Source organism: Affinirhizobium straminoryzae (assembly GCF_007004135.1).
In the GTDB taxonomy this organism is placed as follows: domain Bacteria; phylum Pseudomonadota; class Alphaproteobacteria; order Rhizobiales; family Rhizobiaceae; genus Neorhizobium; species Neorhizobium straminoryzae.
This window is the reverse complement of sequence record NZ_VJMG01000072.1, coordinates 1-57671: the sequence shown is the minus strand read 5'-3', so window position 1 is coordinate 57671 and position 57671 is coordinate 1. Positions and strand designations below refer to the sequence as shown.

49 protein-coding genes (1 of these 49 running past the window's edge) are annotated in these 57671 nt (G+C 63.6%); 31 read left to right on the top strand and 18 right to left on the bottom strand.

The genetic code is table 11. From position 1 onward, the window contains the following. The 6 genes in view from FNA46_RS21650 to FNA46_RS21625 are tightly spaced (at most 57 nt apart) and all read left to right on the top strand, a layout consistent with a single transcriptional unit that may run on beyond the window. Positions 1-1231, top strand: partial view of an ABC transporter substrate-binding protein gene (locus tag FNA46_RS21650; protein WP_143127293.1) — the 3' portion only. It extends 29 nt beyond the left edge of the window; the window shows 1231 of its 1260 coding nt (coding positions 30-1260); its start codon lies off the left edge, out of view; its stop codon occupies positions 1229-1231. Between the two features lie 57 nt (positions 1232-1288). Further along, positions 1289-2158: a carbohydrate ABC transporter permease gene (locus FNA46_RS21645; RefSeq protein ID WP_143127292.1), complete on the top strand. Its 870-nt coding sequence runs from the start codon at positions 1289-1291 to the stop codon at positions 2156-2158. Next, positions 2148-2957, top strand: a complete 810-nt coding sequence (locus FNA46_RS21640) for a carbohydrate ABC transporter permease (protein WP_143127291.1) — start codon at positions 2148-2150, stop codon at positions 2955-2957. The genes FNA46_RS21645 and FNA46_RS21640 overlap by 11 nt, the downstream gene beginning before the upstream one ends. Positions 2958-2992: 35 nt before the next feature. Further along, entirely contained in the window at positions 2993-3745 is a 753-nt protein-coding gene (locus FNA46_RS21635) for a glycerophosphodiester phosphodiesterase family protein (protein WP_143127290.1), read from the top strand. Beyond that, positions 3742-4800 (top strand): ABC transporter ATP-binding protein, encoded by a 1059-nt coding sequence (locus FNA46_RS21630; RefSeq protein ID WP_143127289.1) that lies wholly within the window; start codon positions 3742-3744, stop codon positions 4798-4800. The genes FNA46_RS21635 and FNA46_RS21630 overlap by 4 nt, the downstream gene beginning before the upstream one ends. Before the next feature lie 16 nt (positions 4801-4816). After that, complete coding sequence (locus FNA46_RS21625; protein ID WP_143127288.1) at positions 4817-5704, top strand: MurR/RpiR family transcriptional regulator; 888 nt, start codon at positions 4817-4819, stop codon at positions 5702-5704. Positions 5705-5886: 182 nt separating this feature from the next. Here the strand turns inward: FNA46_RS21625 and FNA46_RS21620 are convergent, their stop codons facing one another. The 3 genes from FNA46_RS21620 to FNA46_RS21610 all read right to left on the bottom strand — a co-directional run bounded on the left by FNA46_RS21620 (position 5887) and on the right by FNA46_RS21610 (position 11303). Beyond that, positions 5887-9075 carry an efflux RND transporter permease subunit gene (locus FNA46_RS21620; protein WP_143127287.1) on the bottom strand — a complete coding sequence of 1063 codons (3189 nt, stop codon included), beginning with the start codon at positions 9073-9075 and terminating at the stop codon, positions 5887-5889. A 186-nt stretch (positions 9076-9261) separates the two neighbouring features. Continuing rightward, positions 9262-10434, bottom strand: a complete 1173-nt coding sequence (locus FNA46_RS21615) for an efflux RND transporter periplasmic adaptor subunit (RefSeq protein ID WP_143127286.1) — start codon at positions 10432-10434, stop codon at positions 9262-9264. Between the two features lie 62 nt (positions 10435-10496). Further along, positions 10497-11303 carry an alpha/beta hydrolase fold domain-containing protein gene (locus FNA46_RS21610; RefSeq protein WP_246103271.1) on the bottom strand — a complete coding sequence of 269 codons (807 nt, stop codon included), beginning with the start codon at positions 11301-11303 and terminating at the stop codon, positions 10497-10499. Between the two features lie 146 nt (positions 11304-11449). Here FNA46_RS21610 and FNA46_RS21605 point away from each other — a divergent pair, with 146 nt between their 5' ends. From FNA46_RS21605 to FNA46_RS21590, 4 genes are all read left to right on the top strand, one after another. Further along, positions 11450-12427: a LysR family transcriptional regulator gene (locus tag FNA46_RS21605; RefSeq protein WP_143127285.1), complete on the top strand. Its 978-nt coding sequence runs from the start codon at positions 11450-11452 to the stop codon at positions 12425-12427. 87 nt (positions 12428-12514) lie between these two features. After that, positions 12515-13219: a GntR family transcriptional regulator gene (locus FNA46_RS21600; RefSeq protein ID WP_143127284.1), complete on the top strand. Its 705-nt coding sequence runs from the start codon at positions 12515-12517 to the stop codon at positions 13217-13219. A gap of 159 nt (positions 13220-13378) precedes the next feature. Beyond that, entirely contained in the window at positions 13379-14341 is a 963-nt protein-coding gene (locus FNA46_RS21595) for a dihydrodipicolinate synthase family protein (protein ID WP_143127283.1), read from the top strand. A gap of 97 nt (positions 14342-14438) precedes the next feature. Then, complete coding sequence (locus tag FNA46_RS21590; RefSeq protein ID WP_246103269.1) at positions 14439-15695, top strand: NAD(P)/FAD-dependent oxidoreductase; 1257 nt, start codon at positions 14439-14441, stop codon at positions 15693-15695. An 83-nt stretch (positions 15696-15778) separates the two neighbouring features. Here the strand turns inward: FNA46_RS21590 and FNA46_RS21585 are convergent, their stop codons facing one another. After that, a complete protein-coding gene (locus tag FNA46_RS21585; RefSeq protein WP_143127281.1) occupies positions 15779-16147 on the bottom strand; it encodes a chlorophyllide reductase in 369 nt (122 codons plus the stop codon). Positions 16148-16272: 125 nt separating this feature from the next. On the opposite strand from FNA46_RS21585, the gene FNA46_RS21580 reads away from it, so the two are divergent. Both FNA46_RS21580 and FNA46_RS21575 read left to right on the top strand, forming a co-directional pair. Further along, positions 16273-16833: a DUF2975 domain-containing protein gene (locus FNA46_RS21580; protein ID WP_246103267.1), complete on the top strand. Its 561-nt coding sequence runs from the start codon at positions 16273-16275 to the stop codon at positions 16831-16833. Positions 16834-16844: 11 nt separating this feature from the next. Beyond that, entirely contained in the window at positions 16845-17075 is a 231-nt protein-coding gene (locus FNA46_RS21575; protein ID WP_143127280.1) for a helix-turn-helix domain-containing protein, read from the top strand. Between the two features lie 110 nt (positions 17076-17185). Here the strand turns inward: FNA46_RS21575 and FNA46_RS21570 are convergent, their stop codons facing one another. From FNA46_RS21570 to FNA46_RS21560, 3 genes are read right to left on the bottom strand one after another with little or no spacing between them, the layout of a single operon-like run. Next, positions 17186-20299 (bottom strand): efflux RND transporter permease subunit, encoded by a 3114-nt coding sequence (locus FNA46_RS21570; RefSeq protein WP_143127279.1) that lies wholly within the window; start codon positions 20297-20299, stop codon positions 17186-17188. After that, positions 20296-23400: a multidrug efflux RND transporter permease subunit gene (locus FNA46_RS21565; protein WP_143127278.1), complete on the bottom strand. Its 3105-nt coding sequence runs from the start codon at positions 23398-23400 to the stop codon at positions 20296-20298. The genes FNA46_RS21570 and FNA46_RS21565 overlap by 4 nt, the downstream gene beginning before the upstream one ends. Beyond that, a complete protein-coding gene (locus FNA46_RS21560; protein ID WP_143127277.1) occupies positions 23397-24821 on the bottom strand; it encodes an efflux RND transporter periplasmic adaptor subunit in 1425 nt (474 codons plus the stop codon). The genes FNA46_RS21565 and FNA46_RS21560 overlap by 4 nt, the downstream gene beginning before the upstream one ends. Before the next feature lie 388 nt (positions 24822-25209). Here FNA46_RS21560 and FNA46_RS21555 point away from each other — a divergent pair, with 388 nt between their 5' ends. Continuing rightward, positions 25210-26364: an iron-containing alcohol dehydrogenase gene (locus FNA46_RS21555; RefSeq protein ID WP_425468792.1), complete on the top strand. Its 1155-nt coding sequence runs from the start codon at positions 25210-25212 to the stop codon at positions 26362-26364. A gap of 120 nt (positions 26365-26484) precedes the next feature. Here the strand turns inward: FNA46_RS21555 and FNA46_RS21550 are convergent, their stop codons facing one another. Next, positions 26485-27405, bottom strand: a complete 921-nt coding sequence (locus FNA46_RS21550; protein WP_143127275.1) for a LysR family transcriptional regulator — start codon at positions 27403-27405, stop codon at positions 26485-26487. Positions 27406-27529: 124 nt separating this feature from the next. On the opposite strand from FNA46_RS21550, the gene FNA46_RS21545 reads away from it, so the two are divergent. The 7 genes from FNA46_RS21545 to FNA46_RS21515 all read left to right on the top strand — a co-directional run bounded on the left by FNA46_RS21545 (position 27530) and on the right by FNA46_RS21515 (position 34135). Next, positions 27530-28456 (top strand): ABC transporter substrate-binding protein, encoded by a 927-nt coding sequence (locus FNA46_RS21545; protein WP_185969947.1) that lies wholly within the window; start codon positions 27530-27532, stop codon positions 28454-28456. Positions 28457-28514: 58 nt separating this feature from the next. Beyond that, positions 28515-30257, top strand: coding sequence for a thiamine pyrophosphate-binding protein (locus FNA46_RS21540; protein ID WP_143127273.1), 1743 nt, complete (start codon positions 28515-28517; stop codon positions 30255-30257). Between the two features lies 1 nt (position 30258). Next, positions 30259-31083 carry an ABC transporter ATP-binding protein gene (locus tag FNA46_RS21535; protein WP_143127272.1) on the top strand — a complete coding sequence of 275 codons (825 nt, stop codon included), beginning with the start codon at positions 30259-30261 and terminating at the stop codon, positions 31081-31083. Positions 31084-31097: 14 nt separating this feature from the next. Further along, positions 31098-31856, top strand: a complete 759-nt coding sequence (locus FNA46_RS21530; RefSeq protein WP_246103265.1) for an ABC transporter permease — start codon at positions 31098-31100, stop codon at positions 31854-31856. Next, positions 31853-32620 carry an ABC transporter permease gene (locus tag FNA46_RS21525; protein ID WP_143127270.1) on the top strand — a complete coding sequence of 256 codons (768 nt, stop codon included), beginning with the start codon at positions 31853-31855 and terminating at the stop codon, positions 32618-32620. Before FNA46_RS21530 ends, FNA46_RS21525 begins: the two co-directional genes overlap by 4 nt. A gap of 24 nt (positions 32621-32644) precedes the next feature. Beyond that, entirely contained in the window at positions 32645-33079 is a 435-nt protein-coding gene (locus FNA46_RS21520) for a GlcG/HbpS family heme-binding protein (RefSeq protein ID WP_143127269.1), read from the top strand. Between the two features lie 108 nt (positions 33080-33187). Then, the gene (locus FNA46_RS21515; protein ID WP_143127268.1) at positions 33188-34135 is read left to right on the top strand and encodes an alpha/beta hydrolase; all 948 of its coding nucleotides are present in this window, start codon (positions 33188-33190) and stop codon (positions 34133-34135) included. Between the two features lie 12 nt (positions 34136-34147). On the opposite strand, the gene FNA46_RS21510 is transcribed toward FNA46_RS21515, so the two are convergent. Then, entirely contained in the window at positions 34148-34870 is a 723-nt protein-coding gene (locus tag FNA46_RS21510; RefSeq protein ID WP_143127267.1) for a GntR family transcriptional regulator, read from the bottom strand. Between the two features lie 95 nt (positions 34871-34965). On the opposite strand from FNA46_RS21510, the gene FNA46_RS21505 reads away from it, so the two are divergent. The 5 genes from FNA46_RS21505 to FNA46_RS21485 all read left to right on the top strand — a co-directional run bounded on the left by FNA46_RS21505 (position 34966) and on the right by FNA46_RS21485 (position 40791). Next, positions 34966-36051 (top strand): amidohydrolase family protein, encoded by a 1086-nt coding sequence (locus FNA46_RS21505; protein WP_246103263.1) that lies wholly within the window; start codon positions 34966-34968, stop codon positions 36049-36051. After that, positions 36048-36941 (top strand): VOC family protein, encoded by an 894-nt coding sequence (locus FNA46_RS21500; RefSeq protein ID WP_143127266.1) that lies wholly within the window; start codon positions 36048-36050, stop codon positions 36939-36941. The genes FNA46_RS21505 and FNA46_RS21500 overlap by 4 nt, the downstream gene beginning before the upstream one ends. A gap of 114 nt (positions 36942-37055) precedes the next feature. Beyond that, positions 37056-38555 carry a bifunctional 3-(3-hydroxy-phenyl)propionate/3-hydroxycinnamic acid hydroxylase gene (locus FNA46_RS21495; protein WP_246103275.1) on the top strand — a complete coding sequence of 500 codons (1500 nt, stop codon included), beginning with the start codon at positions 37056-37058 and terminating at the stop codon, positions 38553-38555. A gap of 40 nt (positions 38556-38595) precedes the next feature. Then, positions 38596-39912: an MFS transporter gene (locus FNA46_RS21490; protein ID WP_143127264.1), complete on the top strand. Its 1317-nt coding sequence runs from the start codon at positions 38596-38598 to the stop codon at positions 39910-39912. Positions 39913-39948: 36 nt separating this feature from the next. After that, on the top strand, positions 39949-40791 hold the full coding sequence (locus tag FNA46_RS21485; protein WP_143127263.1) for a fumarylacetoacetate hydrolase family protein: 843 nt from the start codon (positions 39949-39951) through the stop codon (positions 40789-40791). Positions 40792-40942: 151 nt separating this feature from the next. On the opposite strand, the gene hydA is transcribed toward FNA46_RS21485, so the two are convergent. The 5 genes from hydA to FNA46_RS21460 are packed head-to-tail and all read right to left on the bottom strand — an operon-like array spanning position 40943 to position 45960. Further along, a complete protein-coding gene (hydA, locus tag FNA46_RS21480; RefSeq protein WP_143127262.1) occupies positions 40943-42370 on the bottom strand; it encodes a dihydropyrimidinase in 1428 nt (475 codons plus the stop codon). Positions 42371-42385: 15 nt separating this feature from the next. Next, on the bottom strand, positions 42386-43651 hold the full coding sequence (locus tag FNA46_RS21475) for a cysteine desulfurase-like protein (protein ID WP_143127261.1): 1266 nt from the start codon (positions 43649-43651) through the stop codon (positions 42386-42388). A 31-nt stretch (positions 43652-43682) separates the two neighbouring features. Next, the gene (locus FNA46_RS21470) at positions 43683-44432 is read right to left on the bottom strand and encodes an amino acid ABC transporter ATP-binding protein (RefSeq protein WP_143127260.1); all 750 of its coding nucleotides are present in this window, start codon (positions 44430-44432) and stop codon (positions 43683-43685) included. Continuing rightward, a complete protein-coding gene (locus tag FNA46_RS21465) occupies positions 44432-45103 on the bottom strand; it encodes an amino acid ABC transporter permease (RefSeq protein WP_143127259.1) in 672 nt (223 codons plus the stop codon). Before FNA46_RS21465 ends, FNA46_RS21470 begins: the two co-directional genes overlap by 1 nt. 59 nt (positions 45104-45162) lie before the next feature. Continuing rightward, the gene (locus FNA46_RS21460) at positions 45163-45960 is read right to left on the bottom strand and encodes a transporter substrate-binding domain-containing protein (protein WP_143127258.1); all 798 of its coding nucleotides are present in this window, start codon (positions 45958-45960) and stop codon (positions 45163-45165) included. A 157-nt stretch (positions 45961-46117) separates the two neighbouring features. Between FNA46_RS21460 and FNA46_RS21455 the strand changes: the two genes are divergently transcribed. Beyond that, positions 46118-46816 (top strand): FadR/GntR family transcriptional regulator, encoded by a 699-nt coding sequence (locus FNA46_RS21455; protein ID WP_143127257.1) that lies wholly within the window; start codon positions 46118-46120, stop codon positions 46814-46816. 153 nt (positions 46817-46969) lie between these two features. Here the strand turns inward: FNA46_RS21455 and FNA46_RS21450 are convergent, their stop codons facing one another. The 4 genes from FNA46_RS21450 to FNA46_RS21435 all read right to left on the bottom strand — a co-directional run bounded on the left by FNA46_RS21450 (position 46970) and on the right by FNA46_RS21435 (position 50288). Further along, positions 46970-47875, bottom strand: coding sequence for a dihydrodipicolinate synthase family protein (locus tag FNA46_RS21450; RefSeq protein WP_143127256.1), 906 nt, complete (start codon positions 47873-47875; stop codon positions 46970-46972). 26 nt (positions 47876-47901) lie between these two features. Continuing rightward, positions 47902-48777, bottom strand: a complete 876-nt coding sequence (locus FNA46_RS21445) for an SMP-30/gluconolactonase/LRE family protein (RefSeq protein ID WP_143127255.1) — start codon at positions 48775-48777, stop codon at positions 47902-47904. A gap of 83 nt (positions 48778-48860) precedes the next feature. After that, on the bottom strand, positions 48861-49574 hold the full coding sequence (locus tag FNA46_RS21440; RefSeq protein ID WP_143127254.1) for a FadR/GntR family transcriptional regulator: 714 nt from the start codon (positions 49572-49574) through the stop codon (positions 48861-48863). Beyond that, entirely contained in the window at positions 49575-50288 is a 714-nt protein-coding gene (locus FNA46_RS21435; RefSeq protein WP_143127253.1) for a ribonuclease activity regulator RraA, read from the bottom strand. Positions 50289-50489: 201 nt separating this feature from the next. Between FNA46_RS21435 and FNA46_RS21430 the strand changes: the two genes are divergently transcribed. The 5 genes from FNA46_RS21430 (at position 50490) to FNA46_RS21410 (ending at position 57625) form a co-directional block, all read left to right on the top strand. After that, positions 50490-52439 carry an ABC transporter substrate-binding protein gene (locus tag FNA46_RS21430; RefSeq protein ID WP_143127252.1) on the top strand — a complete coding sequence of 650 codons (1950 nt, stop codon included), beginning with the start codon at positions 50490-50492 and terminating at the stop codon, positions 52437-52439. Positions 52440-52556: 117 nt separating this feature from the next. Continuing rightward, complete coding sequence (locus FNA46_RS21425; protein WP_143127251.1) at positions 52557-53543, top strand: ABC transporter permease; 987 nt, start codon at positions 52557-52559, stop codon at positions 53541-53543. 11 nt (positions 53544-53554) lie between these two features. Continuing rightward, positions 53555-54676, top strand: coding sequence for an ABC transporter permease (locus FNA46_RS21420; protein ID WP_143127250.1), 1122 nt, complete (start codon positions 53555-53557; stop codon positions 54674-54676). Positions 54677-54686: 10 nt separating this feature from the next. Further along, a complete protein-coding gene (locus FNA46_RS21415; protein WP_185969950.1) occupies positions 54687-56411 on the top strand; it encodes an ABC transporter ATP-binding protein in 1725 nt (574 codons plus the stop codon). Next, the gene (locus FNA46_RS21410) at positions 56408-57625 is read left to right on the top strand and encodes a mandelate racemase/muconate lactonizing enzyme family protein (RefSeq protein WP_143127249.1); all 1218 of its coding nucleotides are present in this window, start codon (positions 56408-56410) and stop codon (positions 57623-57625) included. The genes FNA46_RS21415 and FNA46_RS21410 overlap by 4 nt, the downstream gene beginning before the upstream one ends. Positions 57626-57671 lie beyond the last annotated feature (46 nt).

The following is a 57671-nucleotide window of genomic DNA, read 5'->3' as shown; positions in this document are numbered from 1 at the left end:
AGCCAGCGCTTTCGCCCTGTTTGCCGCCGTCGGCACCGCGGAGGCGGCCACAACCGTCAAGTTCTGGCATACGTTCAGCAAGACGAATGGGGAGGCGCTGAACAAGATCATTGCCAGCTTCGAGGCGGCCCATCCCGATATCCATGTGGAGGCCGAATTCGTCGGCAACTACAACGATCTCGTGGCCAAGCTGCAGGCCGGCATACCGGCGCGCCGCACGCCGGATGCGGTAATCCTCGAAATCACCCGCTACGGCCTGTTCGCCAACAACAATGTGCTGACCGATCTCACCCCCTATTTCGCCGCCGATCCGCTGAAGGACGACCTCTACGACTATGCCCGCGAGATCGGCGTGATCAACGGCAAGAACTATGTGGTGCCGTTCAACTCCTCGACGCCGGTCCTCTACGTCAACAAGGATATTTTCGCCCGCGCGGGCTTATCCGCCGATACACCGCTGAAGACCTTCGACGACGTTCTGAAGGCCGCAAAGACCATTCAGGACAAGCTTGGCGCGGAGGGCATTTCCGGCATCGGTGCGCCCGGCCAGTTCGCCCGCTGGGGCCTTGTGATGTCCAATGACAGCGAACTGATCGATCCGAAGACCAACAAGATCCTGCTCGACAAGCCGAACACCATTGAAGCCTATCAGTGGATGGCCTCGCTGGTCAGCCAGCACAAGGTGGCCTCGCCCGATGGCGTGACCGACGAGGATAAGGGCAATGCCATGTTCATGGCCGGCAAGGTCGGCATCGACATGGATTCGACCGGCAGCTATGGCGGCCGCAAGAAAGCGCTGGGCGACAATCTCCTCGTGCGGCCCATGCCCTGCAACAAGGTGTGCTCGGTTCCGATCGGCGGCGCCGGCATCGGCATCATGGCATCTTCGCCGAAGGAGGTGCAGGATGCGGCCTACACATTCGTCAGCTACGCCGCCTCGCCCGAAGCCAATGCCGCCTGGTTTGCCGCGACCGGTTATCTGCCGATCAACAAGAAGAGCGCTGCCCTTCCCGTTGCCGTCAAGGCGCTGGAAAGCCAGCCGGGCATCGATGTGGCGATCAATTCCCTGCCTTACGCCCATGGCCGCGCCCGCGCGACCTTCGTCACCTGGATGCGCACCACCGAATACAAGGTGTGGCAGTCGATTGCGCTTGGCCAGCGCAAGGCCGACGAGGCGCTGAAGGACTTTGCCGAACAGACGCGCAAGGAAAGCCAGCGCACCGGAAACTGATCGCTCCAACCCTCAGGGGCGCCGGTCGGGCAAACCTCCGACCGGCGCAGATAAACAATGCTCCGCAAGCTGACGCCCTATTTCTTCGTCGCGCCGCTGATGATCTTCATCGCGGTGTTTACCTATGTTCCGATCCTGACGAGCCTGAACCTCAGCGTGCGCCAGTGGAACTTCCTGACGCCCGACATGCCCTTCGTCGGGCTTCACAATTACGAGGAACTGTTCGCGTCCGCCGAATTCTGGAATTCGCTGAAGGTGACGGTCCTGTTTGCGGTTCTTTCGGTACCGCTGCGGCTCGGGGCGGCGCTGTTCATCGCAAGCCGGCTCATCCGCGAAACCCTTTCGTCCCGCCTGCTGCGCGGCGCCTTCTTCCTGCCCTCCGTCACTTCCACGGTGTCGATCGCCGTGGTGTTCTCCTGGGTCTTCGCCACCGATTACGGCATGGTGAACGCCATCCTCCATCTGGTCGGCCTCGGGCGGCCGCAATGGCTGCAGGATCCCTATCTGGCGCTCTGGGTGCTGATCATCGTCAACACCTGGCGTCAGCTCGGCTATGACATCGTCATCTATATTGCCGGCCTGCAGGCGATCCCGCAGGAGCTTTACGATGCCGCAGCCGTCGATGGCGGGCAGCGCTTCCACGTGTTTCGCCGCGTCACGCTGCCGCTGGTGATGCCCACCACCTATTTCCTGCTGATCATCGCCGTCATCGAGGCCTTCCAGGTCTTTACCATCGTCAACGTGATGACCAGGGGCGGACCGGCCGGCGCCACCGACATGCTGGTCAACCTGCTCTACGAAATCGGCTTCGAACTGTTCGACATCGGCCGCGGCTCGGCGCTCGCCGTCATCCTCTTCGTCCTGCTTGTCGGGCTTGCCCTTCTCAAATCCCGCATCATCGGCAGCAAGGTGCATTATGAAGCCTGAAAACCCCTTTGTCGCACTGCTGTCGCTCCTCGTCGGCCTGCTGTTCTTGTCGCCGGTGCTCTATTCCATCTGGATGTCGTTCCAGACGGCGGACGACTTCTATGCCGGCCGCGTCACCTTCACGCTCGACAATTACGAGCGGGCCATCGGGCAGTTCAATTTCGCCCGTTACCTGATCAACAGCCTGATCGTGTCAGGCCTCGTCACGGTGCTCGGCATCACGGTGGCAACGCTGGCCGCCTTCGCCTTTGCCCGCTTCCGGTTTCCCGGCGGCGACCTGATGTTCGGCGCAACGGTCGCAACCCTGATGATCCCGAGCCATATCAGCCTCATCCCCAACTATCTGACGCTGGCAAAGGCGGGGCTGCTCGACACCTATGCCGGCCTCATCCTGCCGGCGATCTCCAACGGCTTTGCCTGCTTCTTCCTGCGCCAATACATGCGCGGCATTCCGAAGGCGCTGGACGAGGCGGCCTATATGGATGGCGCAACGCATCTGCAGGTGCTGTGGCGCATCATCGTGCCGCTGTCCCGGCCGGCGATCTCCTCCATGGCGCTCTACATCTTCATCGCCGAGTGGAACAATTACATCTGGCCGCTGGTCGCGGTCGGCAAGCAGGATCTCTACACGCTGCAGATCGGCCTTGCCCGGCTCTACCGCATCAATCCGGGGGAGGGGCTGATCGACTGGCCGCTGGTCATGGCCGCCTCCACCATCACCATCCTGCCGGTGCTCTTAGGTTTTCTCGCCGTGGAGCGCCATCTCGTGCGCGGCATCACCATGGGCGCCGTGAAATGAACCTGTCAAAAGACGAAACGGGGAAGACCAGACTGATGACACGCATCGCATCCCATCGCGGCGGTACGCTCGAATATGGCGACAGCACGCCGCGCGGCTTTGCCGCCACCGCCGCCATGCCGCTGGACGAGGTGGAATTCGACGTCCATCCGACCGTCGATGGCGCGATTGTCGTCCACCACGATCCGACGCTGGAGGGAACGACGGATCGCAGCGGTGCGATTGCGGGCCTGACGCTTGCCGAGGTGAAGGCCGCCACCATTCATTACAGTGCCGGCGGCCATCCGCTGACGCTTGCGGAACTGTGCGATCTCTATGCCGGCTCCAGCGTCGATTTCCGCTGCGAGATCAAGCCGGGCGCCGATGGCCGCGCCTATGCGGATTTCGTGCCGAAGGTGATCGATCTGCTGGCCCGCTACGGCATGCTGGCGCGCACCACCTTTTCCTCCTTCCTGCTTGCCTCGCTGGACGAGCTTGCGGCCGCCACGGACCGGCCCCGGCTGTGGCTGGTCAGCCCCGCCGTTCTGAAGCAGGTCGGCGTGGAAGGTGTGATCGAGCTGTGCCTTGCGCATGGCGTGCCGGAGATCGGCGTGCATATCGACACCGCCGATGCAGACACCGCCGCCACCGTGCGGGCTGCAGGCCTCGATTTCGGCTGCTGGGCGGCGCATACGCCGGCCCAGATCGACAAGGCGCTGGCGCTCGGCGTCAAGGTGTTCACCACCGACCGGCCGACGCTGGCGATTGCGCTCCGCGATGCCTTTCGCGAGAAGGAGGTCGGGGCATGAGCGGCATTTCCCTGCGCAACATTCGAAAGGCCTATCCGGGCGGACCGACCGTGCTGCACGACGTGTCGATGGAATTCCAGCCGGGAGAGTTCATCGTCATCGTCGGTCCCTCCGGCTGCGGCAAGTCCACGCTGCTCAGGCTGATCGCCGGGCTTGAGCGCGCCGATGCGGGCGAGATCAAGATTGCCGGCAAGCGGGCGAACGATCTTCCGCCGCAGGACCGCGATATCGCGATGATCTTCCAGAACTATGCGCTCTATCCCCATATGAGCGTGCGCGAAAACATCGCCTTCGGGCTGGAGCTGCGCGGCATGCCGAAGGCCGAGCGCAACCGGCGGGCCGAGGAGGTGGCGCGCATGCTGCAGCTCGAACCCTATCTGGAGCGCAAGCCGGGCGCGCTGTCGGGCGGCCAGCGCCAGCGCGTCGCCATGGGCCGGGCCATGGCCCGCAACACCTCGACCTTCCTGATGGACGAGCCGCTGTCGAACCTCGACAACGCGCTGCGGGTCGCGATGCGCACCGAGATCAAGGACCTGCATCGCCAGCTCGGCGCCACCATCGTCTATGTCACGCATGACCAGACCGAGGCCCTGTCGCTCGCCGACCGGGTGGCGGTGATGAAGGATGGCCACCTGCTGCAGTTCGACCGGCCCGACGTGATCTACGACCGCCCCGCCAACCGCTTCGTCGCCGGCTTTCTCGGCGTGCCGCCGATCAATTTCCTGCCGACGGAGAAGCTTCCGGGTTGCGCGGGACTGGCCGGTTCGGACGATCTGACGGCGGGTTTACGCCCCGATATTCTCGCCGTCCATACCGCACAGCCTGCCGGTCCCTCGCTTGCCGCACGGGTCGTCATGGCAGAAATGACCGGCTCCGATCTGTTGCTGCATTGCGACACTGCTGCCGGTCGATTGACCGCGCTGGCACCCCGCCTTGCACTCGGCGGTGGAACGGAGCAGGTGTGGATTTCCTATGATCTTGACCGCGCACTGTTTTTCGATAACCAAAGTGGGGCGCGCGTGGATTACGTTCCCGGCGATCGCCAGATCCGATGAGGAGAGTGAAGAGCCGATGGACAGGCAGGACGCGATACCACAGGCGCTCGGCGATCTGATCAGCCGCCATTCGAGTCGCCTGACCGATGCCGATACCCGTTTGCTCGACGTGCTGATCCAGGATCCGATCCGCGGCGCCATGGAGAACGGCAAGGACGTGTCCTCCCGTGCGGGCGTGCATCCGGCCTCTGCGGTGCGGCTCGCCCGACGTTTAGGCTTCAAGGGCTATCCGGAATTTCGCAGCTTCCTGCAGGCGAGTCTGATCGAAGGATCCGGCGATTTCGAAAGCCCTGCGGCCCGCATGGCCGCACGTCTGGTTCGCGCGGAGGAGGGTGGCCTGCTCGCTTCCGTGCTCGATAGTGAAATCACCGCGCTCAACAATGTGCGCACCAGCGTCTCCGATGCCGATATCCGCGCCTTCTCGACAAGCCTGCGCGACAGTCGCCGGATCTACGTTTTCGGACGCGGCCATTCCGCCAGCCTTTCGGCGCTGACGGCGCTGCGGCTCACGCGATCCGGCTACGAGGCCTGCGATCTCGGCAGCCAGATGCACCAGTTGCCGGAAGCCCTGTCGACGATGAGCGAGAATGACGTGGTGTGGCTCTTTGCCTTTCGTCGTCCCTCGTCCCTCATGGCGGAAGTGCGCAGCATTGCGGCCGAACGCGGCGCGCGCGTTCTGGCGTTGACCGATCTCCACGCCGCCCGAATGGACCCCGCGCCCGATCATCAGATCTCGATCTCTCGGGGCGATCCTGGCGAATCCCAGTCGCTGGTCGTGCCGATGACGATTGCCAACGCCGTGATCCTCGATCTCGCTGCCATCGATGATGGGCGATCGCTGCGGGCGCTTGGTGATTTCAAGGCGTTTCGCGCCAAGGCAGGACTTGCCGCACAACTGCTCTGACGGTCCGGGATCGCGCGTGAGCCGCAGCCTGGACGACCCTCTTTTAATTTCCACAATGCTCTGTGTCGCCCATGACAAAGCCGGCAGCGGTGAAGCTGCCGGCCTTGCAGGTCTTGCGGGGAGGGAAGGGCCCGCCGGACCCCTCGGTGCCGCAGGCAAGCCCGCGACCACGAGGACTGGAGTCAAGCGGCGTGATGCGCCTCGCGATCCGGTGTCATTGCATCACCATGCTGGCGAAGCGGGCTGTTTCGCGTCAGCAGGCGGGCCAGGATGTAGAACACCGGCGTCATGAAGATGCCGAAGAACGTCACGCCGATCATGCCGGAGAACACCGCAACCCCCATGGCCGCGCGCATTTCGGCGCCGGCACCGGTGGAGACGACCAGCGGAATGACGCCCATGATGAAGGCCATCGACGTCATCAGGATCGGCCGCAGGCGAAGCCGGCTCGCCTCGATCGCCGCCTGCACGGGCGTTCGTCCCTCGAATTCCAGCTCACGGGCAAACTCCACGATGAGGATCGCGTTCTTGGCCGAGAGCCCGACAAGCACCACAAGCCCGATCTGGGTGAAGATGTTGTTGTCTCCGCCCGTGTACCAGACGCCGGTCAGCGCGGCGAGCACGCCCATCGGCACGATCATGATGATCGAGAGCGGCAAGGTCAGGCTTTCATACTGGGCAGCCAGCACCAGATAGACGAGGAGCAGCGCCAGCGGAAACACGATGATGCTGGAATTGCCGGCCAGGATCTGCTGGTAGGTGAGGTCGGTCCACTCGAAATCGATGCCGGCGGGCATGGTTTCGCGCAGGATCTTCTCAATCGCCGCCTGCGCCTGGCCGGACGAGAAGCCCGGCGCCGGACCGCCATTGATGTCGGCGGCAAGGAAGCCGTTGTAGCGCGTCGTGCGTTCCGGCCCGGCGGACGTGTCCACCTTCAGGAGCGCCGATAGCGGGATCATCTCGCCGCTCTGGGCGCGCACCTTCAGCTGCCCGATATCTTCCGGCTTGGCGCGATACTTCGCATCTGCCTGCACGCGCACGCTGTAGGTGCGGCCGAAGGCGTTGAAGTCGTTGACATAGAGCGAGCCGAGATAGATCTGCAGCGTCTGGAAGACATCCGTGACGGAGACACCGAGCTGCTGTGCCTTCACGCGGTCGAGATCGGCAAACAGCTGCGGCACGTTGATCTGGAAGCTCGAGAAGATGCCGGCGAGTTCGGGCGTCTGGTAGGCCTTGCCGATCACCGCTTTCGTCGTCTCGTCCAGCGTCTGGTAGCCGAAGCCGGCGCGATCCTCGATCTGCAGCTTGAAGCCGCCCGTCGAGCCGAGGCCGTTGACCGGCGGCGGCGGGAACATGGCGATGAAGGCGTCGCCGATGGCGGCATATTTCTGGTTCAGCGCCATGGCGATGGCACCACCCGACAGCGACGGATCCTTGCGCTCCTCGAAATCGTCCAGCACGGCAAAGACGATGCCGGCATTGGAACCTATGGTGAAGCCGTTGATCGACAGGCCCGGGAAGGCGAGCGCATTCTTGACCCCCGGCTGCTTGAGCGCAATGTCGCTCATCTTGCGGATCACCTCTTCCGTGCGGTCAAGTGTGGCGCCGTCCGGAAGCTGCGCGAAGCCGATCAGGTACTGCTTGTCCTGCGCCGGCACGAAACCGCCGGGGACCGCGTTGAACATGCTGAAGGTGGCGGCGGCGAGCGCCAGATAGATCACCATCACCATGCTCTTGCGGCCGAGCAGCCCGCCAACGGTGCGTCCATAGCCGCGCGACGCCGCGCCGAAGGCACGGTTGAAGCCACGGAAGAACCAGCCGAGCAAGCGGTCCATCACGCGTGTCACCACATCCTTCGGAGCATGGTGATCCTTCAGGAGGAGGGCCGCGAGCGCCGGCGACAGAGTGAGCGAATTCAGCGCGGAGATTACCGTCGAGATTGCAATCGTCAGCGCGAACTGCCGGTAGAACTGGCCGGAGAGGCCGGTGATGAAGGCCAGCGGCACGAAGACGGCAACCAGAACCAGGGCGATCGCGATAATCGGGCCGGACACTTCCCGCATGGCGCGGTAGGTCGCCTCCCGCGGCGAAAGCCCGTTCTCGATGTTGCGCTCGACGTTTTCCACCACCACGATCGCATCGTCCACCACGATGCCGATGGCGAGAACGAGGCCGAACAGGGTCAGCGCGTTGATCGAAAAGCCGAAGGCATACATCACCGCGAACGTGCCGATGATGGAGACCGGCACGGCGATAAGCGGAATGATCGAGGCGCGCCAGGTCTGCAGGAAGAGGATGACGACGAGAACGACGAGTGCGATGGCTTCCAGCAGGGTATCGACGACCTTCTCGATGGAAGAGCGCACGAATTTGGTGGTGTCATAGACGATTTCGTAGCGCACGCCGTCCGGCATCGCCTTCTGCAGGTCCTGCATGGTCTGCTGCACGGCATCGGAAATGGCGATGGCATTCGAGCCCGGTGCCTGGAATACCGGGATGGCGACTGCCGGCTTGCCGTCGAGCAGGGAACGCAGCGAGTAATCTGCAGCACCGAGTTCGATGCGGGCGACGTCGCTGAGGCGGGTCACTTCACCGGACGCGCCGGTCTTCACCACGATGGCGCCGAATTCTTCCGGCGTCTGCAGACGGCCGCGGGCATTGACGTTCAGCTGCATGTCGACGCCGGGCAGCGAGGGAGAGGCGCCGATGATGCCGGCTGCCGCCTGTACGTTCTGCTGGCCGATGGCGGTGGTGATGTCGCTCGCGGCAAGCCCGTGCTCGGCCACCTTCTGCGGATCGAGCCAGATGCGCATCGAATAATCGCCGGCGCCGAACACCTGCACCTGGCCAACGCCATCGATGCGGGCCAGCCGGTCTTTCACGTTCAGCGTCGCGTAATTGCGCAGATAGGTGAGATCGTAGCGATCGCCGGTCGAAACCAGATGAACGACCATCATCAGGTCCGGCGAACTCTTGACGGTGGAGACGCCAAGTGCGCGGACTTCCGTCGGCAGGCGGGGCTCTGCCTGGGCCACGCGGTTCTGCACCAGCTGTTGCGCCTTGTCCGGATCGGTTCCGAGGCGGAAGGTGACGGTCAGCGTCAGCACGCCGTCCGACGTCGCCTGGCTCGACATGTAGAGCATGCCTTCCACGCCGTTGATCTGTTCTTCCAGCGGCGTGGCCACCGTCTGGGCAATCACGGTCGGGTTGGCGCCGGGATAGGTGGCGCGCACCACGACGGAGGGCGGAACAACCTCGGGATATTCGGAGATCGGCAGGGCGCGCAGCCCGATCAGGCCGGCGACCACGATGAGGATCGACAACACGGCCGCGAAGACCGGCCTGTCGATGAAGAAGCGGGAAATGTTCATGGGGCAAGACCCTCACGGAGGACAAGGGGGAGGCATCCCCGCGACCGTCGGTCAGCGGGTGGCATCGGATGGAATGGGCAACTGGCAAGGATGCGCTGCCAGCCCGCCCTCTGCGGGCCGGCGGCTTCGGGTCCTTTCGACGGGAGGGTTCTGGCGGGACCCGGCGCGGGTTCCCGCCGAAGTCCGTCAGTTGTTGAGCGCGGTCTCTTCCTGCGGCTGGACGACGGCACCGGGGCGGATCCGCTGCAGGCCGCTGACGACGATGCGGTCGCCGGCGTTCAGGCCCTTTTCGACGATCCGCTGCCCGTCCACCTCGGCGCCGAGTTCGATCTGGCGATAGGCTACCGCATTCTTGGCATCGACCACGAAGACGAACTTCTTGTCCTGGTCCGTGCCAACCGCACGTTCGCTGATCACCAGGCGCTCTTCCGCGCTCGGCTGGCCCATGCGGATTCGCACGAACTGGCCGGGGATCAGGCGCCCATCCGGATTGTCGAACACGGCGCGGACCCGGATCGTCCCGGTCGAGGCGTCGATCTCGTTGTTGATCAGCTGCAGGCGGCCGGAGAGCGGTGCAGCCGTTTCCTGCGTGGTCACCTGCACGGGGATCTTGTCCAGCGAGGCCTGGATGTCACCGGCCGGCAGAACGGAAATGATCTGCTGCAGATAGGCTTCGTCGATGGTGAAGCTCGCATAGATCGGATCGACCGAAACGAGCGTGGTCAGCGCCTGCGCCGTCGAGCCTTCCGCGACGAGATTGCCGGGCGTGACCTCCAGCCGGCCGAGACGTCCGGCGATCGGCGCGCGGATTTCCGTGTAGCCGAGATTGAGTTCGGCGAGCCGCAGGGTGGCTTCAGCCGATTGCAGCGCGGCGACCGCGGCGGCATTGTTGCTTTGCCGCTGCGCCAGATCGCTGGCGGAAATCGTGTTGCGTGACAGAAGGGTCGTGCCGCGCTCCAGTTCGGTGCGCGCGAGGTCGAGCTTTGCCTGGGCAGACGCCACCTCGCCGCGGGCCTGATCGACGGCCGCTTTGTAGGGTTCGGCATCGATCGACACCAGCAGATCGCCCTTCTTCACCAGTCCGCCCTCGCGGAAATGCACGGACTGGATGACGCCCGCCACGCGCGGACGGATCTGCACCCGGCCGACGGCTTCCAGCCGGCCGGAAAACTCCTTCCAGACGGCAACCTGGCGCGGCTTGACGGTGGCGGTGGTCACCGGAATGGCCGGTGCGGCACCTGCCGCGGAGGCTGCAACGGCATGTCGCGGCTGGTCCAGATAAAGCGAACCGCCGGCAATCAGCACAGCCGTCGCCAATGCGCTGGCCCACAGGGCCGCGTTCTTGATCCTTGCGGTCATGACACTCTCCTTCGGTCCACAATGGACCGGCATGTGATGGGGGACGGGCATCTGCCCGTCGTCTACGTCCGCAGCCCGTCGAGGAACTGCGCAAAGTCGGCGGAAAATCCGGCACGCCATGCACCGTCTCTGCCGTGATAGAGGCCGGTCCAGCCGCTGTCGGCGGGCAGGATACGGCGCGTGACCGGCACGCCCGCCGATTCCAGGCGGGCGGCATAACCGAGGGTCTCGTCGCGCAGCGGATCGTCATCCGATGTCACGACCAGAGCGGGTGCGGCGCCTGCCATCCGGGAGCAGAAGCAGGGCGCCGCGTAAGGATGCTGGTAGCTGCAGGCCGATGCCAGATAATGGCTCCAGCCCTCGGACCAGCGTGTCCGCATGCCGATCCCGTCGGCCTTTTCGAACGAGGCCGTCGCCATCTGCGGATCAATCATAGGGGACAGGAGAACCTGTCCCGCCAGTTCGTTCGGCATGTAGTCACGGGCCTTGAGTGCCAGACACGCCGCCAGATTGCCGCCCGCCTCATCGCCCGCCAGCAAAACGGGAGAGCGCGTGGCCGCAAAACGCCGGCGCTTTGCCACCAGATAGCGCAGCGCACCGAACCCGCATTCCAGCGTGCGCGGAAACACGTTGCCGGACGGACCGCCGTAATCCGCTTCCACCACGATCGCTCCGGCCTCTGCCATGGCAACGGCAGCCGGCGCATCCTCTGCCGGCTGCGGTGCCGACAAAAAGGAATTGCCCCGCAGATAGAGCACCACGGGCTGCGCGCGCGCTGTTGCCCGTTTGTGCATCTTTGCCTCGTAAAGACGAAAGGCCAGTGGAAACTGTCCCTCGCCCTCCGCCTGCATCTGCCATGGCCGTGTCATATGCCTACTCGCAACGTTCCGGCTGAAAAGCCTTCCGTCTGTCCGCGATTCATATTATTATTCCTATCGGATGCACAAGATTGCCATTTTTGGCAACTCTGTTCGAAAATTCGGGATAATATTGCAGGTGCGTCAAGGAGGTCGGCATGGATCAGCTTTCGGCTATGCGCGTTTTCACCCGTGTGGTGGAAACCGGAAATTTTTCAAAGGCGGCGCTGTCGCTCAAGATGCCGAAGACGACGGTGACCAATCTCGTCCAGTCGCTGGAGGCGCATCTCGGCACGCGGCTGCTGAACCGGACCACCCGACAGGTGGTGGTGACCACCGATGGCGCGCTCTACTACGAGCGGGCCTCGCGCCTGCTGGCGGATCTGGATGAACTGGACGGGAGCCTGTCCAGTTCGCAGGCGCAGCCCTCCGGCAAGGTGCGCATCGCGCTGTCCGGCGCCTTTGCCGACCAGATCATCATGCCCTCGCTCTGCGATTTCCACACCCGTTATCCCAAGATCCAGCTGGAATTCGATATTGGCGACCGCATCGTTGATTACATCGCCGAAAACGTCGATTGTGCCTTGCGCGGCGGCACGCCGAACGACCAGTCGCTGGTGGCGCGCAAGGTGGCGGAATTGACGCTGCGGACCTATGCAGCCCCGAGCTATCTGGAAAAGGTGGGCGAACCGAAACATCCGCGCGATCTGGAACATCATTTCAGCGGCATCGGCTACATGAAGGCCTATACAGGCCGTAACTTTCCCATGCAGTTTCATAAGGACGGGGAACTGATCGAGATCGAGCCGCGCTATATCGTATCGGTCAACGAATCGCGCAGCTATATCGCGGCCGCCGTGGCGGGCATAGGTGTTGCGCAAGCCGTTTCCTTCATGGTCCGCGATCTTGTGGAACGCGGCGAACTGGTGGAAATTCTGTCTGACTGGCAGCGGCCGCCTATTCCGCTTTACATCGTCTATCCGCAGACGCGTCACCTCAGCAACAAGGTGCGCGTCTTCGTGGACTGGCTGGCCGGCAAGCTGCAGCAACTGGAACGCTGCGAGCAGGACATGCTGGCGAAACGCAAGGTTGTCGCGCTTGCCGATGCCAGTCCGAAGCCGCGGCTTGCAGGCTAACGGGACAGCTGTTCTATGGGACATCCGATACTGACCGGGGCCGACGCCGGCCTCCGCTGACGGTGCAGCATGGAAGGAAGAGGGCGTATGACGGAGAAGGACGCACCCGAAGCGGTGGAGCGCCGGCGCGGATCAGGCGCGAAACTGGTCTATGACGCCCTGCGCGACGAGATTCTGGATCTCGTGCTGGCGCCCGGCAGCGCGATCGACGAAGTGGAACTGGCAGAGCGCTTCGGCATGTCGCGTACGCCGATCCGCGAGGCACTGGTGCGGCTGGCCGGCGAGGGGCTGATCGAGACGCTGCCGAACCGTTCGACGCTCGTAGCGCCCATCGACTTCCTCAACATCCATGCCTATTTCGACGCATTGACGCTGATGTATCGCGTGACGGGCCGGCTGGCGGCCGAGCATCACAAGCCGGGCGATATCGTGCGGATCACCGCGCTGCAAGCCGATTTTGCCCGCGCCGTGGAAGCCCAGGATGCGCTTGCGATGATCGCCACAAATGCCGCCTTCCACCTTGCTATCGCGGAAGCCGGCCGCAATCCCTATTTCACCGCGCTCTTCAAGCGGCTGCTGGACGAGGGGCGACGCATTCTGCGCCTCTATTACCAGTCCTATGATGACCGTCTGCCGCATCGTTTCGTGGGCGAACATGAGGAGATGATCGCCGCGATCGCCGCGCGCGACCTGGGGCTTTCCGAACAACTCGGCCGCGTCCATGCCGACCAGATTGTCGAGCAGGTGCGCAAGCTTCTGGTGCGGGAAGAACGGCTCGATCTGACGCTTTAGCTTGAGGAACGGCGGAGTGGCGCGCCCCCGTTTCGACGTCTTGAATTTTTGTCGACAAATAGAATACAAGATGCTATCTCACGCTGACAACGCGCTGGATGCCCGACACTTCGGGCAGGGCTCAGGACGGGCGAGGGCGCATTCCAGAGGAAGAGACGCATGGCTGCCAACATTTTCTCCGGCGTGGTTCCGGCCCTGATGACCCCCTGCAAGCCCGACCGCACGCCGGATTTCGACGCGCTGGTGCGCAAGGCTCGGGAACTGATCGCGGCCGGCATGTCCGCTGTCGTCTACTGCGGATCCATGGGGGACTGGCCGCTTCTGACCGACGCCCAGCGGATGGAAGGCGTGGCCCGCCTGACCGAGGCCGGCATTCCGGTGATCGTCGGCACGGGTGCGGTCAATACGGCCTCTGCCGTCGCCCATGCCGCCCATGCCCAGAAGGTGGGCGCGAAGGGTTTGATGGTCATTCCGCGCGTCCTTTCACGCGGCTCGGTAATCGCGGCGCAGAAAGCGCATTTCAAGGCCATCTTGTCGGCCGCCCCGGAACTGCCGGCGGTCATCTACAACAGCCCCTATTATGGCTTTGCCACGCGGGCCGATCTGTTCTTTGCGCTGCGCGCCGAACACCCGAACCTCGTCGGCTTCAAGGAATTCGGCGGCCCGAGCGACATGCGCTATGCGGCGGAAAACATCACCAGCCGCGATGACGAGGTCACGCTGATGATCGGCGTCGATACCGCGGTCTTCCACGGCTACGTCAATTGCGGCGCCAAGGGTGCCATCACCGGCATCGGCAATGTGCTGCCGAAGGAAGTTCTGCACCTGTGCCGCCTCGCCGAAGCCGCTGCCGCCGGCAATGCCGATGCCCGCCAGCGGGCGCTGGAACTCGAGCAGGCGCTCGGCGTGCTCTCCTCCTTCGACGAAGGCCCGGATCTCGTGCTGTTCTTCAAGCACATGATGGTTTTGAAGGGCGATGCGGAATACGCGCTGCATTTCAACGAGACCGACATGCTGACCGACAGCCAGCGCGGTTATGTGGAAGCGCAGTTCCGCCTGTTCAACAGCTGGTATGCCGAATGGAGCCAGCTTCCCGGCGCGGTGCAGACCTTCAAGGCCTGAGCGAACTGCCGGTATCCGGCGGCGGGGTGGCCTGTGTCGCCCCCGCAAACCGGCCTGGCGCGAGGGCCGCATCTGTTGCAGCGAAGGGGAGCAGACCGTGCGCAAGGCGGATTTTCCTGATGTGATCGTGATTGGCGCCGGCGTCATCGGCCTGTCCGTGGCAATTGCCGCGCAGGCCCGCGGGCTGCGGGTGACGGTGCTGGATCGCGAGGGACCGGCCGCCGGCGCCTCGGCCGGCAATGCCGGGGCTTTCGCCTTCACCGATATCCTGCCGCTTGCTTCGCCCGGCATCCTGCGCAAGGCGCCGCGCTGGCTGCTGGATCCGCTCGGCCCGCTGACGGTGCCGCCCGCCTATGCCCTGCAGATCGCGCCGTGGATGTTCCGCTTCTGGCGGGCGTGTCAGCCTGCGCGCGTTGCCGCATCGACCGCCGCCCAGACGGCGCTGATGGATCTGTCCCGCGCCGAACTGGAGCCGTTCCTCGCGGAGACGGGGACGCTGGCCATGCTTCGCAAGGATGGTAACCTGCAGGTCTACGAAAGCGACGCGGAATTTGCAGCCTCCTTGCCTGGTTGGGCGGCGCGCCAGGCGCATGGCATCGCCTTCGAGCATCTGGACGCAAACGAAATGACGCGGTTGCAACCCGGCCTCGACCGTCGTTTCATCCGCGCAACCTTCACGCCCGGCTGGTATTCCATTGCCGATCCGCGCTTCTATACGCTGGCGCTCGCCGACCGTTTTCTGGCGCGGGGCGGCAGCATGGAGCGTACCGAGGTATCGGCACTGCGGCCGGTCGAGAATGGGGTCGAGATTCTGTCCGCTGGTGGCCCAACGCGGAAAGCTGCCAGAGTGGTGCTTGCCGCCGGCGCCTTCTCCCATCATCTCGCCGCGACCCTTGGGGAACGGATTCCGCTGGAGACCGAACGAGGCTACAATACGACGCTTCCGGCCGATGCCTTCGACCTGCGCATGCAGATCACCTTCGGCGGTCACGGTTTCGTCGTCACCCGCCTGTCAACCGGCATTCGCGTCGGCGGTGCCGTTGAACTGGCCGGCCTGAAGCGTCCGCCGAATTTTGCGCGTGCCGACGCCATGTTGAAGAAGGCGCAAGCCTTCCTGCCCGGCCTGAAAAGTGAAGGCGGCACGCAGTGGATGGGCTTTCGCCCCTCGTTGCCCGACAGCCTGCCGGCGATCGGTGCGGCGCGTGCCACGCCGAACGTGGTCTATGCCTTCGGCCACGGCCATCTTGGCCTCACCCAGTCACCTGGCACCGCCCGCCTTGTCGTCGATCTGCTGACCGGTCGGCCGCCGCAGATCGACCTCTTGCCGTTTTCCCCGCAACGTCGGTTTGTGTGAGCCATGCGTGGCAGATGCGCCGAAAGGCGCTCTGCCCTCTCGCATCACAGGCCAAGTGAGCCGCAAACGTTCGGTGGTTCTGCTTACTGGCTGTGGCATCCGGCACGCGCCAGCATGTCACGCACGAGGAGCGGTGTTGCGGCCACCTCGCTGGCTGGCGTGCCGGCGGGAGCTGTGTCCATGGTCCTGCGAACGTCTTCCGCCGTCAGCGTGAATGGCCGTTTGCACGGTGCGCCGCCAAGATCGACCATGATGCCAGCCGCCTCGCCGACACCCCCGAGATAAGCGGTAAGCACCTGTTGCGCCATGCGATTGGTTGGCGCCTCCTTCAACATCTGGCTGACCTGCGCAACCGATATGGAGCCTTTTGACGTTGATGGTGCCGCATGGGCCGGCACGAGAACGAGACACGACGCGAAAGCGGCGATCGTCAGTGGGATGATCCGAGACATCGATGGGTAACCTCCGGTGAACTGAAATGAGCATTTCACGAAAATATATTATTGTAAAACAGAAATTTTTGGATATGCTTTGGCCATACTAAAGGAGCTGTTCCATGGTTATGTCGGACATGAGCATGTCTGTGAGGCACGATGATCCCCGCGCAATCCGGCTGGGACGCGTTCGCCGTCTGAGCCGGATGATGGCGATAGCCAGCGTCGCCGTGGCCGTCCTGCTGGGGGCGGCGATGTTGCTCTACTGGTGCCTGACACCCGCCGACATGCTGTTTCGCCATGCCGGCCTCATGCTCACCCCACCGCTGGCTATCAGCTTTCCCGCACGATTGGCCGCCTTTGCCGTTGCCATGCTTCCGCTTGGCGCGCTGATTGCCGGCCTGCTGTGTGCCCGGCGCTGTTTCACATGCTTTGCGGCCGGCGCGATCTTCTCCGGCGATGCCGCCCGCAGCCTTCGTGGTTTCGCTCTGGGCGTCGGTGCATCTGCCCTGCTGAAACCCGTGGCAGGCGCAGCGCTCGGCCTGCTGCTCAGCATGCTCTCGCCGGCTGGAACGCATAGTCTGGTGCTGAACATCGGTTCCGACATGCTGCTGTCGATCCTGTTTGCGGCGATGGTTGCGCTGATTGCAGGGGTTCTCGTTGAAGCGGCCGAGATCGCCGCCGAGAACGATCAGTTCGTCTGAGGAGAGCCGAAATGCCCATTCAGGTCCGCCTCGGAGTCATGCTCGCCGAGCGCAATGTCAAGTCGAAGGATCTCGCCGAATATGTGGGGATCACGGAAGCCAATCTCTCCCTTCTCAAGAAAGGCCATGTGAAAGGCGTCCGTTTCGAAACGCTGGAACGGATCTGCGATTTCCTCGACTGCCAGCCTGGCGACCTTCTTCGGTATGAACGCACCGGTGCGCCGGAGGCGACGGGTCGTTGACAGGGACCCTGTCACATCAATGAGCGCGCCGGAGTGGCGGAGCGGCAAAAGGTTGACGGGGTGAGAGCGTACCTCTGTCGGACATATTGAGAGCACGACCAGCGGACTTTTCAAGAGGATGCGGCGGAAAGCCCGGTTTGGGCCTGACGTGCCCCGGTGCCACGCGCAAACCGGGCCGACCAGCGGGCAAAGATCAGGTAGATGATCGGCGTGGTATAGAGCGTGAGCGCTTGCGACACGATCAGACCACCGATGATGGTGATGCCGAGCGGGCGGTGAAGGTCGGCACCGGGGCCTGTGGCCAGCACCAGCGGAAGCGCGCCCATGAAGGCGGCAAGCGTCGTCATCATGATCGGGCGGAAGCGCTTGAGACAGGCCTCGTGGATCGCTTTTTCCGGCGGCATGCCCAGTGTCCGCTCCGCCTCCAGCGCGAAGTCCACCAGCATGATACCGTTCTTCTTGACGATGCCGATCAGCAGGATGATGCCGATGAAGGCAACGATCGTCAGCTCCGTGCCGCTGACCCACAGCGCCAGCAGCGCGCCGAGACCCGCGGATGGCAGCGTCGAGATGATGGTCAGCGGGTGCACGAGGCTTTCGTAGAGAATGCCAAGCACGATATAGACGGCAAGCAGCGCCGCGAGGATCAGAAGCGGCTGGTTGCCGGAGGATTTGCTGGCGCTGGCCGCATCGCCCGCAAATTCCGCATGCAGCGTATCGGGCAGATGCATGCCGGCAACCGCCGCCTTTACCGCCTCATTGGCCTGGGACAGCGTGGTTTCCGGCCCCACATTGTAGGAAATCGTCACGGACGGGAACTGGCCCTGATGGTTGACCCCGATTGGCGCCAGTGTTCGCTCCACTCTTGCAAAGGCACCGAGCGGCACCTGCGTGCCGTCGCTGCCGGGCACATAGATCTTCAGGATATGCTCCGGGTCCTTCGCAAAGTCAGGATAGGCCTCGAGGATGACCCTGTACTGGTTGCGCTCGCCATAGACGATCGTCACCTGCCGCTGGGCAAAGGCATTGTTGAGGGCCGTATCGACGGCGCTCATCTTGACGCCGAGACGGGCTGCGGCGGTACGATCCACCACCACATTCGCCTGCAAACCGTTCGGCTGGCGGTCGCTGTTGACGTCTGTCAGAAGCGGCTCCTGCCGCAGCCGCGCCAGAATGCGCGGTGCCCAGGTGATCAACTCGTTGTAGTCGGCATCCCAGAGCGTGAACTGGTACTCGGAATCGGAGGACCGGGCCCCGATGCGGATGTCGCTCGGGGAAAAGAAGGATGTGTCGAGGCCCGGAATGACGGCGGTCGCCCGCCGTAGGCGCTCGATCACTACGTCGGTCGGATCGCGCTCGGCGGGCGGTTTCAGCGAGATCTGCATCTGGCCGCGATTGGCGGTGCCGAGGAAGCCGCCTCCTACGCTGGCGCCGATGTTCTCCACCGCCGGATCCTTTTCCACGATGGCGAGCGCCCGCCGCTGCAGCGCGACCATGGCCGGATAGGAAATATCGCTTGCGGCCTGGCTGTTGCCCATCACGAAACCGGTGTCGTCGCGCGGGATGAAGCCTTTCGGCACCTTGGCATAGAGATAGCCGGTCAGCACGATGCAGGCGACGGTGCTGAGCACCGCCAGAAACCGGTGATGCAGGACGCTGCTGAGGGTCCGGTCGTAAAAGGCGACCGTCGCTTCGAGCGTGTGTTCGACAATGCGGTCGAACCGGTTGCCGCGGTCGGCCGGATCATGCGCTGTCAGCCGATGGCCGCAGATCATCGGCGTCAGCGTCAGTGAGACGACGGTCGAGACGAGAATGGTAAAGGCAAGCGTCAGCGAGAAGGTGAGGAAGAACTTGCCCACCACGCCACCCATGAAGAACAGCGGGATGAAGGCGGCCATCAGGGAGACGCTGATGGCAATGACGGTAAAGCCGATCTGCCTTGCCCCCTCGCGGGCAGCGTCAAGCGGCCTCATCCCCTTTTCGAGATTGGCATAGACATTCTCGATCATCACGATCGCATCGTCGACCACGAAGCCGCTCGCAACGGCGAGCGCCATCAGGGACAGATTGTCGATGGACAGGCCAGTCAGCCACATGGCGGCAAAGGCGCCGGCAAAAGAGAGGGGAACGGTCATGCCGGCCGCCATCGTCGGCACCACTCGCCGCAGGAACACGAAGACCACCGCCATCACCAGCGTGATGGTGGCAAGCAGCGTGAACTGCATGTCCTCGACGCTGGCATGGATGGTGGTCGTGCGGTCGTTCAGCACGTTGATCTCGATGCCGGCCGGGATCAGCTGCTTGAGTTCCGGGATCAGCGCCCGCACCGAATCGACGGTCGAGACGACATTGGCATCGGCCGCCTTGGTGATGTTCAGCAGAACCGCCGGCTTGCCGTTGAACCAGGCATCGGACCGGCGATTGCGGACGCCTTCCTCCACCGTCGCGATATCGGCAAGGCGCGTTGCGGTGCCATCTCCGGAGCGGATGATCAGCTGGCCGTAATCCTCCGGGCGGAAGAGCTGCGCATTGACGGACAGCGCATAGAAAGCGTTCGGGCCGTCGATCGCGCCGATCGGGGCAAGCGCATTGCCGTTCACGATCGTATTGCGCACATCATTGGCGGAAAGGCCGAAGGCCGCCAGACGATCCGGATCGAGGCGGACGCGCACGGCCGGCTGGTCGGCACCGCTGACGCTGACATCGCCAACCCCTTCTACCTGCGAAATGCGCTGGACGACGACCGTATCGGCCGCATCGAAGATGGCGCTGGCCGGGAGCGTCGGGGATGTCAGGGCGAGCGTCAGGATCGGTGCTGCCGCGGGGTTCGCCTTGCGCATGGACGGCAGGCCCGGCATGTCGCTCGGCAGATCGGCCACCGCGGCATTGATCGCGGCCTGCACGTCCTGCGCGGCACTGTCGACATTGCGGGCAATGTCGAACTGCAGGAAGATGTTGGTGGTGCCGAGCCCGCTGGTCGATGTCATTTCGGTAACGCCGGCAATGGCGCCGAGATGACGTTCCAGTGGGGCGGCCACGCTGGAGGCCATGCTTTCCGGGTCCGCCCCCGGGCGGCTGGCCGAAACGCGGATGGTCGGCAGATCCACGGCCGGCAGGCTGGATACCGGCAGGAAATGATAGGCGACCAGCCCCAGCAGCATCAGGCCGATGGCGAGAAGCGTGGTGCCGACCGGACGGCTGATGAAGGGGCCGGAGATATTCATGCGGGCTTGCCCGACTGACCGGCTTGTGCCTTTGCGCGTCCCGTTGCGCGCGCACGCAGGCCGTCCAGCGCCAGATAGATCACCGGCGTCGTATAGAGCGTCAGCAACTGGCTGAGCAGCAGGCCGCCAATGATTGAAATGCCGAGCGGAATGCGCAGCTCGGCACCGGTGCCCTGCGCCAGGGCCAAAGGAAGTGCGCCGAACAGGGCGGCAAGCGTCGTCATCATGATCGGGCGGAAACGCAGGGCGGCCGCCTTGACGATGGCATCGCGTGGCGAAAGCCCGTCCTGCCGTTCCGCATCGAGTGCGAAGTCGATCATCATGATCGCATTCTTCTTCACGATGCCCATCAAGAGCACGATGCCGATCAGGGCGATGATCGACAGATCCTGGCCGAACAGCATCAGCGCCAGGAGGGCACCGACGCCGGCGGATGGCAGGGTCGAGAGAATCGTGATCGGGTGGATGGTGCTTTCGTAGAGCAGGCCAAGCACGATGTAGATGGTGATGATCGCTGCAAGGATGAGCCAGGGTTCACCAGCCAGCGACCGGTCGAATTCCTCCGTATCGCCGCTGTAATGGCGCTGGATGGAGGCCGGCATGCCGATCTCCTTTTCGGCGGCCTTGATCGCATCGACCGCTTCGGAGAGCGAGGCGCCGCGCGCGAGATCGAAGCTCAGCGTGACCGCCGGAAACTGCTCGCTGCGGCTGATGACCAGAGGTCCTGTCGTGAAACGCACCGTCGCCACGGTGCTCAGCGGCACCATGGCATTGCTGGCGCCTTCCACATAAAGCTGTTCCAGCGCCTTCGGGTCGCCTTGGAAGCGCGCTGCCGCCTCGAGAATAACGCGGTACTGGTTCGCCTGCCCGTAAATCGTGCTGATCTGCCGCTGACCGAAGGCATCATAGAGCGTGTCGCTGATTGCCTGCATCGAGACGCCAAGCCTGGCCGCCGTCTCGCGATTGACCTCGATGGCGAGACGGCCGCCACCCATTTCGACTTCCGAGGTCACGTCGACCAGAAGCGGATTGGCCTGCAGCCGGCGGGCCAGCCTGTCCGCCCAGCCGGCCACGATTGCGGTATTGGTGCCGGTCAGCGTGTACTGGTAGGGCGCACGGCTGGCGCGCATGCTGATCGAGATGTCGCGCACGCTCTGGAAGGTCGCGCGCACGCCAGGAATGCCGTCGACGCGTGCACGCAGGCGCTCGATCAGGTCCGTTGCCGACCTGTCTCGCTCTTCGCGCGGCTTCAGCACGATCGTGTAGCTTGCCGTATTGAGTGTCAGGTTGCTGGCGCTGGTGCCGATCACGGCAATCACGCTTTCCACCGCCGGATCCTGCCGCAGCCGGTCGCCGATGGTCTGCTGCGTGGCCTTCATGGCGTCGAAGGAACTGGTCGGTTCCGTCTCGACAACGGCAGTGATGAGACCGGTATCCTGCACCGGCAGAAAACCCTTGGGAATCACCAGATAAAGCGCCACCGTCACGCCGAGCGTAATGGCCGTCAGGGACAGCATCAGCCAGGCGCGGTTCACCGCCCAGACCACGCTTTTATGGTAGCCCTCGTTCATCCAGTCCATGAAGCGGTCGGTGAGACCGAGAAGACCCGAATTGCGCTCCTTCGGCGCCCGCAGGATGCGCGCGCACATCATCGGCGTCAGCGTCAGGGAGATGACGGCAGAGACAACGACGGCAATCGTCAGCGTCAGCGCGAACTCGCGGAACATGCGCCCCACAATGCCGGTCATGAAGAGCAGTGGAATGAAGACGGCAATCAGCGATGCCGTCAGCGAGATGATGGTGAAGCCGATTTCGCCGGCACCCTTCAGCGCCGCCTGCATCGGATGCTCGCCCTCCTCGATATGGCGCGCGATGTTTTCGATCATCACGATCGCATCGTCCACCACGAAGCCGGTGCCGATGGTAAGTGCCATCAGCGACAGGTTGTCGAGGCTGAAGCCGGCAAACCACATGATGCCGAAGGTGGCGATGAGAGACAGAGGCAGCGCGACGCCGGCGATGATGGTGGCCGTCAGCGTGCGCAGGAACAGGAAGACGACGAGGATGACCAGCGCGATGGACAGCACCAGCGTCCATTGCACATCGTGGATCGAGGCACGGATGGTTTCGGTACGGTCGTTGACGATGTCGAGCGAGACGCCGGCCGGCAGGGCGGCCTTCAGGCGGGGCAACTGGCGGCGCACATCCTCCACCGTCTGGATCACGTTGGCGCCGGGCTGGCGCATGATGTCGACGATGACGGCGGGGCGGCCCTGATACCAGGCGCCGACCCGGCTGTTCTCCAGCCCCTCGACCACATCGGCCACATCCTTCAGCCGTACCGGGGCGGCATTGCGATAGGCAATGATCGTCTGGCGGTAGACTTCGGGGTCGTGGATCTGGTCGTTGGCCGAAAGTGTGAAGGACTGGTAGGTGCCGTCCACCGCGCCCTTGGCGCCGGACACATTGGCATTGGAGATCGCGCTGCGCAGGTCTTCCAGCGAAAGCCCGTAGGACGCCAGCCGCGTCAGATCCGCCTGCACGCGGATGGCGGGCCGGACGCCTCCCTGCACGCGGACGTCGCCGACGCCGGAGACTTCGCTGAGGCGCTGTGACATCACGGTGTCGGTGAAATCGCTGAGATCGCGGATCGGATAGGTATCCGAATGCAGCGCCAGCGTGATGATCGGGGTATCGGCCGGGTTCACCTTGGCGTAGGTCGGCGGGTAAGGCAGCGCCTTCGGCAGGCTTCCGGCGGCAGCGTTGATGGCGGCCTGCACATCCTGCGCCGCCCCGTCTATGTCGCGGTCCAGATTAAACTGCAACGTGATCTGGCTGATGCCGAAGGCGCTGGAGGACGTCATCGCCGCAATCGCCGGAATCTGTCCAAGCGGTCGCTCCAGCGGTGCGGTGACGAGTGCGGTCATGGTATCGGGATCGGCGCCCGGCAGTTGCGTCGTGACGCGGATGGTCGGGAAATCCACCTGCGGCAGCGGCGCGACGGGCAGCGAAAAGAAGCCGAGCAGTCCGCCGAGCAAGGTTGCTACCCCGAGAAGAGAGGTTGCCACCGGCCGTGAAATGAAGGGGGTGGAGATGCTCATTTCGTTGCGTCAGCCGCTTTGCGGGTGTCGCCGCCACCAGCCTCCGGCGGTGTGGAGGCCGAAGGAGGGGTACCGTTCTGCCGGTGGTGGCCGGGGCTCTGTTCTCCCCCCTCCTGCGCCGGAGCACCGGGTTCCGGCCGCTGGCCGTGCTGGGGGGCGTGGTCTCCGGATGCCGGCTTGTTCTGGTTGTTCCTGTTGCCGCCGCCCTTGCGGCGCTGTGAGCGGCTTTCATCCGAAAGCGGAACGGCCATTCTGGAGGGATCGGCCTCCTCCGGGGTGGAGACGCGCACCTGCGCGCCATCCTGCAGCCTTGCAAAGCCCGTGGTGACCACCCGGTCGCCATCCTTCAGTCCCTTGGCGATGACCGCCATGCGGTCATCCTGCATTGCCACCTCGATGGCCTCTATGTGAACAGTATCGTCGTTCTCGACGATATAGGCATAGGTGCCGCCCGGGCCGCGCTGCACTGCGGCCGACGGTACCGTCAGCACGCCCTTTTTCGTTTCGACGAGAAGACGGGCGTTGACGAAGGCGCCGGGCCACAGCGCCAGCGTTTCGTTGGCAAATTCGGCGCGCAGCTTCACCGTGCCGGTGGTCGCGTCCACCTGGTTGTCCACAACGGTCAGCCGGCCGCTGGCCAGCACCGTCTTGCCGTCATCGGCAAAGGCATCCACGCTGAGCGGCCCTCTGGCGCTCGCGGCATTGACGCGGGCCAGATCCTGCTGCGGTACGGAGAAGACCACGGTGATCGGCTGGATCTGCGAGAGGGTCACGATGCCATTTGAATCGCCGCTGGAAACGATATTGCCGACATCCACATTGCGAATGCCGGTGCGCCCGTCGATCGGCGCGCGGATCGTGGTATAGTCGAGTTGCACCTGCGCAGCTTCGATCGCCGCCTGGTCAGATTGCACCTGCGCCTTGTACTGGGCGACCAGCGCGCGCTGATTGTCCACCTGCTGCTGCGTGGTGGCGGAATTTCCGGCAAGTCGCTGCAGGCGCTCGAACTCCACCACGGCATTGTCCAGCTGCGCCTGATCCTGCGCCTTCTTCGCAACGGCCTGATCGAGCTGCGCCCGGTAGAGGGCGTCGTCCAGCCGGGCGATGATCTCGCCCTTGCGGATATCCTGCCCCTCCTGAAACAGGATTTCGGCGATGCGGCCGCTGACCTGTGCCCGCACCACCACTGAATTGGCGGGCCGAACGGTACCCACGCCCATGGAATAGACGGGGACGTCCACGATGGTGGCGGGCGCGGCAACCACCGGAATGGCGCGATCACGCGCCCCTTGTCGCTCTGCCGGCTTTACGCCGAACCAGCCGGAAACCATCGTTTTCACCTGCGGCTGCTGCGCGGCATAGACAAGCCCTGCTGCGGCAACCACGAGGCCGAACAGGACGATTTTGGTACGTGTTCTCATCAATGACCGCTCATGCGTGGGGTGAAGCAACCTCGCGCGCCGCAAGCAAGCGCATCCGGTGGACGTCAAGTAGCCGCGCTGCCTGACGAACAGACGACAAACCAATCACAAGTCCGAAAAAATACCAATTACAAGAGCGTAATGAAGGGAAGTTTCCGACTGGGGCGTCCGAAGGCGGTTGTTGCAGGCTCTGTGTCCGGCAACATGCCGTGTTTTCCTTCCCGGCCTCGGCTTTATATCTGAACGGCAGACCGGCAGGTGGACATGAAACCGGGCTTGCTTTGCGTGGCGAAGCGTGAAGATTTGTCGTGTCGTGACAGTCGTGATGCCGGTTCACCTTTTCGATATCCGAAGCCTGGCAAGACGCAGATTGGGAGGAGCCCTCATGATCAACCCCTTCGAATTTCGCACGGTGTCTGCCCTTCAGGTCGAGTGGGGTGGTGCCGGACGGCTTGGTACCATGCTCTGCGGCCGCTTTGCCGCCCGAAATGTCCTGCTGGTGACAGATAGGGGGCTCGTGCGGGCCGGGCTGGTTGCGCCGATTGTCGAGGGACTGGACCAGGCCGGATTTCGCGTGGCGGTGTTCGATGCCGTGGTCGCCGATCCTCCCGAGCAGGTTGTCACCGATTGCGTCGCCGCCGCCCGGCAGGCCGGGGTCGATATCGTCGTCGGGCTTGGCGGCGGTTCGTCGCTCGATATCGCCAAGCTGGTGGCAGTGCTGCTTGTGTCCGAACAGCCGCTGTCCGACATCTATGGCATCGACAAAGTGAGGGGACCTCGCCTGCCGCTGGTGCTGGTACCCACCACTGCAGGAACCGGCTCCGAAGTGACCAACATCTCGATCATCACGACCGGCGAAACCACCAAGATGGGTGTGGTCGCGCCGCAGCTCTACGCCGATTTCGTGCTGCTCGACGCCGAGCTTACTCTTGGCCTGCCGCCACTTCATACAGCCGCCACCGGCATTGATGCGATGGTCCATGCAATCGAGGCCTATACCAGCCGGGTCCGGAAAAACCCATTGTCGGATGCGCTGGCACGCGAGGCCCTGCGCCTGCTCGGTGCCCATCTGGTGCCTGCCTGCCGCAATGGCGCGGACCGGCAGGCACGCGAAAGCATGCTGCTGGGAGCGATGCTCGCCGGGCAGGCCTTTGCCAACGCACCGGTCGCGGCGGTGCATGCGCTCGCCTATCCGCTCGGTGGCCACTACCACGTGCCGCATGGGCTCTCCAATGCGCTGATGCTGGGGCCGGTCCTGCGTTTCAATGCACGGGAAGCCGCACCGCTCTACGCCGAACTTGCAGCCGTGCTCGGCGTTGCGGGCGAGGGCGATACATCTGCGCGCGCAAACGCTTTTGTCGCGCATATGGAAAGGCTCATGAACGACAGCGGCGCGCCACGACGTTTGCGGGACGTCGGTGTGGTGGAGGACATGCTGCCTGTCCTGGCGCGCGACGCCATGAAACAGACCCGACTTCTCGTCAACAACCCGGTCGCGCTCGGCGAGGAGGAGGCGCTGGCGCTCTATCGCGAGGCGTTCTGACGCTCTCCCTGCAGCCAGTCACCCGATCACCGGCGCAGGCGTGTGGTTGGAAGCCATACAAGCAACGGCCAGCAAGCACCGCCGGGCGGATCCGGAACGCGCCGCTCTCCGGTCGATCGCTTATGGGATAAAGCTGGCGGTTGCCTTCCAGCGGCCGGCCGCGATGCTGGCGCGTGTGGAGGTCTTCAGCATCTCGATCAGCCGGCGTGCCGCAAGTGATCGCTCGACGTTTTCCAGCGAGGCGATCAGCCACTGGACGTAGAGGTCGCGGATAGGCGCCCAGGAAAACTGGGTGAGGGGCGAATTGATCATGCCGCAATGGGGCATGATGGCATAGCCGACCTTGCGCCGGATCAGGTCGTCCATCGGGGCATATTCCGTTTCCACCGCCACCTTCGCCCGACGGCCGATCCTGGCGAATTCGGTGTCGATCAGCGTGCGCAGGCCGTCGGGGCGCGGGGTGAGGATGAGCGGTTTGTCGGCGACGTCCTCCAGGCTCACCGGAACATCCTGTGACAGGCCGCTGTCGCTCGGGCCGACGAAATAGAGCTGCTCCTGCAGCAGCGGCTCTGTATGAAGATCCGGTTCCGTCAGCGGCGCCGCCAGAATGCCGATGTCGATGTCGCGGAAGAAGATCGCCTCGCGCAGTTGGAACGAATGGGCGCCGCGCACGCGAAGCCGCACATGCGGATAGGCCTCCATATAGTTCGCCACCAGTTCGCCCGTCAGGATGCGTCCCATGAAGGGTGGTGCACCAAAGGCGAGCCGGCCGGAGGGCGTGTCGACCGCGTGCATGACCTCGCCCGGAACCCGGGCGATCTCCTCCAGGATGGCTTCGGCGCGGGTGCGGAAGATTTCGCCCGCCGGGGTCAGAGTCAGGCCCCGGCCGTTGCGGAAGAAGAGGGGGGCGCCGACCTCCCGTTCCAGCGCCGCGATCTGGCGGGACAAGGCGGGCTGGGAAATATCGAGCTTTTCCGCCACCCGCGACAGGTTGCCGAATTCGGCGACCTTCAGGAAATACTCCCACTTTCGCAGATTCATGGCCGCCTCCCAACAGCGTTATAACCTCGTGGTTATAGCTGAACTGCCGTTCTGTCTATTGATGATCGTCAAGCGACGGAAAATAGTGGAGCCAAGGTTGAGGAGCCTTAGAGGAGGATACATCATGTTCAAGCGGGCAGTTCTGCTTGCAGCCATCCTGGCCGGAAGCACCGCTTCCGCCTGGGCGGACACCAAGATTGCCGTCGGCACGCCGCCCATCGCCGAGGTGGAGGCGGCCTTCATTGCCAAGGACGAAGGGCTATTTGCCAAGAATGGTCTGGCGGTCGAGTTTTTGCCGACGGGATCGAACCAGACCCTGGTGGCTGCCCTCGTTGCCGGCTCGCACCAGATCGTCTCGGTCTCGCCCACCGTGCTCTTGCAGGCGGTTGATAGCGGCATCGATCTCGTGGTGATCGCCAATTGCGGCGTCACGGCGCCGCGCACCGCCAAAAACGCAGGCCTTGCTGTGCGCTCCGGCGTGGAACTGGCTGCGCCGGAAGACCTGAAGGGCAAGAAGATCGGAACGCCCAGCATCGGCGGCACGCTGGACATTCTCTTCCGCCAGTGGCTGAAGCAGAAGAATATCTCCGAAAAGGCCATGACCTTCATCGAGGTGCCGATCCCCAATACGGCGGATGTGCTGAAGGGCGGCACGATCGACGCGATCATTGCAGGTGAACCGTCACTCGGCCGCGCGGTCAGCCAGTCGAATGGCAAGGTTGCATTCAACTTCATGGCGGATCTGCCGGAAAACCTGCCCTACACCACCTTCGTCGCAACCCGCGACTGGGCGAAGGCCAATCCGGAGGCGGTGAAGGCCTTCCGCGCCTCGATGGCCGATGCCGCCAAATTCGTGTCCGCGAGCCCGGACAAGACGCGCGAGATCGTTTCCAAGTATACGCGCCTGCCTGTCGAGGTGCTGAACAAGATCGAGCTGCCGGAATGCCGCACGGTGCCGACCGTGGCCGCCCTCGATTACTTCGACAAGGCCATGCGCGATGCCGGCATGCTGCAGTCGAAGATCGACACGGCAGGGCTGATCGCGCCTTGAGCCTTCATGGCCGGGGTGGTCTCGCCCCGGCTTCCATGTCCATCCACAGGTGAAAATCATGGCCCAGATGACTGGCGCGGAAGCGCTGACCCGTTTGCTTTTGCCCGAGAGCGTTCCCTATGTCTTCGGGATTGCCGGCGGCAAGCTCAATCCGCTGCTGCATGCGATCTCGCGCCAGCCGTCGATCCGTTACCTCGGCGTGCGCCACGAAGCGAGCGGCCCGCTGATGGGGGCTGCGATTGCGGCGGCGAGCGGGCGCATCTGCGTGGCGCTTGGCGAGATGGGGCCGGGCTCGGCCAATCTCGTCGGCGGGCTCGGAACCGCCTTCAACAACAGCCTGCCGCTGCTGCTGATCACCTCCAACAATCATCATGCCGCGTCCTATCCCAATCGCGGCATGTTCATGGATCTCGACACCCATGCGCTGCTGAAGCCGCTGACCAAGTGGAGTGCTGTGGTGCATGACGGGCGCCGCCTGCCGGATCTGGTGCGCGAGGCCTTCCGCCAGGCGCTGACCGGCCGGCGCGGCCCGGTGCATCTCGATGTGCCGCAGGAGATTTTTACGGCGCGCTTCGATTTCGAGGAAGAGGAACTGGCGTTGCCGCCTTCGGCCTACCGGACCCTGGAGGGGCCGCGGCCGGCCGCGGGCGACATTCTCCAGGCCGCCGAGCGGTTGGCCCGGGCGGAGCGTCCCGTTCTGATCGGCGGCGGCGGCGTCGTTGCGTCGGGTGCCGGCGACCTGTTCCGCGCCCTGATGGAGCGGGTCCAGGGGCCGGCGCTGACCACCCAGATGGGGCTTGGCCTCGTTTCCTCCGCGTCCCCGTTCTTCATCGGCCAGGGCGGCATCATCGGGGGCGATGCCATTCCGGCGGCGCTGGCGAGGGCAGATCTGGTGCTGGCCGTGGGCTGCCGCTTTTCCTCCTGGCTCTGGAACGACCAGGGGGCGCTGACCAATGGTGCGGCCGATCTCATCAATATCAATATCGATCCGATGAGCCTCGGCGCCAATGCACGCCATGCACTGGGCATCTGGGCCGACGCGAAGCATGCGCTGACGGACCTGATCGCCGCCCTTGAGGGCAGGACGATGCCCGATCGTTCCGCATGGCTTGGAGAGATGCGTGCGGTCTATGAAGGCTATTGCGGCAAGCTCGATCGCATGAGCGAGGATGAGGGCGCCGTGATGCATCCGGCAAGGCTTGGGCGGGCACTGGGGCGCCTGATCCCCGAGAATGCGCTGGTGGCCTATGACGGCGGCCACACCTCCTTCTGGAGCAATGACCTGACGCCTGCGCCGGAGGAGCGAACCCGCTTCCATGAACCCGGCATGTGCCAGCTCGGGTTCGGCACGCCCTATGCGGTTGCCCTGAAGCTTCTTCATCCCGAGAGGCAGGTCTTCAATATCTGCGGCGACGGGGCTTTCGGCTTCACGCTGGCCGAACTCGATACTGCGCGCCGCTATGGCCTGCCGATCATCAATATCATCCACAACAACGCCTCCTGGGGCGTCATCCAGATGGGGCAGCGAAAGACCTACGACTTCTCGTTCGGCACCGATCTGGAGGGCATCGACTATGCGCAGGTCGCCCGTGGCTTCGCCTGCCATGGCGAGGTGGTGCGCCGCGAGGAGGAACTGGCGCCGGCACTGGAGCGCGCCGCAGCCTCGGGTCTGCCGGCGGTCATCGATTGTCGCGTGCGGTTCGAGGCACATCCGAGCATGCCCCATTTCGCGCGGATGAATGCCTTCGGCTTCGCCCAGGGCAGTGGCGGCCCGCATGCCGCCATGGTCAAGGGAGGTTGACATGAGTGTTTCGCGCCTGTCCCCCTCGGTTTCGCGCCCGCACGAAGAACAGGCTTCGCCAGCCGTGCAGTCTCGCATCGGCATTCGCGACGTGACCCTCTCCTACGGAGCGCTGCAGATCATCGGCGGCATCAGCCTCGACATAGCGCCCGGCGAGACGGTGTCGATCATCGGTCCGTCCGGCTGCGGCAAGACCACGCTTCTGCGCATGCTGGCCGGTCTTGCCCGGCCGACCACCGGCGAAATCGTGCTTGACGGTCAGCCGGTCAGCGGGCCGAGCCGCTCGGTTGCCATTGTGTTTCAGGATTACGGCAAGGCGCTGCTGCCGTGGCGAACGGCGGCCGGCAATGTGTCACTGGCGCTTGAGGCGCGCGGTTGCCCGGCGCGCGAGCGACCAGAGATCATTCGCGATCTTCTCGCCAAGATCGGCCTGTCGCGCCATGCCGACAAATATCCTTCGGAAATGTCGGGCGGCATGCAGCAGCGCCTGCAGATTGCCCGCTGCCTCGCCCAGGAGCCAAAGGTTCTCCTGATGGATGAGCCGTTCGGCGCGCTGGACGCCATGACCCGGCAGGCCTTGCAGGACGAGGTTCTGGCACTGACCGCCGCAACGGGGGCCACCATGGTGTTCGTGACCCATGATCTGGAGGAGGCGATCTATCTCGGCGATCGCATCGTCTGCCTGCAGCCCAATCCGGGCCGGATCGGCCGCATTGTTGACGTGCGCCTGCCAAAGCCGCGCGACCAGTTGCTGACCCGCGAGGATCCGGAATTCCTGCGGCTGAGGCGCGATCTCTACGATCTGATCAAGGATGATCATCAATGAGGGTAGCTCGTTTTATGCACACCTGTTGGCGTGCGGCCCTGCTGCCCGTCGGCCTGATCCTTGCCGCGCAGGTTGCCGCAACCGCGACGCAGCTTGAGAGCGATACCCTGGCCAGCCCTGCCGACATCGCCCGGGCCCTTGCGGCAATCCTCACCGACGGATCGCTGGCACGGGCGACGCTGGATACGCTGAAGGCGGCGGCTGCCGGCTGCGCGCTCGGCGTCGGCCTCGGCTCGTTTATCGGCATCCTGCTTGGCCTTTTCCGCATTGCCGATGACCTTCTGGACCTCACCATCGAACTGCTGCGCCCCGTGCCGGTCGTTGCGCTCATTCCCGTCACCATGATGCTGCTCGGCTTCGGAGCGCAGATGGAAATCGTCATCATTACCATCGGGATGCTGTGGCCCTCGGTGGTGCTGGCGCGGGCAGCGGTCAAGGAGGTGGAGCCGCGCCTGATGGAGGTGTCCAGAGTCATGCAGTTGGGCTTTGCGGCGCGGCTGGTGAAGATCGTGCTGCCGGCCATTCTGCCGCAACTTTTCATGTCGCTGAAGCTTGCCGCCGGCTATGCGCTGGTGGTGGCGGTGACGGTGGAGATCACCGCCAATCCCCAGGGGCTCGGCTATGGCATCATGATGGCGCAGCAGGCACTGCGACCGGCAGAAATGTTTGCCTACCTGCTGTGGATCGGTGCCGTTGGCTGGCTGCTCAGCCTGTTGCTGAATGCGACCCAGCGTCGACTGTTCCCGGCACATGGACGCGGAGAGCCACGATGAACCGCCTTTCCTTCCGCAAGCTTGCACTTGGGGTTCTTACGCTCGTGCTTTTTATCCTGGGCTGGAAGCTGGTGACCGACGCCAGGCTGATCTCGCCGATCTTCTTTCCGGGACCGGAGCGCACCTATGCCGCGCTCGTCAAGGGCTTGTCCGGTGGTCCGCTTCTGGCGCAGACCGTCGAGACGGTGGAACGCATGCTGTATGGCTGGCTGCTGGCCTCCGCCGTCGGTGTGTTGCTCGGCGCGCTCATTGGCATTTCGCGCCGGGCTCGCGCCTTCATTGCGCCGACGCTGGAACTGCTGCGTCCGCTGCCTGCTTCGGCGATGATCCCGGTTGCCATCGCCTTTCTCGGCTTCTCCGACCAGATGGTGCTGGTCGTCATTGCCTTCGGGGCGCTGTGGCCGATGCTGTTGGCCACGATCCACGGCTTTGCCGCCATGGAGCCGCGCCTCTACGAGGTCAGCGCGGTGCTGGGCCTCAGCCGGTTCCAGGTGATCTGGAAGCTGGCCTTGCCGAGCGCGATGCCGATGATCCTTGCCAGCCTGCGGCTCGGCCTCACCATCTCGCTCGTTCTGGCGGTGGTTGGGGAAATGCTGGCAAGCCGCGCGGGACTCGGGCAGAGCATTCTGGCGGCAAGCCGCAGCTTCCGGTCCGCCGATCTCTTCGCCGGCATCGTCATCCTCGGTGCCATCGGGCTGTGTGGCAGCCGTCTTCTTTCCATGGCCGAGCGGCGCCTGCTGCGCTGGCAGGCCGTCCACCGCTGATTCATTTCTCAAGGACATTCCGACATGCTCAAACTTTCCGATGCGATCACCATCATCGAAACCGCCCTTTCCGAGGCCCGTTCCCGTTCGCTTGCGCCGCTGGTCGTGGCCGTTCTCGATGCCGGCGGCCATCTGGTTGCCTTCCAGCGCGAGGATGGTGCCGGCATCGTGCGCTTCGACATCGCCTACGGAAAGGCCTGGGGATCGCTCGGCATGGGGTTCGGGACCCGCGAGCTGACCGAGCGCGCCGCCAAGAACCCGACATTCATCACCGTTCTCGCCTCGGTCAGCGCCGGCCGGATGGTGCCCTCGCCGGGCGGTGTGCTCATTCTGGACGCTGACGGCACGGTAATCGGCGCCGTCGGGATTTCCGGGGACATCGGCGATAAGGACGAGGCCTGCGCAATCGCCGGCATTGAAAAGGCGGGTTTCCGCGCTGCACCGGGAATGCCGGCCTGACGCTGCGGCCAGAGGCTGTTCGAAGGCTCTGCCGAGGGGAGTGCTCGGCTTTGCGGTTGCGCAACCGGCGGGGAGGCCGGTGCGCAACCCGTTTGAGGAGGAGACGTGATGTTGCGAGGTTGTGTAACGGCGGTGGCGCTCGGCTGCCTTCTGCTTGGCGGCGGAGGTGTTCGGGCCCAGATGGCGGCCAATCCGCCCTCGGTGGGTGCGGCTGTGCGTGCCTTCGGCGACAGGCTCGGTCCGGATGTGGTCAAGGGCGTGAGCGACCTCTACCGGCCGCTGCACGACGCCGCGCCGAAGGACGGGGTGAGCGTCGTCCGGGACATCCGATACGGCGAGGGCGAGCGGCAGCGGCTGGATCTCTACCTGCCGCAGACCGTACCGGCGGGAACCAAGCCACCCATTCTGGTTTTCGCGCATGGCGGCGGATTCGTGCGGGGGGACAAGGCGGACGTGGCGCATGTCGGCTATTATTTTGCCCGCCACGGCATCGAAACGGTGCTGATCGATTACGGCTTTGCGCCACAGGCCCGTTTCCCGTCCGGCGGTGAGGATATCGGAAAGGCCGTCCGCTGGCTGCGGGAGCATCCGGACCAGCATCCGGGAGACATCTCGGCCATCTTCGTCTCCGGCAACTCGGCCGGTGCGACCCACGCGGCCACCTATGGCGTCATCACTTCCGCCGGCAAGCCCGATGACGGGGTTCGGGGTCTGATCCTCATCTCGGTGCCGACCGCCGATACCGAGGATCTTTCGCCTGCAGACAAGGCCTATTACGGCGACGACGCGAGCCGATATCCCGCCATGTCGATCCTCCGCCACATCAGCGATCGCAGGCTGCCGGTCTTTCTCGCTGTTGCCGAATTCGACATGCCGCAGATCCAGCGGCAAAACAAACGTCTGATCGATGCCTTGTTTGCCCGCGACGGCAGGCTGCCGCCCTTTAAGACGGCGCTCGGGCACAACCACATCTCGATCATCGAGCATGTCGGCACCCCAGACGAAAGCCTCGGACCCGACATCCTGCAATTCATTCAGGAAAACATGCCAGGCTGACGGCGCTCAATCCTAAAGCGCCGCTGCCTTGCCGTGCAGCGCAGCGGCGTTCTTCAGATCCTCCAGAATGAAATCGGCGGTCTGGCTGTAATGGTGTTCCAGCAGTCTCACGGCCTCGCCGACATCCCGCTGCAGCACGGCTTTCAGGATGTCGGCATGCTCCTGCGCCACATTGCGGACCCGAAAGGCCTTGCGGCTGGAAAGCGCCCGATAGCGCTGCAGCCGGTCGGCCAGCTGTTCGCAAAAGCCGATCAGCGGCCGTGACCCGCAATTGCCGATCAAAAGCGCATGGAAGATCCGGTGAAGACGCTCCCATTCCGGATTGTTCTCGAATTTTTCCGGATCAAGCGAACGCGGGGTGCGCTCCAGGCGGTGGTGGGCGACCAGCAGCGCTTCCTCCCACTCCGGGGTTGCATTGGCCATGGATTCCTTCAGTGCCAAGCCTTCCACCCAGCGTCGCGTCTTGGTGAGTTCCCGAAGCTCCTCGAGGCTGACGGGTTTCACGAAAAAGCCGCGCTGCTCCTTGCCGATGACGAGATCTTCGGTCGTCAGCCGGTTGAGCGCTTCCCGAAGCGGCGTCTGGCCGGCGTCGTAATGCTCGGTCAGAAAGCGTAGCTGCAGCTTCCGGCCGGGTTCCAGACGCGTTTCAAGAATGTCCGTCTTCAGCCGTTCGTAAACGCTGGTCGCCAGCGTTGCCGGGCTCTCGCTGGATTTGGCTTGCAGCTCCGTCGTCATGTTTCCCCATTCCATTTCGCCACTCTTTCTATACATCTTTGTCGTTCCAAAAAAAATTTATAAATTTTGCCTTGCGATGAAGAAATATCCAGAATATGACGAAGGAAAGCTGGGAGGCGGAGATGATGGCGGAGAGGTTGAAGGGTAGCGGGATCCATACGGGTGGCTGCGCATGCCGTGGGATCGACATTCACTGCCATGTGGTGCCGGGCCGGTTTCCGCTGCCGTCGCTCGGTCAGTCCACCCGCGGCTGGCCGTCTGTTGTGCCTGCTGATGCCTGTCATGCGACGGTCGTCATCGACGACAAGCCCTATCGCACGATCAGCGATGCCTGCTGGGTGGCAAGCCGCCGGATCGAGGACATGGACCGGATGGGCATCGCGGTGCAGGCCCTGTCGCCGATGCCGGAACTGTTCGGCTACTGGCTCGATCCGCATGCCGCCGATGATCTCGTCCGCTACGTCAATGATACGATTGCCGCGCTGGTGGCGGAAGGGCAGGGCCGCTTTGTCGGTCTTGCCGGTGTGGCCTTGCAGGATATCGACCTTGCCATCCGCGAACTGCATCGCGCCATGGGCGAACTCGGCCTTCGCGGCGTGGAGATCGGCAGCAACATCAATGGCGCCGTGATCGGCGATCCCCGGTTCCTCCCTTTCTTTGCCGAGGCCGAACGGCTGGGAGCCGCCGTCTTCGTCCATGCGGTGCGTCCCGCCGGCATGGATCGGCTGGTGGGGCCTGCCGCGCTGCAGCAGGCGCTCGCCTATCCGACGGATGTCGGGCTTGCCGCGGCCTCTGCCATCACCGGCGGGCTTCTTGCCACGTTTCCTCGATTGAGGATTGCGTTCAGCCATGGCGGCGGCACACTTCTGTCGCTGCTGCCCCGGCTGCAACAGGCGCATGCCTGCTTCCCGGCGCTCAAGGACAGCATGGCATCCTCTCCCGTTGAGCTGGCGCGCAGGCTTTATGTGGACAGTCTGGTGTTCGACACCGAAACGCTGCGACGCCTCGTTGCCGTCTTCGGCGAGGACCGCGTGGTGATCGGCACCGACTATCCCTTCAATTTCCGGGAGGCTGACCCTCTCGCCCGGCTGGAGGAGGCCTTCGATCGGCCTGACCTCCGGCAAAAGCTCACCGTTGACAACGCATCCGCATTCCTGGCGCTCGACGAGGCATCCCGATGACAGACTTTCCGATCACGGCGCTGCGCAGCGTGGAGATCTCAACGCCCGATCTGCCCGCTTCCGTCGATTTCTATACCCGCATCTGGGGGTTGGAACAGGTCGGCGAACATCAGGGCAAGGTGTTTCTGGCGGCAACTGGCGACGATTTCCATGTCCTGGAACTGAAGGCCGGCGACGCTTCCGAACTGCGCAAGATCACCTTCCGCGTCCGTGCCCGGGACGAGCTTGAGGCGTTGCGGACCCGCGCGGCGGATTCGGGGTGCGAGATCCTGCGCGACATCGGTCCGGCGGACGGTCCGGCGGGCGGCATCCGCCTTGTGATCCGCGAGCCGCAGGGCTCGGTTCTGGAATTCGTGCATGGCGACAAGCGGCGGGAGGGCAGGGGCGTGGCCAACCGGGTCCAGCGGCTGGCGCATGTCAATATCAACAGCACCGCCATCGAAGCGCTTTCGGCATTCTATCGCGATGTTCTCGGCTTCCGCCTGACCGACCGGTCCAAGATGATGGCCTTCCTGCGCTGCAATGACGATCATCATGCCGTGGTGCTGGCTGAGGCGCCGGTCAATGGCCTCAACCACATTGCCTTCCTGATGCCTGATCTCGAATCCGTCATGCGGGGCTCCGGCCTGGTGGTCGACAAGGGTCATCCCATCGGTTGGGGCGTCGGGCGCCACGGTCCGGGTGACAACGTGTTTGCCTATTTCGTCGATCCCCATGGCGTTGTCATCGAATACACCGCCGAAGTGCTGCAGGTCGATGATGACTACCGCGTCAAGGGACCGGACGAATGGGTCTGGCCGCCTGGCCGTACCGATCACTGGGGCATCGCCCCGCCGAAGAGCGAGGCCTGCAAGAAGGCCCAGCTTGCCGTTCCCTTCGCCCGCGCCTGATGCCTTGCCCTATTCGCTGAAGAGATCTTTGCCGTGACTGACAATACCCTCTTTCCCGAGACCTATGATGTCCTCATTTCCGGCTTCGGCCCGGCCGGCGCGGTGGCTGCCGGCATGCTCGGCGCCCGCGGACACCGGGTTCTCGTGGTCGACCGTCTGACGGACATCTATGACAAGCCGCGAGCCATTGCCATCGACCACGAAATCCTCCGGCATTTCGACAATATGGGCATTGCCGAGGAGGTGATGCCCTTCATTGCCCCCTTCACCGCTTCCGAACATTACGGCGCGCAAGGACAACTGATCCGCCACATCGACATGGTGCCACCGCCCTATCCGCTCGGCTACACACCGAGCATGGTGTTTACCCAGCCGCCGGTCGAGGCGGTGATGCGCCGGCATGCGGACAGCTTCGACAACGTGACGATCGAACTGGGAACCGAACTGACGGCCTTCGATGCCGGTACCGAGCGCGTGACGGTGACTTTGAAGACGGCGGAGGGCGCGACGCGCAATGTTGCTGCGCGCTACCTCATCGGCTGCGACGGTGCTTCCAGCCGCGTGCGGGAACTTGCAGGCATCACGCTCGAAGATCTGGTGTTCGACGAGCCCTGGCTCGTCATCGACGTCAAGGTCCACGAGGAGGCTCTTGAACGGCTGCCGCAAAGCTCGGCGCAATATTGCGATCCCTCGCGCCCGGCAAGCTATGTGATGGGGCCGGGCAACCATCGTCGCTGGGAAATCATGCTGCTGCCGGGCGAGGATCCGCGCGTCATGACCGAAGCGGAGAATGTCTGGCGCCTGCTGTCGCGCTGGCTGACGCCGGACCAGGGTGAGTTGTGGCGCGCCGCAGCCTACCGGTTCCATGCGCTGGTCGCTGATGACTGGTGCAAGGGTCGCGTGGTGATCGCCGGTGATGCCGCGCATCAGCAGCCGCCCTTCATCGGTCAGGGCATGTGCCAGGGGCTGAGGGATGTCGCCAATCTCGTCTGGCGTCTGGACCGCATCCTGAAGGGTGCTTCCTCCCATGCGCTGCTCGACACCTATACCGTCGAGCGCAAGAAACACGTGCAGACGCTGACCGGCAGGATCAAGGCCATCGGTCAGGCGATCTGCGAGCGTGATCCGCAGGCCGCCGCCGAGCGCGACGCGCGCATTCTGGTCGATGGCGGTGGCAAGCCGCTGAGGCTGACGCGGCAGGATATCGTACCGCCGCTGGAAGACGGGCTGATCGCCGCCGAAGGGGTTCCGGCGCGGGGCCTGCTGTTCCCGCAGCCGGCGGTGCTGACGGAGGACGGTGACCAGTTGCTCGACAGGCTGACCGGACCCGTCTGGCGCCTCGTGCTCGATGCCCGCCACGTGACGGCAACCGATCTTGCCGGCCATGCGCCCCGTTTCCCGGACATCGATACGCGGCTCATCGCGCCGGCGGATGCCGGAACGACTGACGCCGCCGTCCTTCGCGAACGCGACGGCGTTCTGGCTGCCTGGTTCGACAGGCATGGGGCCATCGCCGCCGTCGTGCGCCCGGACCATTACGTCTACGGCGCCGCATCCGATCTCACGCACATTCAAGACCTGCTCGAAGCTGCCTGCACGGCCATCTCGGCCTGAGCGGCTTCAAAAGGTGTGATCCGTCATTCTGGAGGAGAACATGACGACCATTCCGCACACGCAGATATCACAGACCCAGACATGGCGTCCCTACGCCGTGCTTCTGCTTCTGTTCCTGTTTCAAACGCTCAATTTCTTCGACAAGCTGGTGTTCGGCCTTTCCGCCGTGCCGATGATGAAGGAACTGGCCATTTCGCCGCAGCAGTTCGGCCTGATTGGCAGCAGCTTCTTCCTGCTGTTCTCGATTTCGGGCGTGCTGGTCGGTCTGTTCGTCATCGGTCGCGTGCCGGTCAAATGGATCCTCGTCGCCCTCGCCGCGATCTGGTCGCTCACGCAGATCCCGATCTATTTCACGAGTTCCATCACCGTTCTCGTGGCCTGCCGCATCCTGCTCGGCCTCGGCGAGGGGCCTGGCCTTCCCACGGCGCTGCATGCCTGCCACAACTGGTTTGCGGCTGACAAGCGCTCCGTGCCGAGTGCCATCGTGCTGCAGGGCATCAGCGTCGGTCTGCTCGCAGGTGGGCCGCTGCTGACCTACATCATCGTCACCTATGGATGGCGTACCGGCTTCCTGTTCTGCGGCCTGATCGGCCTTGTCTGGATCGTCGCCTGGCTGATGATCGGCGGCGAGGGCCCGCATGCCACGTCGCATGTCGAGAAGGGACCTCAATCTGACCAGTCGCCGGTTCCCGCCGCAAAACTGTGGCTCGATCCGACCGTGATCGGCGTGATCCTGATGTCGACGATGTCCTACTGGATCGTTGGGATGTCCGCCACCTGGCTCCCCCCCTTCCTGCAGCAGGGCCTCGGCTATTCGCAGACGCAGACCGGTTCGATCATCTCGGCGGTCTACGTCTTCCAGTCGCCGCTCCTCCTGCTCGGCTCGTGGATTGCCCAGCGCATGCTGCAGAAGGGTGTCAGCAAGCGGGTGACCCTCGGCAGCGCCTCCGGCTATGCGCTGCTGATCAGTGGCCTGGCGCTGGCGGCCTCGTGCTATGTCAGCGGTCCGCTGCAGCTTGCCTGCATCGCCATTGCCTTTGCCGCGCCGAGCCTCACGACGATCTATGGCCCGATCACGCTCGGGGCGATTGCGCCGGCCGTGCAGCGCGGCCGCCTGATTGTGGTGATCTATTCGGCCAACGCTGCGTCGGCGCTCGTCTCGAATGCGCTGACGGGCACCATCGTCCAGACGGCGGGGCCGGATCATGTTTCGGCAGGCTATGCCAATGCCATGCTGTTCACGGCCGCCATCCTGATCCTCGGTGCGATCTCCGCATTCGCTCTCATCTTCCCGGATCGGACGATCGAGCGCTTCCGCCGGATCAGCCACCTTCCCGACCATATGCAGCGGGCGTGATCGACGCCCCTCACCGTTCCGACAAAGGAGACTTCCATGAGACTTTCGACCGTCACGCTTGCGGGACGCCCCACCTGGGGCGTCGTCGAGGGCGACACCTTTCACGACACCGGAGCCGTTCTGGCCGCGCGCTACCCTGACCTGAAGTCCGCCGTCACTGCCGGTCTGGATGGGGTCGCAGAGGCCGTGGCGCCGGCTGCAACGACACCCATTTCCGAGGTCACGTGGCTGCCGGTCATTCCGAACCCGGACAAGATCATCTGTGTCGGCCTGAACTACGAGATGCACCGTAAGGAAACCGGCCGCGCCGAGGTGGAGCATCCGACGATTTTCGGACGTTACGCCAACAGCCAGATCGGTCATCTGGCGCCGATCGTGCGTCCGAAGGTCTCGACGCATCTCGATTTTGAAGGCGAACTCGCCGTCATCATCGGCAAGCCGGGTCGCTACATTTCCCGCGCCGACGCCATGGACCATGTTGCGGGCTATGCCTGTTACAATGACGGCAGCATCCGCGATTTCCAGTATCACACCCACCAGTTCACGCCGGGCAAGAATTTCCCCGATACCGGTGCCTTCGGTCCGTGGATGATGACGCCGGACGAGCTTGGTCCCCTGCCGGAGCTTCGCCTGCAGACACGCCTGAACGGTGTGGTGGTGCAGGATGCGACCTTCGCGCAGATGATCTTCGACATTGCCCGCCAGATCGAATACTGCTCGAGCTTCACCCGGCTGGAAGCCGGCGACGTGATCGTCAGCGGCACGCCGGGCGGGGTTGGCGCCAAGCGCAATCCGCCGCTGTGGATGAAGCCCGGCGATGTCGTCGAGGTCGAGATCGACCGGCTCGGCACGCTGCGCAACACGATCGTCGAGGAATAGCCGCGAGGCCGAGCGGACTGCCGCTGTGGCAGCGGAACGGTCCGCTCCAGCATCGACAGGCGACGACGGGAAACTGTCATTCCCGTCGCGTTAACGCATCTGATCCAGCCCCTCGCGACATGCTTTGCCGCCGTGGGCTGTGCAAGAGGCGTCAGACCGAAGCGTCCGGCTTCTGCTGACGCACCAGGCCGGATCTGTCTCGCGGCAGATAGATGCCTGTCGTGCCCTCCGCCACCATTGCTCCAGAGGCCATGACGGTGCGGCCGCGGACCAGGAGGCGGACGGGCCAGCCTCTGACCTCAAGGCCCTCATAGGGCGTGTAGTCGGCGCCATGGGCCAAAAGGTCATTGGTGATCCGGACCCGCTTGTCCGGATCCCACAGCGTGATGTCCGCATCGGCGCCAACGGCGATCGTTCCCTTTCGCGGATAGAGCCCGTAGAGTTTGGCGTGGTTGGTGGATGTCTGCGCCACGAACTGGTTGAGGGTGATGCGACCCTTCATGACGCCCTCGGAAAACAGGATGGGCAGGCGGGTTGCAACGCCCGGAATGCCGTTCGGAATCCAGCGGAAATGTCGCTTGCCCTTCTCGTTGAGCTTGCCCTCGGCATCGTCATAGCGAAACGGGCAGTGGTCCGAGGAAAAGAGGTCGAACACATCCTGTTCCAGCCCCTCCCAGCAGGCTTGCTGGCTCGCCTTGTCACGCGGGGGCGGCGAGCAGACATATTTGGCGCCTTCCAGTGCGTCGCGGTCGAGGTCGTCGGCGGTCAGCATCAGATATTGCGGACAGGTTTCCCCGGCGATCTTCTGGCCGCGCTGCCGCGCCCGGCGGATTTCCTCCATTGCCTCGCGATTGGACACATGCACGATGACGATGGGGACGTCGACGATTTCCGCAAGTGACAGAGCGCGGTGCGTTGCTTCCCGTTCCGCGGGGATCGGGCGCGTTGTCGCATGATAACGCGGAGCGAGCTTGCCTTCTTCCTCGTGGCGGCCGATCAGATAGCGGATGGCATCCTCGTTCTCGCAGTGAACCATCACCAGGGCGCCGGTGCGACGGGCAGCATCGAGTGTGGCGAGAATCTCGTCGTCGCGCAGCCGCAGGCCTTCATAGGTCATGAAGACCTTCAGCGACGTGTAGCCGTCCTCGACAAGGGCCGGCAGTTCCTGTCCAAGTACGTCCGGGGTCGGATCGGTGATCACCAGGTGGAAGGCGACATCCACATGGCACCTGTCCTCCGCCTTGCGATGATATGCCTTCAGTGCTTCGCGCAGCGTCTGGCCTTTTTCCTGCATGCAGAAGGCCAGGACCGTGCTGTTGCCGCCGATGGCGGCGGATCGCGTGCCAGTGTCGAAATCATCGGCCATCACGATCCCCTCGCCGGAGGGCTGGGCGAGGTGCACATGGCTGTCGATGCCGCCGGGCAGCACGAACAGCCCGGCGGCATCGATGATGTCTGTCGCGTCCTCAAGCCCTGAGGCAAGAGCCACGATGCGGCCATCTCTTATGCCGATATCGCAGACGAAGGTATCGCTTGCGGTTGCAACGGTTCCATTGCGGATGATCGTGTCGAAACGCATGGGTCAGGGTCCCTCTTAACCGGCCTTGGCAAGCCCCGTATCACCTGAGAGAATGCGGTCGAGCGCCGCAGTAAAGCGATCGACCTCCTCCAGCGTATTGTAATGCACCATGGAGACGCGCAGCATCCCGCCGTGGTCGGTGAGATCGAGATATTCGGCCAGCCGCCGCGAGTGGAAGTCGCCGAAACGCATGGCGATGTTTTCCCGGTCCATGGCAGCGCAGAGATCTGCGGCATTGCGCCCGTCGAATCGGAAGGCGATCGTGGGAACGCGCAGGCTTCCGCGATTCCGGCTCTGGCCGATGATGCGGCAGTCGTTGCGGGAGCGCAGATAGGACAAGAGCCGTTCTGTCAGCCTGTCCTCATGGGCGGTGATTGCCGTGAAGGCCGTTTCGATGCGGCTGCGAATGCTGCCGTCATTTCCGGCCATGGCGCCGAGTGTCGCAAGGTAATCGACGATCCCGCAGGTGGAATAGGCCAGCTCGTAGTTCGGATTGCCCGGCTCCAGCTTTCCCGGAACCTTATCCTTGCCGTAGAAATAGTGATAGAGCGTATCCAGTTCCAGCAGATGCTCGTAGCGACCGTACATCAACGCATAGTGCGGCCCATAGGTCTTGTAGAGGCTGAAGACGTAGTAATCCGCATCGAAGGCCTGCACGTCGACCAGCCGGTGTGGCGCATAGGCTACCGCATCCACGCACAGCCGGGCGCCGCGTGCATGCACGAAATCGGCAATCTCGCGGATGGGATTGATGGAGCCCAGGATGTTGGAGGCGTGGGTGACGCAGACCAGGCGCGTGCGCTCGCTCATCAGAGGCTCGAGATCGGCAAGGTCGAGCGTCAGCGTGTCCCTGTTCAGCGGCCAGACCTTCAGCCTCACCCCATTGGCCTGGAGGCGATCCCAGGGGCCGATGTTCGATTCATGATCGCTGATCGTCACGATGATCTCGTCGCCTTCCGCAAGCTGGCTTTGCATGGCGCGCGCCAGGTTCTGCAGGAGGGCGGTGGTGGAGCTGCCGAACACGATTTCTTCCGGCCGCCTTGCGTTGACGAGATGCATGGCGGCCGTGCGCGCCTCGTAGAGCGCCTTGGCCGCGTTCTGCGAAACTTCGTAGGACCCGCCGATCTGGACATTGCGCTCGATCAGGAAGCTGTTGATCCGCTCCAGCGCGCCCTTGAGGATCTGCGAGCCGCCGGCATTGTCGAAGAAGGTCCAGCCTCTGTGAAGGCCCGGAAACTGGCTGCGCACGAAGCCGAGATCGAGGGATGGGGTTTCTGCCATGGAATGTTGTCCTCCGGGGACCTGATTGTTTCTAGTGATTGAGTACGGCACGCAGGAAGCTGCGGGTGCGCTCTTCGCGGGGGGTGTCGAAGATGGTCGATGGCGATCCCATCTCCACCAGACGTCCGCCATCCATGAAGATGACGCGGTCCGCGACCTGCCGGGCAAAGCCCATCTCGTGCGTGACGACGACCATGGTGACGCCGGTTCCGGCCAGGCGGCGCATGACATCGAGAACTTCGCCGACCATTTCCGGATCGAGTGCGGATGTCGGCTCATCGAAGAGAAGGACCTTCGGCTGCATGGCAAGGGCGCGGGCAATCGCGACGCGCTGCTGCTGGCCACCCGACAACTGGCCGGGATATTTGTCGGCCTGCTCGGCAATGCCGACCCGCGCCAGAAGCTCGCGGGCCTTTTGGGCGGCCTCGGCCTCCGCCATGCCGCGCACCCGCATGGGCGCCAGCATGACGTTCTTCAGTACCGTCATGTGCGGAAACAGGTTGAAGGACTGGAACACCATGCCGACTTCTGCCCGCACCTTTGCCAGCGCCGCACCCGGCTTCACCTGGATGCCGTCGACCGTGATGATGCTCTCCGGCGAAAAGGCTTCCAGGTGATTGATGCAGCGGATGAGGGTGGACTTGCCCGATCCGGACGGCCCGATGACGCAGACCACCTCGCCCTCGGCAATATCGAGATCGATGCCGTGCAGCACGGTGAACGTGCCATAGGATTTCACCAGTCCGCGGACGGAGATGATGGTTCGTGCGGTGACGGTCATCAGCGTTTCCCCCGGCTGAAATGCGTCTCGAGCCGCGACACCACGGCCACCATGGGCCACAGAAGCAGGACATAGATTGCGGCAGCGCCGATCAGCGGCGTCGGGTTGGCCGCAAGCGCCTGTGCCTGCGTTGCCTGCTTCAGCAGGTCCGGCATGGCCACCACCGAGGCGAGCGCGGTGTCCTTCAGCACGTTGATGCAGTTATTGGTCAGCGGCGGAATGACGATGCGGATCGCCTGCGGCAGGATGACATCGACCATCGTGTGCCGGTTGGACAGGCCGAGCGCCGCCGATGCCTCGAACTGTCCATGCGGAATGGCCTCGATCCCGGCCCGGAAGATTTCCGCGGTATAGGCGGCGGATACAAGCGACAGCGCCGTGACCGCCGAAAAGAAGGGGGACAGGCGGATGCCGACGAACGGCAGCGCATAGTAGACGACGATCAGCAGGACGAGCAGTGGAATGGACCGGAACACATCCACATAGGCGCGGATGAAGAGCCGGATCAAGGCCGGGCTATAGAGGCGCGCCACCGCCAGCACGAGCCCGCCGACGAGGCCGGCAACGATGCTGACCAGCCCGATTTCCAGGGTCACGACGAGACCCCACAGAAGCTGGGGCAGGCTTTCGAGGAAAACCCCCGCATTGAAGAAGGTATTGACGAGATTCATGCCGCTCTGGCTCCATAAAGCCGGCGGACCCTTGGCGGATCCGCCGGCGCATCAAGCCCTTACTTGCCCTTGGGCATGTCGGCGACCATCACGGTCGAGGTCGAGGCTTCCGCCTTGGCGCCGAACCACGTCTCGTGCAGCTTGGCGATGAAGCCTTCCTTCTTCAGCGACGTGATGACGTCGTTGACCTGGGTGGCCAGCGGATCGCCCTTGTTGAACATGATCGAATATTTCTCGCCGGTCGGGATGCGCTCGACGACCTTCAATTCCGGCTTGTCCTTGACGTAGTAGAGAAGCGCCGGGATATCGCTGATATAGCCGTCGATCCGGCCGGCGACGAGGTCGAGCATGGCGGGCGACAGGCCTTCGAAGCGGCGGATGTCGCCGAACTTGTATTCGCCCTTGTTCTTTTCCGCCCACATGTCGCCGGTCGATCCGGTATCGACACCGACCACCTTGCCGCCCATGTCCTTCAGGCTCTTGATCCCGGATTTCGCGGTCGCCGTCAGCGACTGGTCGCTGTCGTAATAGGGCTGTGCGAAGGAGACGGATTGCAGGCGCTTCTCGGTGATGGTGATCGAGGATACGGCCATGTTGATGCGGCCCGACTGGACGGCCGGGAAGAGGCCGTTGAAGGGCGTATTGACGAATTCCACCGACTTGCCGAGGCGCTTGGCAATTTCTGTGACGAGATCGATCTCGAAGCCCACCACCTTGCCGCTGGCATCCTGAAACTCCCAGGGAACGTTGCCGATGTTGGCGCCGACGGTGAGATCGGCAGCCTGCGCCGTCTGCAGGCCGAAGAGAGAGGTGAGGCCGGCCAGGAGAGCGGCGGCGAATGTAGTCACGCGTGTCATGAAGTTCCCCTTGTTATTTGATGCGCGATGTCACATACATTGGTCTAACTGGTCAGACCAGTAAGGCCAGACAAGCACGGCTCTTGGCGCTTTGCAAGATGGTCTGTAGAAAATAGATTGCTCCGACACGAGGGACGGGCTGCGGGAACGGCAGGACATGCTCAACAAGACGCTTTTGCCGCAGACGGTGGCACGGGAAATTCAGACAATGATCCAGACCGGTGCCCTGAAACCGGGGGAGCGGATCCAGTCGCAGCGCGAACTGTCGGAGCGGCTCGGCGTAAGTCGCGCCTCCCTGCGGGAAGCCTTGCTGACGCTTGAAACATTGGGGCTCGTGAAGACGGAGGCCGGGCGGGGCACCTTCGTGACATCACCGGCCGACCGCGCCGCCGGCCCCTCCGCGCATATGGCGCCGTGGCGCTACTCGCAAAGCTATTCGGCCTTCGACGTATTCCAGACCCGTATCTTTCTCGAGGGCGAAATTGCCCGGCTTGCCTCCGGCCGCCTGACCCAGCGGCAGCTGAGCGAGATGGAGGCGGCAACGGAAACCATGGAGGAATGCTGGGCAAAGCAGGATGTTCTCTCGAACGTCGAGGCCGATCTCTCGTTTCACGCGACCATCGTGTCCGCCTGCTCGAACCAGATGCTGCAGGCCTTGTATCAGACCGTGCGGGATCTGATCACCGAGACGCAGCGCCAACCGATCCCGATGACGGATCCGGAGCGGATGCGCGAATCGATCGCGGAGCACCGCCGCATCATCGAGGCCCTGCGCGCCAATGACGGTGCGGAGGCAAGACACGCGATGGAAACGCATATCCGCAACACCGCCCGCTGCGCGGGGCTGAACCCGTGAACCGGGCCACATTCACCGTCGCCCTGGCGCGGGGGCCTTTACCGTGCCCGGCAGTGCGTTGACCGGCTTACGGGCGTTTGCGTTGCAGGCATGACCAAGGCCGAAGAACCGACCCGTTCAAGGTTCCCCGCCCGTTTGGCCGTTGCAATGTGATCAGCCAAGCAAGCCCCAGGTTTCGAGAAGGCCCGCCAGTTCCTTGCGGTCGGCGGCATCCAGATGCGGCAGGCCAGGGACGCGAACGGGCCCGACCGGTACACCCATCATGGCCACCGCCTCCTTTACCACCGTCACATTTGCACCGTTGCGATACTTGGTGCGCATGCGCTCGAAAGCTTCTATCCGTGAGACTGTCGCGCGTGCAGCCTCGAAATCGCCCTTCTGCAATGCCGCCAGAACCATCAGTGAGAACTGGGGCGCGACATTGACGAGGCCGGAGGTGAAGCCCCTGGCGCCGACGGACGCAAACGCGGGCGCCCAGCTTTCGGCGAGGCCACAGACAAAGATCGCGCCGGCGGGATCCGCTGCTGCGATGGCCCGCGACAGGAGGATCAGATCGGTGGTGGCAAACTTGATACCTGCGACGTTTGCGTGGCCTGCGAGTCGCACCATGTCGTCGACGGAGAAGCCCTCCGCGCGGACATAGGCGACAAGCGGCAGCGGCGAGAGGTCTGCAAGGCTCCGGAAATAGTCGATCTGCGCATGGGGCGCGGCAAAAGGATCGACCGGCTGATGTGACATGACCGCGGCCGCTCCCATATCCCTAGCCTGCCGTGCCATCTCCGCGGCCTCACGCAGCGAGCGACCGATCGCGGCTGTGACCGGCGCCTTGCCGCCGACGCCAGCAATCGCGGCCTTGTAGACCGCAAGAATTTCCGAGGGCGTCAGCGCGTAGAATTCGCCAGTGTTTCCGGCGGCGACGATATTGTGGATGCCGGCATCCGCCACCGTCCGGTAGACCTTCGCCGTTACTGCCGGCTCGACATTGCCCTGCGCATCATAGGCTGTCACGGGAACGCCGGAGATGCCCTGAAGCGCGGCCTTGATCATGTCCATGCTCATTGAAGTCCTCTCGTTGCTCTGCGGCATCAAATCGGAAAACGGGGAACGGGAACGCCGGGAACCTCGACCTCGAAGGCAATCACGCTGCCTTCCTCGTCGATGAGGCCGTCCTTGCGGCGAAGGCTCGTCACATAAAGGGTACGCATGTCCGGTCCCCCGAAACATGGCATTGTCGGGCCGCTGACCGGGAGTTGATAGACTTCGACAATCTCTCCATCGGGCGAAATCCGGTTGAGCTTGCCGTCCAGGACGCCGGCGCTCCAGTAGAAGCCGGCCATATCCGTTGCCGCCCCGTCCGGCCGCCCCTCGGCATTGGTAAAATCGAGAAGGCGCCGGGGTGGCCCGAGGCTGCCGCTTTCGGGATCGAAATCGAAACTCTGCAGGAACTGCTGGCTGCTGTCGGAATGGAACATCGTGCGCCCGTCCGGGCTCCAGGCAAGGCCGTTGGAGGTCTTCAGTCCGTCGAGGGCCTGCGTGAAGCGGCCGTCGGGAGCAATCCTGTAGAGGCGTCCATTGGTCGTCTGCGGAATGGTCTCGTCCCGGGTTCCCACCCAGAAGTGACCGTCCGGCCCCACCTTGCCGTCATTGAGCCGGCTGTTCGGCCGTCCGCCATCCGGGTTGCACAGAAGTTCGAGCGCGCCGCTGGCCGGGTCCATCAGGTGCACACCGGTCTGAAGGGCAACTGCGATCCGACCGCTGTCACACAGGGCAAGACATCCGATCAGCGCAGGCATGCGAAAGAAGGACTCGCGACCATCAGCATGGATGCAGACGACCGCCGGGGCGAGAATGTCGACGAGCCACAGATCGCCGGTGCGATCATCCCAGGTGGGAGACTCTCCCACATGCAGTGGCGTCCGCAGCACATGGCGGGCTTCTGGATGAACAATGGTTGACGACATGACTTCCCCCCATCCGGTACGGCGCTGGCGCCACCGGTCCTGCAGCAGCCCTCCCGGCTGCTGCCTGTGATCAAGAGTTGGTGTCACACACCCTGGAACATGCGTGCCCGTGCATTCAGGATATGCGTCTTCATTGCCGTATGCGCCTCTGCCTCCCGACGGTCGAAGATGGCCTCAACGATGGCCGCATGCTCGTCCTGGACCGCACGCACATGGGCAGGTGTCCGCTTCAGGCTCAAAGTCCGGGTCACCGACATGCCGATCGCGATATGGGGCTTGAACCATTCGCGCACCAGCGTGTGAAACTGGTTGCCGGTTGCCAGAGCCACTGCATCGTGAAAGGCCTGGTCCTCATCGGCTCCGAGATCGTTGCGCTGGAGACATCGCTCCAGCGCCTCGAAGGTTGCTTCGATCCGCGCCTTGTCCTGCGGCTGCCAGTTGCGTGCCGCAAGCGCTGCCGCCTCCGCTTCAAGACCGGCGCGAAACTCGAAAAAGCGCTGCACATCGGCCAAAGAACCAACGGGCACCTGGGTCAATACGGAGGAGTCTGGTCGCTGGCGAACATAGGAACCGGAGCCCTTGCGGGACACGATGAGTTCGTCGTTGCGCAACCGTTCCAGTGCCTCGCGCACGACGGGGCGCGAGGCGCCAAGCATGCCCGCAAGACTGGTTTCGGATGGCAGACGCTCATTCACGGGAAAACGCCCATCGGCAATCATCGCCACGATCTTTTCGTAGATGATGTCGCTGAAGCGCGTCTGGTTGCGCGCGGGGGCGATCAACTCCGGTTTGTCCATCTACCGTCCCTTTTCCCGCCGCCAGGCGGCATACTCTTCCTCGGCCTCCGCGTTGGGCGGATAAAGACCGAAGATGCCGCGTCCCGCTTTCACCTTCTCCTCCACGAAATCCTCGAACACCGTCTGTTCGAAGGCCTCGTTGGCGACGTCTTCGGCAATCGCCGAGGGAACCACCACGACACCCTCGTCGTCGCCAACGATAACGTCACCAGGATAGACGGCGACATCGCCACATCCGATCGGCTGGTTGATGTCGAGTGCATGATGGCGGATCAGGTTCGTCGGCGCCGATGGCGCCGCGTGATAGGCGGCAAACGGCAGCTTGGCAATATCGGGCGTGTCCCGGAAACCGCCATCCGTCACCACCCCGGCCACGCCCCGCTTCCACAGACGGGTGACCAGAATGCCGCCTGCCGATGCTGCGGACGCATCCTTGCGGCTGTCCATGACCAGAACCGCGTCCGGCGGGCATTCCTCGATGGCGCGGCGCTGCGGATGCGATCTGTCGTTGAAGGCGCCGACGTGATCGAGATCCTCGCGCGCCGGAATGTAGCGCAATGTGAAGGCTTCGCCGACCATGCGAGGGGCTTGTGGATTAATCTTGTGAATGCCGCGGATGAACACATTGCGCAGCCCACGCTTCAACAGAACCGTGGTCAGTGTCGCCGTGGAAACAGCCTTCAGCTTGTCTCGAGCGCTGGCAGATAATGGCATGTTTTTCCTCCCGCAGGCCCTCTCAACCGGACCCTGTTGGTGCTTACGCATATTCATCCTGTAAAAATCTGTCAATACTTGTCATCATCTGAAAAGCTGTCTATGGTCCACCCGCCGGCCTTGGAGGGGCCGTGCCGGACGATGGCTTGGGAGAGCCGTCCTGTCGTCTGGCCTATCGAGGGATCGCGGGAGGAGAATGCGATGCACGAAAAGGATTCACACGCAGGCGGCGTCACGCGCCGTGGCGTTCTGGCCGGTATGGGGGCCGCAGCAGCCCTCTCGATTGCCCCGCGCGGTGCATTTGCCGCAGCGGCAAAGGAGGCGCCGCAGCTGGCAGCTCTTGTCAAGGACGGCAAGCTGCCGCCACTCTCCGAGCGCCTTCCGGCCAGTCCGTTGGTCGTGAAACCGTTCGAGAAGGTCGGCACTTATGGCGGTAGTCTCCGCCGCGGCCTGCGCGGTTCGTCTGACCACAACGGCATCCTGCGCATGGTCGGAAATCAGGGGCTGGTGCGCTGGAACATGGAATTCACCGAGGTTCTGCCCAACCTTGCCGAAAAATGGGAAGTGAACGACAACGCCACGGTCTTCACCTTTCATCTGCTGAAAGGGGTCAAATGGTCTGACGGCCATCCCTTCACCGCCGATGACGTCGTTTTCGCCATCGAGGACTGCGTGAAGAACAAGGAATTGTACAGCGCGACGCCTGCCCAGCTTTCGGTCGCCGGCAAGGCGGTGGTGGTCGATAAGGTCGATGACCATACCGTCAGGTTCACCTTCGCCGCGCCGAACGCGCTTTATCTGGAAAATCTGGCGACGCCGCTTGGCCAGCATCCGACGCTGTTTGCCAAGCACTACTGCAGCAAGTTCCTGCCGAAATACAATGCCAGCCTCGATGCGGAGGTGAAGGCGGCCGGCGTTTCCAGCTGGACGGAGCTCTTCCGCGCCAAGTGCGGCGACATCGAAATCCCGTCGCGCTGGTCCAATCCAGAAAAGCCGGTGCTCGATCCCTGGGTTGTCAAGGAGCCCTATTCCGGTGGCGCGACGCGCGTGGTGATGACCCGCAATCCGTATTTCTGGCAGGTCGACACCGAAGGCAACCAGTTGCCTTACATCGACGAGCTGAACTTCGGCATCAGCCAGGATGTCGAATCGCTGATGCTGAACGTGATTTCCGGCAAGATCGATATCCAGGAGCGCCATATCAGCGTGCTGGCCAACAAGCCGACCCTGTCGCAGAACATGCAGAAGGGCGGTTACCGGCTGCTGTCGCTGGTGCCATCCGCCGCGCAGCAGTGCCAGATCTACCTGAACATTACCCACAAGGACGCGGCGATGCGCAAGATGTTCGCCGACAAGTCGTTCCGGCAGGCGCTTTCGCTCGGCATCAACCGGCAGGAAATCATCGATATCGTCTATTTCGGGCAAAGCGAGCCCTATCAGGCGGGACCGCGCCCCAGCCATCCCTGGTATCACGAGAAGCTGGCACGGCAGTTTACCGAGTTCGCCCCGGACAAGGCCAATGCCCTGCTGGACAAGGCGGGCTTTGACAAGAAGGGCGCGAACGGCATTCGCCTGCGTCCCGATGGCCAGCCGGTCTTTTTCGCCATCGACGTGATCCCGACGCTCTATCCCGACCTCGTGGATACGCTGGAACTGGTGAAGTCGCATTGGGCGAATATCGGCGTTGACGTAAAGGTCAACACCATCGAGCGTGCCCTCTACTATACGCGCGGCGATGATAACGCGCACGACGCCGCCGTATGGCCCGGTCCGGGCGGGCTCGATCCGATGCTCGACCCGCGCGATTTCTTCGCCTTTCACCCGCAGGGCAGCCGCTACGCCATTCCGTGGACGCTGTGGTACACCTCCAATGGCGCCAAGGGCGAGGAACCGCCGGAAAGCCAGAAGAAGCGCTTCAAGCTGTTCGACGAAGCCCGCTCCACGGCCGATCTCGACAAGCGCGGCGCCATCATGAAGCAGCTCTTCGATATCACCGCAGACGAGTTCGAAACCATCGGCGTCTGCCTCGCCGTCGGCGGCTTCGGCGTGATCCGCAACAATCTGCGCAACGTGCCCGAAAAGCAGCCGGACAGCTGGTCCTGGCCGAACCCCGGTCCTGCGCTTCCGCAGCAGTTCACCTTCACGAGCTGAGCCTGACACGCCGGCGCCGTCCGCAGGCGGGCGGCGCCCCATTCAACACCGCTTCATCGGCTGCCCGGGCTTTGTCCGTGAGCCGTTTGACCGGACGGATGTCTGCGAGTGCATGCCATGTTGAAATTCATCACCAAGCGGCTGCTGTGGATGATCCCGTCCCTGTTCGCCGTCAGCTTCCTGGCCTTCGTGCTGATCCAGTTGCCGCCGGGCGATTACGTCACGACCTATATTGCCACGCTGGCGGCCTCCAACGAGATCATCGACCAGAATACGGCCGCCAGCCTGCGCGAGCGCTTCGGGCTCGGCGATCCGATGCTGGTTCAGTATTTCAAGTGGATCTGGGGAATCGCCACCCGCGGCGATTTCGGCATTTCCTTCGAATGGCAGCAGCCGGTCTCCGGCCTTATCTGGGAACGCATGGCGCTGACGCTGGTGCTGGCGATCGCCAGCCTGCTTGCGACCTGGGCGATCGCGCTGCCGATCGGTGTCTACTCGGCCGTGCGCAAATACTCCATCGGCGATTATGCCTTCACCATCTTCAGCTTTTTCGGGCTTTCCGTCCCGTCCTTCCTGCTGGCGCTGGTGCTGATGTATGTCGCGGCCGTCGAGTTCGGGCAGGATGTCGGCGGGCTGTTTTCCCATGAATTCGAGGCGGCCCCCTGGAGCATCGCCAAGATGCTGGACCTTCTCGCGCATCTCTGGCTGCCGGTGATCATTCTCGCCGTCTCGTCCACCGCAAGCCTGATCCGCGTGATGCGTGCCAACATGCTGGACGAGTTGCCGAAGCCCTATGTGACGACGGCCCGTGCCAAGGGGCTTTCGGAATTCAGGCTGCTCACCAAGTACCCGATGCGCATTGCGCTCAATCCCTTCATCTCCACCATTGCCTGGCTGCTGCCGAACCTGATCTCCGGCTCGGTGGTCGTCGCCATCGTGCTCAACCTGCCGACCGCCGCGCCTTTGTTGCTCCAGTCGCTGATGGCGCAGGACATGTATCTCGCCGGCGCCTTCGTGCTGCTGATCTGCGCGCTCACCCTGATCGGCTCGCTGATCAGCGACATTCTTCTTGCGCTGGTCGATCCGCGCATCCGGCTCGAATAGGACACGCGACCATGGTTGATATCGCCATTACCAGCATCCAGCCGGATCGTGCCGCCGTTGCCTCGCAATGGCAGCTGATCTGGTGGGCCTTTCGTCGTCACCGCCTCGCCATGGTGGCACTCTGGGTCACCGTTGCCATGTATCTCGTGGCCCTCGTTCCCGGCTTTTTCGCCATCAACGACCCGAACCAGCAGAACGCCAGAGCGACGTTCCATCCGCCGCAACCGATCCATCTGATCGATACCAGCAACGGCTTTTCGATCGGTCCCTATTTCCATCCCCTGAAGCTGACGCGCGATCCGCAGACGCTCGCCGCGATCTTTGCAGAAGACCGGAGCCGCAAGGTGCCGATCAGCCTGCTGGGACGAGGGTACGACTATTCGGTTCTGGGGTTGTTCAACACCAGCATTCACCTGTTTGCCTCGTCCGATCCGCGCCAGCCGATCTACCTGTTCGGCGCCGACCGACTGGGGCGCGATGTCTACAGCCGCGTCATTCAGGGGGCACAGATCTCGCTGTCGATCGGTCTGGTCGGCGTGTTCATCTCGCTGATGCTCGGCATCATCCTCGGCGGCATCTCCGGCTATTATGGCGGGCGCCTCGATTTCGTCATGCAGCGCATCATCGATTTCGTGCTGTCTTTGCCAACCATTCCGATCTGGCTGGCCATGGCGGCAGCACTTCCGCAGGGCTGGCCGGCGACACTGCAATACATGATGATCACCATCATCCTGTCGCTCACGGGCTGGGCACAGCTTGCCCGCGTGGTGCGTGGCCGTTTCCTGTCGCTGCGCACGGAAGAATTCGTGGCGGCCGCCCGTCTCGACGGTGTCTCGGAGGGCCGCATCATCTTCCGCCACATGCTGCCGAGCTTTTCCAGCCACATCATCGCCTCCGTCACGCTTGCTGTTCCGGCGATGATCCTGGCCGAGACGTCGCTGTCCTTCCTCGGCCTTGGCCTGCAGCCGCCGACCATTTCCTGGGGGGTGCTGCTGCGCGAGGCGCAGAATATCCGCTCGATTGCCACGGCCCCCTGGCTGTTCATGCCGGGACTGGCGGTCGTCGTCGCCGTCATGGCGCTCAATCTGCTCGGCGACGGTCTGCGCGATGCAGCCGATCCCTACAACAAGTGAGGGCCGGATGATGTCCGATATTCTCCCGATGCCGGCCCGCAAACCCCTGCTCGAAGTGCGAAACCTCGTTACCGAATTTCCACTCAGAACCGGTGTATTCCGGGCGGTGAATGACCTTTCTTTCTCGATCGACGCCGGCAGGACGCTCTGCGTGGTCGGGGAAAGCGGTTCTGGTAAATCGGTGACGGCGCGCTCCATCCTGCAGATTGTCGATGCACCCGGCCGGATCGCTTCCGGATCGATCATGCTCAACACAGCCGACGGTCTGTCCGTCGACCTTGCGAAGCTCCATCCCCGCAGCAAGGCCATTCGCGCCGTGCGTGGACGCGACATCGCCATGATCTTCCAGGAGCCGATGTCCTCGCTGTCGCCGGTGCATACGGTCGGTGACCAGATCACCGAGGCCCTTCGCCTGCACATGAAGATGACGAAGGCAGAAGCGCGCGCCGAGGCAATCAACCTGCTGCGGCAGGTGGAAATACCCAATCCCGAACAGGCCATCGATCGCTACGCCTTCCAGTATTCCGGCGGCATGCGCCAGCGTGCGATGATCGCCATGGCGCTTGCCTGCAAGCCGAAGCTTCTCATTGCCGACGAGCCAACGACAGCGCTCGACGTGACGACGCAGGCGGAAATCCTCGACCTGATTGCAAGGCTTCAGAAGCAGACGGGCATGGCCGTGCTGTTCATTACCCATGACATGGGGGTGGTCGCGCAGATCGCCGACGACGTGCTGGTGATGCATCACGGCGTGGCCAGGGAATACGGTCCGGTCGAGCAGATTTTCCACGCGCCGCAGGACGATTACACGAAGATGCTGATCGGCTCGGTGCTGAAGCTGGAGCAGAAGGCGGAGATCCGGCTTGCCCGCGCGCCCTTGGACCGAACAGCCCAACCGATCCTTGAGGTGCGCAACCTTTCGCAGCACTTCGGCAGCCTGAAGGCTCTGGACGATGTCTCGATCTCGCTGCTGCCCGGCGAGACGCTCGGCATCGTCGGCGAAAGCGGCTCCGGCAAGACCACCATGGGCCGCGCCATCATGCGGCTTTATGATCCGACGGCCGGCGAGATGCTCTATCGCAAGGCCGATGGCGGCGTGGTCGATCTGGCGCGGATCGAAGGTGCGGCCCTGAAGGAGGCGCGCCGGGAACTGCGCATGGTGTTCCAGGACCCGTTCGGTTCGCTCAATCCGCGCATGACGGTTGCCCAGGTCATCGGCGAGCCGCTGCTGGTGAACGGCATTGCCAGGGGCAAGGAACTGGACGACCGGGTCAGTCATCTGATGGAACAGGTGGGGCTTGATCCGCGCGGGCGCGAACGGTACCCCCATGCCTTTTCCGGCGGTCAGCGCCAGCGCATCGGCATTGCCCGCGCGATCACGCTCAACCCTCGCATCATCGTTGCCGATGAGGCAACTTCCGCGCTGGATGTCTCGGTGCGCTTCCAGGTGCTCGATCTCCTGATGAAACTGCAGGACGAACTGGGGCTCGCCTACATCTTCATCAGCCACGATATCGGTGTCATCCGCTACATGTGCGGCCGCGTCGGCGTGATGTATCGCGGCAAGATCGTGGAAGTCGGCGATGCGGACAAGGTCTGCAATGCACCCGATCATCCCTATACCCAGGCGCTTCTCTCCGCCATTCCGAGGCCCGATCCGCGCGATCGGGATCGCTCCCGCCGTTTCCGCTACACCGAACCCACCCCTGTCAGAAATGGGAGTTCCGCCCGATGAAGATTACTGCGATCCGCACCTTTCTCATGCATGCCGGTCAGCCGGATCCCTCCAAATGGGCATCTGACGGTCACACATCCCACATCACCCAGCACAAGCTGGAGGGCACCCGCAACTGGCTGTTTCTCAAGATCGAAACGGACGAGGGGGTCACCGGGATCGGTGAATGCTCCGGCTGGCCGCGCGTCATCGAAACCGCCATCAAGGACCTGGCGCCCCTCTTGATCGGCGAGGATCCCGCCCATATCGAAAAACTCTGGCAGAAGATGGCGATCGCCATGATGGGGCATGGCATGCTCGGCACGGTGGGGGCCGGTGCCATGACCGGCATCGACATGGCGCTCTGGGACATCAAGGGCAAGGCGCTCGGCGTGCCTGTCTGGATGCTGCTCGGCGGCAAGGTGCGCGACCGTATCCCGATCTATTCGCATGCGAATACACCGGAGCGGGCACTGGCCGTCAAGGCGCGCGGCATCAAGGCCATCAAGTGCGGCGGTGTGTCCAATCCGGTCAGGAAGGTTGCCGCGCTCCGCGAGGCCGTGGGGGACGAGATCGACATTGCCATCGACCTGCACGGCCCGCCGTGGATGACGCCCGCTGACGCCTGCCGTCTGGTGCGTGCTCTTGAACCTTACGAACTGCTGTGGGTGGAAGACCCGATCGCCCCCGACAATGTGGAGGGTTACCGCCGCATCCGCGATGCCGCCCACATTCCGCTGGCGTCGGGCGAACGCACCGCAACCATCTTCGGCGAACGCCAGTTGATCGAACAGGAACTGGTGGATGTCATCCAGCCGGATACGGGCAGAGCCGGTGGTATCACGCAGATGAAGAAGATCGCCGCCATGGCGGAGGCCCATCACATCCAGATGGCGCCGCATTCCGGCTCGCTTGGTCCCGTCGCGGAATATGCTGCCCTGCACGTGCTGGCCTCCATTCCGAATGCGCTGATCCTGGAGCGGATCGATGACGACTGGGAAGGGCGACCGCACACCATCGTGCCGCACCCCGTGCAGCGCGATGGTTTCCTGACCGTTCCGGATGCGCCCGGTCTCGGCTGCGATATCGATGAAGAGTTCGTGGCGCGCTTCCCGAGCGAGGGCAATCTCTCCGTGCCCGTGCAGGAGAGCGCCAATTCCTACAATCCCGGCACCTATGGCGAACGTCTCTATGTTCAGACGCGCCTGCAGCGCCGCACCTATTTCAGTGCATGAGGCAGGGACATGAAGATTGACCGCATGCGGGTCTACGTCACGCGCG

Bases quoted from the DNA above. Each gene is read 5' to 3' on its own strand.
- FNA46_RS21560 (WP_143127277.1), bottom strand. From the start codon at position 24,821: ATGAGAACACGTACCAAAATCGTCCTGTTCGGCCTCGTGGTTGCCGCA.
- FNA46_RS21605 (WP_143127285.1), top strand. From the start codon at position 11,450: ATGGATCAGCTTTCGGCTATGCGCGTTTTCACCCGTGTGGTGGAAACC.
- hydA (WP_143127262.1), bottom strand. From the start codon at position 42,370: ATGCGTTTCGACACGATCATCCGCAATGGAACCGTTGCAACCGCAAGC.
- FNA46_RS21550 (WP_143127275.1), bottom strand. From the start codon at position 27,405: ATGAATCTGCGAAAGTGGGAGTATTTCCTGAAGGTCGCCGAATTCGGC.
- FNA46_RS21580 (WP_246103267.1), top strand. From the start codon at position 16,273: ATGTCTGTGAGGCACGATGATCCCCGCGCAATCCGGCTGGGACGCGTT.
- FNA46_RS21410 (WP_143127249.1), top strand. From the start codon at position 56,408: ATGAAGATTACTGCGATCCGCACCTTTCTCATGCATGCCGGTCAGCCG.
- FNA46_RS21565 (WP_143127278.1), bottom strand. From the start codon at position 23,400: ATGAGCATCTCCACCCCCTTCATTTCACGGCCGGTGGCAACCTCTCTT.
- FNA46_RS21435 (WP_143127253.1), bottom strand. From the start codon at position 50,288: ATGCCATTATCTGCCAGCGCTCGAGACAAGCTGAAGGCTGTTTCCACG.
- FNA46_RS21430 (WP_143127252.1), top strand. From the start codon at position 50,490: ATGCACGAAAAGGATTCACACGCAGGCGGCGTCACGCGCCGTGGCGTT.
- FNA46_RS21520 (WP_143127269.1), top strand. From the start codon at position 32,645: ATGCTCAAACTTTCCGATGCGATCACCATCATCGAAACCGCCCTTTCC.
- FNA46_RS21445 (WP_143127255.1), bottom strand. From the start codon at position 48,777: ATGTCGTCAACCATTGTTCATCCAGAAGCCCGCCATGTGCTGCGGACG.
- FNA46_RS21625 (WP_143127288.1), top strand. From the start codon at position 4,817: ATGGACAGGCAGGACGCGATACCACAGGCGCTCGGCGATCTGATCAGC.
- FNA46_RS21415 (WP_185969950.1), top strand. From the start codon at position 54,687: ATGTCCGATATTCTCCCGATGCCGGCCCGCAAACCCCTGCTCGAAGTG.
- FNA46_RS21505 (WP_246103263.1), top strand. From the start codon at position 34,966: ATGACGAAGGAAAGCTGGGAGGCGGAGATGATGGCGGAGAGGTTGAAG.
- FNA46_RS21545 (WP_185969947.1), top strand. From the start codon at position 27,530: ATGTTCAAGCGGGCAGTTCTGCTTGCAGCCATCCTGGCCGGAAGCACC.
- FNA46_RS21595 (WP_143127283.1), top strand. From the start codon at position 13,379: ATGGCTGCCAACATTTTCTCCGGCGTGGTTCCGGCCCTGATGACCCCC.
- FNA46_RS21630 (WP_143127289.1), top strand. From the start codon at position 3,742: ATGAGCGGCATTTCCCTGCGCAACATTCGAAAGGCCTATCCGGGCGGA.
- FNA46_RS21465 (WP_143127259.1), bottom strand. From the start codon at position 45,103: ATGAATCTCGTCAATACCTTCTTCAATGCGGGGGTTTTCCTCGAAAGC.
- FNA46_RS21600 (WP_143127284.1), top strand. From the start codon at position 12,515: ATGACGGAGAAGGACGCACCCGAAGCGGTGGAGCGCCGGCGCGGATCA.
- FNA46_RS21525 (WP_143127270.1), top strand. From the start codon at position 31,853: ATGAACCGCCTTTCCTTCCGCAAGCTTGCACTTGGGGTTCTTACGCTC.
- FNA46_RS21515 (WP_143127268.1), top strand. From the start codon at position 33,188: ATGTTGCGAGGTTGTGTAACGGCGGTGGCGCTCGGCTGCCTTCTGCTT.
- FNA46_RS21495 (WP_246103275.1), top strand. From the start codon at position 37,056: ATGCTCGGCGCCCGCGGACACCGGGTTCTCGTGGTCGACCGTCTGACG.
- FNA46_RS21470 (WP_143127260.1), bottom strand. From the start codon at position 44,432: ATGACCGTCACCGCACGAACCATCATCTCCGTCCGCGGACTGGTGAAA.
- FNA46_RS21645 (WP_143127292.1), top strand. From the start codon at position 1,289: ATGCTCCGCAAGCTGACGCCCTATTTCTTCGTCGCGCCGCTGATGATC.
- FNA46_RS21535 (WP_143127272.1), top strand. From the start codon at position 30,259: ATGAGTGTTTCGCGCCTGTCCCCCTCGGTTTCGCGCCCGCACGAAGAA.
- FNA46_RS21640 (WP_143127291.1), top strand. From the start codon at position 2,148: ATGAAGCCTGAAAACCCCTTTGTCGCACTGCTGTCGCTCCTCGTCGGC.
- FNA46_RS21455 (WP_143127257.1), top strand. From the start codon at position 46,118: ATGCTCAACAAGACGCTTTTGCCGCAGACGGTGGCACGGGAAATTCAG.
- FNA46_RS21620 (WP_143127287.1), bottom strand. From the start codon at position 9,075: ATGAACATTTCCCGCTTCTTCATCGACAGGCCGGTCTTCGCGGCCGTG.
- FNA46_RS21635 (WP_143127290.1), top strand. From the start codon at position 2,993: ATGACACGCATCGCATCCCATCGCGGCGGTACGCTCGAATATGGCGAC.
- FNA46_RS21485 (WP_143127263.1), top strand. From the start codon at position 39,949: ATGAGACTTTCGACCGTCACGCTTGCGGGACGCCCCACCTGGGGCGTC.
- FNA46_RS21585 (WP_143127281.1), bottom strand. From the start codon at position 16,147: ATGTCTCGGATCATCCCACTGACGATCGCCGCTTTCGCGTCGTGTCTC.
- FNA46_RS21615 (WP_143127286.1), bottom strand. From the start codon at position 10,434: ATGACCGCAAGGATCAAGAACGCGGCCCTGTGGGCCAGCGCATTGGCG.
- FNA46_RS21450 (WP_143127256.1), bottom strand. From the start codon at position 47,875: ATGAGCATGGACATGATCAAGGCCGCGCTTCAGGGCATCTCCGGCGTT.
- FNA46_RS21610 (WP_246103271.1), bottom strand. From the start codon at position 11,303: ATGACACGGCCATGGCAGATGCAGGCGGAGGGCGAGGGACAGTTTCCA.
- FNA46_RS21440 (WP_143127254.1), bottom strand. From the start codon at position 49,574: ATGGACAAACCGGAGTTGATCGCCCCCGCGCGCAACCAGACGCGCTTC.
- FNA46_RS21570 (WP_143127279.1), bottom strand. From the start codon at position 20,299: ATGAATATCTCCGGCCCCTTCATCAGCCGTCCGGTCGGCACCACGCTT.
- FNA46_RS21475 (WP_143127261.1), bottom strand. From the start codon at position 43,651: ATGGCAGAAACCCCATCCCTCGATCTCGGCTTCGTGCGCAGCCAGTTT.
- FNA46_RS21540 (WP_143127273.1), top strand. From the start codon at position 28,515: ATGGCCCAGATGACTGGCGCGGAAGCGCTGACCCGTTTGCTTTTGCCC.
- FNA46_RS21490 (WP_143127264.1), top strand. From the start codon at position 38,596: ATGACGACCATTCCGCACACGCAGATATCACAGACCCAGACATGGCGT.
- FNA46_RS21420 (WP_143127250.1), top strand. From the start codon at position 53,555: ATGGTTGATATCGCCATTACCAGCATCCAGCCGGATCGTGCCGCCGTT.
- FNA46_RS21510 (WP_143127267.1), bottom strand. From the start codon at position 34,870: ATGACGACGGAGCTGCAAGCCAAATCCAGCGAGAGCCCGGCAACGCTG.
- FNA46_RS21530 (WP_246103265.1), top strand. From the start codon at position 31,098: ATGCACACCTGTTGGCGTGCGGCCCTGCTGCCCGTCGGCCTGATCCTT.
- FNA46_RS21460 (WP_143127258.1), bottom strand. From the start codon at position 45,960: ATGACACGCGTGACTACATTCGCCGCCGCTCTCCTGGCCGGCCTCACC.
- FNA46_RS21575 (WP_143127280.1), top strand. From the start codon at position 16,845: ATGCCCATTCAGGTCCGCCTCGGAGTCATGCTCGCCGAGCGCAATGTC.
- FNA46_RS21425 (WP_143127251.1), top strand. From the start codon at position 52,557: ATGTTGAAATTCATCACCAAGCGGCTGCTGTGGATGATCCCGTCCCTG.
- FNA46_RS21500 (WP_143127266.1), top strand. From the start codon at position 36,048: ATGACAGACTTTCCGATCACGGCGCTGCGCAGCGTGGAGATCTCAACG.